The organism is Ralstonia sp. UNC404CL21Col, from assembly GCF_000620465.1.
Taxonomy (GTDB): Bacteria; Pseudomonadota; Gammaproteobacteria; order Burkholderiales; family Burkholderiaceae; genus Ralstonia; species Ralstonia flatus.
This window is the reverse complement of record NZ_JIBE01000008.1, coordinates 1-57,671: the sequence shown is the minus strand read 5'-3', so window position 1 is coordinate 57,671 and position 57,671 is coordinate 1. Positions and strand designations below refer to the sequence as shown.

The window sequence follows — 57,671 nt, the reverse complement described above, 5'->3', positions numbered from 1 at the left end:
CTGGCTGCCGTGGTCGAGTTCATCCACACCGCCACGCTCCTGCACGACGACGTGGTCGACGAATCCGACCTGCGCCGCGGCCGCAAGACCGCCAACGCGGTATTTGGCAACGCCGCGAGCGTGCTGGTGGGCGACTTTCTGTATTCGCGCGCCTTCCAGATGATGGTGCAGGCCAACAGCATGCGCATCATGCAAATTCTGGCCGACGCGACCAACATCATCTCCGAAGGCGAAGTTCTGCAGCTGCTGAACATGCACGATCCGGACGTGACGGAAGAGCGCTACCTGCAGGTCATCCGCTATAAGACCGCCAAGCTATTCGAAGCCGCCGCGCAGATCGGCGCGGTGCTCTCGGGCGCAGACGCCGCGACCGAAGAAGCCGCGGCTGAATACGGCCGCCGCATCGGCACCGCGTTCCAGATCGTCGACGACCTGCTCGACTACACGTCCACCGCCGACCAGATGGGCAAGAACGCTGGCGACGACCTGCGCGAAGGCAAACCAACGCTGCCGCTCATCCATCTGCTATCGAACGGCACGGAAGAACAGCGTGCGCTGGTGCGCCAGGCCATCGAGCAAGGCGGCACGGAACATTTCGACGCCATCTTCGCGGCCATCCAGGCTTCCGGCGCGCTGGAGTACACGCGCCAGGCCGCCGAGCGCGAAGCCGCTGCCGCCGAAGCAGCAGCAAACGCATTACCCCCTTCCCTTTTCCGTCAGACGCTGATAGACTTGTGTGCTTTCTCGCTGCAACGTCAGTCTTGACACGCACGAGATCTGCGAAGAAGCATCGGGGTGTAGCTTAGCCTGGTAGAGCGCTACGTTCGGGACGTAGAGGCCGGAGGTTCGAATCCTCTCACCCCGACCAGAAATTCCCTTGTCGATCAAGGACATCAAGCCCAGCAAATTGCTGGGCTTTTTTGTTTCTGAACGACCACCCGAGGGGAATCTGCATTAGCAGCATGAGCAACGGCCGCCCACATCGGCGCGACAAACCCCTCTGTTATAGTGGGCACTTCGCCGCCCCTCCTCTCCTGCCTTGGACTCTTGGCCGCTCTGGGCACAAATCGGCGCCGTCGTGCTGCTGTTGTGCTGCTCCGCCTTCTTCTCGATTTCCGAAACCGCGATGATGGCGCTCAACCGCCATCGCCTGCGGCATCTTGCCAAGTCCAATGTATCGGGCGCGCGCAATACACAGCAGTTGCTCGGTCAGACTGACAAGCTGCTCTCGCTCATCCTGATCGGCAACAACCTGATCAACACCGCCGTGCCGGTGCTGATCACCACCCTGGCAATCCACTACTTCGGCAACAACGGAACGACGCTGTCGATCGCCACGGCCATCGTCGCGTTTCTAATCATCGTGTTCGCCGAGATCGCTCCGAAGATCGTGGGCGCGACCTACCCCGAACGCGTTGCGTTTCCCGCCAGCTTCATCATCAAGCCGCTGATGCAGGTTTCGACGCCGCTGGTCGCGGTGGTCAACGCGTTCGCCATGGGGGTGCTGCGGCTGGTGCGCATCAATACGCGCAAGGCGCCGGAACAACGCATGTCGACCGAGGAACTGCGCACGCTGGTCTTGGAATCAGGCAATTTCATCCCGCACAAGCACCGCAGCATCCTGCTCAACCTGTTCGATCTGGACGCCATCACCGTTGACGACGTGATGACGCCGCGCGCGCGGGTGGAGTCGCTCGACCTGTCGCGCCCGATCGAGGAGGTCATCCAGCAGCTCGAAACCTGCTATCACAACAAGCTGCCCGTGTTCGAGCAGGACAGCGATCAGGTGATCGGCATCCTGCACGTGCGCAAGGCGCTGTCGCTGCTCGGGCACACCGAACTTACGCACGACGATTTTCGCCACCTGCTGGCCGAGCCGTACTTCGTCCCAAGCGGCACGCCCGTTTTCCGCCAACTACAGTACTTTCAGGAGAACCGCCGCCGCCTCGGGCTGATCGTCAATGAATACGGCGACATGCTTGGGTTGGTCACGCTGGAAGACATCATCGAAGAGATGATTGGCGAGTTCACCACCACGCTGCCCAACGCCGGCAAGCTGGCCTGGGACAAGGAAGGCACCTATCTTGCGGATGCGGGGATGTCGCTGCGAGACCTGAACCGCCGTCTGGGCCTCAGCCTGCCGACGGACGGTCCAAAGACGCTCAACGGGCTGGTGCTGGAAGTGCTGGAAGAGATTCCGGAGGCGACGGTCAGCGTGAAGATTGCGAACTGCGTGATGGATATCGTGCAGATGGACAGCCAGTCGATCCGCACGGTACGGCTGCATCAGCCGCCGCAACCCAAGCGTAGTTGACGCCACACTCAGGTCCGAGCGCTTCAGTTGGAGCGGTTTTCTGCCGATATGGCACAAATGCAAGCTGCGCTTTGATGTGCGCTTTACAAATGCAGGGGCGGTCGGCAAACTGCCCCGGTTCCGGGCACCACCCCCCACGAATGGGTGGGGTACCGGCTGCAGAACATAGAACAATCGCCTTGGGGGGCGAGCGAGCGCTGGAGGCAGTGGGGCCCGGCGCGCGCTGAAATGGTCAGCTTCAGCCTGACGGACTGGACTCATGACACTCGGACTCGCTCTAGCGCAGAGCCGGCGGATCGCGCCGACGTTACTCACTCAGCTCGAACAGAGCGCGCGTGAAAAACGCACGCAGTTGATCGACGAACTGGTGGGCAGCGGGATCATGAGTGCGCACGACCTTGCCGTGTTTGTTGCCGGCAAGTACCAGATGCCGCTGCTCGACCTTGCGCAGTACAAGCTCGACACCGTGCCGGCCGTGCTGTCTGCCAACAAGCACTTCGCCCAGCTGCGCCTGTTGCCGCTGGGCCGGCGCGAAAATCGCCTCATCCTCGCCACGTCGGACCCGAGCGACCCGAAGCCGATCGAAGAGCTGCGTCAGAAAATGAACGTGGCCATCGAAACAGTCGTCGTCGAACATGACAAGCTGGTGCGCCAGCTGAGCCTCGCCAACGAGGCGCCGGCCGAGATCAAGTCACTCTTCCCCAAGCAGGAAGCCACGCAGATCGAGTACGACCCAGGCGCCGCAGCCGCCACGCGTCGCACCACGCCCGACGGCATCGACGATGCGCCCGTGGTGCGCTTCCTGCAGAAGCTCTTTACCGAAGCCCTGCTGCGCGGCGCGTCGGACTTGCATTTCGAGCCGTTTGAAACGTTTTACCGCGTGCGTTTCCGCATCGACGGCATCCTCGCGCAGGTCGCGCAGCCGCCGCTCGATATCCGCGACAAGATCGCGACCCGCATCAAGGTGCTTTCGCGCCTGGACATCTCGGAAAAGCGCGTGCCGCAAGACGGCCGCATGAAGCTGCTCATCACGGTCCCGAAAGACCGCAAGGACAAGGACAACAAAGAGACGATCGAACGCGCCATCGACTTCCGGGTGTCGACGCTGCCGACGCTGTTCGGCGAGAAGATCGTGATCCGGATCTTGGAGTCGTCCACCGAGCGGCTCGATATCGACCAGCTCGGCTACGAGCCCGAGCAAAAGCAGCTGCTGCTGGACGTGATCAAGCGCCCGTACGGGATGGTGCTGGTGACAGGCCCGACGGGCTCAGGCAAAACGGTGTCGCTGTACACCTTCCTGAACCGCCTGAACCAGGGCGACATCAACATTTCCACGGCCGAAGACCCGGCGGAAATCCAGTTACCCGGCATCAACCAGGTCAACGTGAACGACAAGGCGGGGCTGACGTTCGCGGCGGCGCTGAAGTCGTTCCTGCGGCAGGATCCGGACATCATCATGGTGGGCGAAATCCGGGATCTGGAAACGGCCGATATCTCGATCAAGGCTGCGCAGACCGGTCACTTGGTGTTTTCGACGCTGCACACCAACGATGCGCCGACCACCCTGACCCGCCTGATGAACATGGGCGTGGCGCCGTTCAACATCGCGTCGTCGGTGCTGCTGATCACGGCGCAGCGCTTGGCGCGACGGCTGTGCAAGGAATGCAAGAAGCCTGGTCCGCTGCCCAAGGAAACGCTGCTCGACGCAGGTTTCACCGAAGCCGATCTCGACGGCTCATGGCAGCCGTATCACCCGGTCGGTTGCGAGGTCTGCAACGGCAGCGGTTACAAAGGCCGGGTCGGCATCTACCAGGTCATGCCGATTACCGAGGCGATCCAGGAAATCATTCTCACGCACGGCACGGCGCTGCAGATCGCCGAGCAGGCGCGCAAGGAAGGCGTGCTGTCGCTGCGCGAATCGGGCTTGCGAAAAGTGAAGCAGGGGCTGACTTCCCTTGAGGAAGTGCTGGCCACCACGAACCAATAACCTTCTCGATCAATCGTTCCCATACCGGGGGGTAGGAACCAACCATGGCCACACGAGCACCTGCCGCAAACCGCGCGGCCGCCGCGCCGGCACGAAAGACCGCCAAGACCAAGGCGCCCACGCAGTACATCTTCGAGTGGGAAGGCAAAGATCGGAAGGGCAAGATCTTCAAGGGCGAGATGCGCGCCGAGAGCATCACCGAGGTGAATGCCATCCTGCGCAAGCAAGGCCTGTCGATCACCAAATCGAAACGCCGCCGCGCGGCCCGCGGCAAGAAGATCACGCCGAAGGACGTGGCGTACTTCACGCGCCAGCTCTCGACGATGCTGAAGGCCGGCGTGCCGCTGCTGCAGTCGGTCGACATCATCGCGAAGGGCCATGCCAACCCGAACTTCACGCAGTTGCTAACGGAAATCCGTGTCGATATCGAGTCGGGCAGCAGCATGGCGCAAGCCTTCCGCCGTCATCCGAAGTACTTCGACACGCTGTACTGCAACCTGATCGACGCCGGTGAACAGGGCGGTATTCTGGATGCCCTGCTCGAGCGGCTTTCGCTGTACATGGAGAAGTCGATCGCGCTGAAGGCGCAGATCAAGTCCGCGATGATCTACCCGATCTCGGTGCTGACGGTGGCTTTCCTGGTGACGGTGGTGCTGATGATTTTTGTGGTGCCAGCGTTTAAGGGCGTGTTTTCCAGCTTCGGCGCCACGCTGCCGGCCCCAACACTGGTGGTGATGGGCATCTCCGACTTCTTTGTGCAATGGTGGTACATCATCATTTTTGCACCCCTCATCGGCATCGTGCTGTTCATGCGCGCGTTCAAGCGCTCGGAGAACGTGCAGCGCTCCACGCACCGCTGGATTCTGCGCATGCCGATCTTCGGCAGCATCATCCGCAAGGCCACCATCGCCCGCTGGACGCGTACGCTGGCCACGATGTTCGCGGCAGGCACACCCCTCGTGGAATCAATGGAGTCGGTGGCTGGCGCGGCCGGTAACTGGGTCTACCATGACGCGACGATCGAAATTCAACAAGCCGTACGCATCGGTACGAGCCTGACCAACGCCATGCAGGCGACACACGTGTTCGACAACATGGTGCTGCAGATGACGCAGATCGGTGAGGAATCCGGTGCGCTCGACAGCATGCTGCTCAAGGTTGCAGAGTTTTACGAGCGCGAGGTGGACGATGCGGTGGCTAACATCTCGGCGCTGATCGAGCCGATCATCATCGTGATTCTGGGCGTGCTGATCGGCGGCATGGTGGTGGCAATGTACCTGCCGATCTTCAAGCTGGGGCAGGTGGTCTGATGCCGGAGCTGTTTGTCATTCCCACGCTGGCGCAACTGCCGGCGTGGTTTGTGATCGCGATCGGCGCGCTCGTCGGCTTGCTGGTCGGCAGCTTTCTCAACGTGGTGATTCACCGCCTGCCGCGCATGATCGAGCGGGAAGAAGCCAACTACATCGCCGAGTTGCGCGAAGAACCGCTGCCTCACCCCGACGCATACAACCTGGTCGTCCCGCGCTCGGCGTGCCCGTCGTGCGGTCACCAGATCAAGGCGATCGAGAATATTCCCGTATTGAGCTGGCTGGCGCTGCGCGGCCGCTGCAGTGCCTGCAAAACACCCATCTCGTGGCGCTATCCCGCAGTGGAGTTGGTCACGGGGCTGCTGACCGCGGCCTGCCTATGGCACTTCGGCCCCACGTGGGTCGCGGTGGCGTCGGCGGTGCTGCTGTGGTTCCTGATCGCGGGCACGATGATCGACGCAGACACGCAGCTGTTGCCCGACGCCGTCACCCAGCCGCTGCTCTGGCTCGGCCTGGGCGTGAATCTGTTCGGCATGTTCGCGCACCTGCACGACGCGGTGATTGGCGCGATGGCCGGCTACCTGTTCCTGTGGTCGATCTACTGGGCCTACAAGCTGCTGCGCGGTCGCGAAGGCATGGGCTACGGCGACTTCAAGCTGATGGCCGCACTGGGCGCGTGGTTCGGTTGGCAGGCGCTGCCGCTGCTCGTGCTGCTGTCGTCGGTCGTGGGACTGGTGTTTGGGCTGGTGCGCATTGCGCGCGGCGCGACGAGCGAATCGCCGTTCTCGTTCGGACCGTTCATTGCCGGCGCCGGCGTGATCGCACTGCTGGCCGGCCCGCAGTTGCTCATGCTGGCAGGCCTCGGCCCCCTGCTTGCGCCATAAGGGCACGATCAGCATGCGCGTGATCGGCCTGACCGGCGGCATCGGCAGCGGCAAGAGCTACGTGGCGGATCGCCTTGCGGAGCGCGGTGCCGCCATCGTTGACACCGACGCCATCGCCCATGAAATCACCGCGCCGGGCGGCGCCGCCATCCCGAAGCTGGTCGAAACATTCGGCGCTGGCATCCTGCGCGCAGACGGCGCCATGGACCGCGATGCCATGCGCGCCCTCGCCTTCTCGGACGCCACGGCCAAATCGCGACTGGAGCAGATCACGCATCCGCTCATCCGCGAGATTGCGCTGTCGCGTGGGGCCGCCGCGCAGGCATCGGGCGCGCATCCGTACCTCGTCTACGTCGTCCCGCTGTTGGTGGAATCCCTGGCCGGGCATCACAGCTGGCGCTCGCTGGTCGATCGCATTCTGGTGGTCGATTGCCCCGTTGAGACACAGATTGCCCGCGTGATGGCTCGGAACGGCCTGCCGCGCGCCCAAGTGGAAGCCATCATCGCCCGTCAGGCTTCACGCGAAGCGCGCCTCGCCGCCGCCGACGACGTGATCGACAACAGCGGTACGCTGGCCGACCTTGTGCCGCAGATCGACCGTCTGGACCCAGCCTACCGGTCGAACTGAAACGCGCTGAAAGTTGCGGTCACATCCCTTTGCATTGTGATGAGCGAGGGTCTCGCATAGAATGCGGGCAGATCGAGGCCAAATGGGCTTCGGGGCCTCATACGCCAGCAGGCCAGCAAACCGGGCACCAAGTTTTGATCCTGTACGAATATCCCTTCAACGAACGCATTCGGACGCTGCTGCGCCTCGAAGACCTGTTCGAGCGGCTGGATTTCTTTCTCGCGCAGGAGCACCCGCTGCAACACCACGTGGCACTGACCACGCTGTTCGAAGTGGTGGACGTTGCCGGGCGTGCAGACCTCAAATCCGATCTGCTGAAAGAACTCGATCGCCAGCGCCAGACGCTCACCGCGCTGCGCGCCAATCCGCAGATCGACCAGGACGCGCTCGACGCCGTCATCAGCGAACTGGAAACCGCCTCGGGCAATCTCACCGCCACACATGGCAAGGCCGGCCAGCTCATCGCCGACAACGAGTGGCTGACGAGCATCCGCAGCCGCGCCATCATCCCTGGCGGTACGTGTGAATTCGATCTGCCGGCGTATTTTGCATGGCAGCATCATCCGGCCGAGCGCCGCCGCGCCGACATCATCAAATGGGCCCAACCGCTGGTGCCGCTGCGCGACGCCACGATGATCGTGCTGCGCCTGCTGCGCGAATCGGGTCAGAGTGGCAAGGTGATTGCTAACGCTGGGAGCTATCAGCAGATGCTGTCGGGCCGCGTGTACCAGCTGATGCAGGTACGCCTGGATGAGTCGGCGCTAGGGTTCATTCCCGAGATCAGCGCCAACAAATACATGCTCTGGGTGCGCTTTACCCAGCAGGATGGCGACCTGCGACCCAAGCCGGTCGACGCGGATATCCCGTTCCAGCTGAAGCTCTGTAATTTCTGAGCCGCACCATGAATGTGAAGACCGTCAAATGCCCCAGCTGCGGCAAGCCCGTGCCTTGGGTGCCTGAGAGCCGCTACCGCCCGTTCTGCTCCGAGCGCTGCAAGCAGATCGACCTGGGCGCCTGGGCCGCCGAGCAGTACACCATCCCCGTGGTCGAAGAAGACGACCTGCCCGAAGCCCCCGGCAACGATACAAGCGGCAGGCTCAACTAGCCGCCGCTTCCTCGCGCATCCATTCGAAGACGGGCAACGTTGCCGGCAGCACCGGATCGACGCTGATCGGCAGCGTCTGCCAGGCGAAATCCTGGCCTTCCAGCGCGCGCAATGTCCCGTCCCATGCCGTCACCTTGCAAAAATGCAGGCGCACGTAGGCGTGCGGGTAGTCGTGCTCGATAGTGTGCCAGGGCACGCAGGTGCGCAGCGTGACGTCCAGCTCCTCCTTCAGCTCCCGGGTCAGCGCGGCTTCCACGGATTCACCGGCTTCCAGCTTCCCACCGGGAAATTCCCAGTAGCCCGCATAAGGCTTGCCTTCCGGACGCTGGGCCAGCAAGAACCGGCCGTCCGGCTGCACGAGCACGCCAACGGCCACTTCGGTGATCTTGCGGCCGTCCGGCGTGTGCGTCGGGGGCACTTGCGTCAGGTTTTCAGTCGACATGCTGCCGCCCATGCTTGCCGCCCCAGTCGCGGGCGAATTGCCATGCCACGCGCCCCGAACGCGAACCGCGTTCCAGCGCCCAAACCAGCGCGTCGCCACGTGCAGCGGCGATATCCTCGTCGCTGCAACCGAAATGCTTGAGCCAGTGCCCGACGATGGTCAGGTATTCGTCCTGCTTGGGCGGGTAGAACGACAACCACAGCCCGAAGCGCTCCGACAGCGAGATCTTCTCTTCCACCACCTCGCCCGGATGGATTTCGCCGTCCGAGGTGTGCTGATAGGTCTCGTTGTCCTTCATGTATTCCGGCAGCAGATGGCGCCGGTTGGACGTTGCGTAGATCAGCACGTTGTCTGATTGCGCGGCGACCGAGCCGTCCAGCGCAGACTTCAGCGCCTTGTAACCCGATTCACCTTCTTCGAACGAAAGGTCGTCGCAGAAGATCGCGAAGCGCTCCGGGCGCGTCGAAAGCTGCTCGACGATATCGCCCAGGTCGGCCAGATCGTCCTTGTCGACTTCGACCAGACGCAGGCCTTCCTTCACGAACTCGTTCAGGCACGCCTTGATGAGCGACGACTTGCCGGTGCCACGCGCACCCGTCAGCAGCACGTTGTTGGCCGGCAACTTGCGCACGAACTGGCGCGTGTTGGCGACGATCGCGTCTTTCTGGCGCTCGATGTTGTGCAGATCGCTCAGATGGATCGGCGGCAGCTGCCGGATCGGTGCGAGATAGCCGATGTTGCCGAACAGGCTCTGGCGCTTGCGCCAGCGGAACGCGACGGCCTCGTTCCAGTCAGCTTCGGTCAGTTCGGGCGGCAGCCATTGCTCGAGCCGCCCGAGAAAGCGGTCGAGCCGTGCGGAAAGGTCGGACGACATGGCGGTGGACTCCGAATTACGAACGGTAATCCGCGTTGATCGACACGTAGTCGTGCGAGAAGTCGCACGTCCACACGGTGGCGGTGGCATTGCCGCGGCCGAGCGCGATGCGCACGGTGATCTCCGCCTGCTTCATCACGCGCTGGCCGTCTTCCTCGCGGTATTCGGGGTTGCGGCCACCGTCACGCGCGACCCAGACGTCGTCAAGCCACAGGTTGACGCCGCTCACATCGAGATCCGTCACGCCGGCGTAGCCGACGGCCGCCAGGATGCGCCCCAGGTTGGGATCCGATGCGTAGAACGCGGTCTTGACCAGCGGCGAATGCGCGACCGCATAGGCGATCAGGCGGCACTCCTCAACGTTGCGGCCGCCCTCCACCTGGATGGCCATGAACTTCGTCGCGCCCTCGCCGTCGCGCACGATCTTCTGCGCCAGCTCTTGTGCGAGGCCCGTCAGCGCATCGCGCAGCGCAGCGTAGTCGGGGTGCGATTCGGAATCGATGCACGGCGTACCGGCCCGGCCCGTCGCGATGACGACGAACGAGTCGTTGGTGGAGGTATCGCCATCCACCGTCACGCTGTTGAACGAATGATCGGCCGCGTGGCGGACCAGCCGCTGAAGCACGGCTTCGTCCACATTGGCATCGGTCGCGATGAAGCCGAGCATCGTCGCCATGTTCGGACGGATCATGCCTGCGCCCTTGCTGATGCCCGACATGCGCACCGTCTTGCCCGACAGCGTGCACGTGGCCGACGCTGCCTTGGGTACGGTGTCGGTGGTCATGATGGCCTCGGCGGCGGCCAGCCAGTTGTCCGGCTTGGCGTTCGCCTCAGCAGCAGGCAGTCCGGCAATGATGCGGTCGACCGGCAGCGGCTCCAGGATCACGCCCGTGGAGAACGGCAGCACCTGCTCCGGCGACACGCCCAGCAGCTTGGCCACGGCATCGCAGGTCTGGCGTGCATGCGCAAGGCCAGGCGCGCCGGTGCCGGCATTCGCATTGCCCGTGTTGACGACGATCGCGCGCGCGCCCTTCCCGCTCGCCAGATGCTCGCGACACACCTGCACGGGCGCCGCGCAGAAACGGTTCTGCGTGAACACACCGGCCACCGTCGAGCCCTCGGCGATACGAACCAGCAGCACGTCCTTGCGATTGGCCTTGCGCACACCGGCCTCGGCCCAACCGAGGTCAACGCCGTCGATCGGCAACAGGGAGTCAGCGGCGGGCGCGACGAGATTCACAGCCATGGAGCACACCTTTCAAATGAGGATGCCCGCAGTGCGGGCATCGTGAATCAACAGAAAACGGAGCGAAGCAGCGTCAGACGAGTTTGCCGTGGCACTGCTTGTACTTCTTGCCCGAACCGCATGGGCAGGGGTCGTTGCGGCCAACCTTCGGCACTTCGCCCGCCAGCGCGGCAGCAGCGGCCGATGCCGCCGATCGCGGTGCGGCCATGGCCGGCGTTGCGCCGTGAATTTCGGCATCGCCGGCAGCCACCTCGGCGAGTTCACTGAACTCGTCGTGCTTGTACTGCACGTTGCTCAGCGCGGAAAGGTCTTCTTCGATCTGCTCGGAAGCCTGCTCCAGCTCTTCCTGCGACTGGATGCGCACCGTGAAGACAATACGCGTGACTTCGTTGCGGATGGTGTCGAGCAGGCGGCCGAACAGCTCGAACGACTCGCGCTTGTATTCCTGCTTCGGATCCTTCTGCGCATAGCCGCGCAGGTGGATGCCCTGGCGCAGCATATCGAGCGCAGCGAGGTGCTCGCGCCAGTGCGTGTCGAGGCTTTGCAGCATCACCGAACGCTCGAAGCCGGCGAAGGACTCGCGGCCAACCTGCGCCACCTTGCCTTCGTACACCGCTTCGGCGGCATCCAGCACCATCTTGAGCAGGTCCTCGTCTTCGATCGACTGCGCAGCTTCCAGCGTCTTCACCAGCGGCTGATCGACGCCCCAGTCCTCACGCAGCGTCTTTTCCAGCCCGGCGACATCCCACTGCTCTTCCATGGTCTCGGCCGGCACGTACGTGCGGAACAGCTCGGTGAACACGGATTCACGCAGGTTCTTGACCAAGTCGCCCACATCCTGCGCTTCGAGAATCTCGTTACGCAGCTTGTAGAGTTCCTTGCGCTGGTCGTTGGAGACGTCGTCGTATTGCAGCAGTTGCTTGCGGATGTCGAAGTTGCGGCCTTCGACCTTGCGCTGCGCCGATTCGATCGACCGCGTGACGATGCCGGCTTCGATCGGTTCGCCTTCGGGCATCTTCAGGCGATCCATGATCGCGCGCACACGATCGCCCGCGAAAATGCGCAGCAGTTGATCGTCCAGCGACAGATAGAAGCGCGACGAACCCGGGTCGCCCTGACGGCCTGCACGGCCACGCAGCTGGTTGTCGATCCGGCGCGACTCGTGGCGCTCGGTGCCGATGATGTGCAGACCGCCCGCCGCCTTCACCTGCTCGTGCAGCGATTGCCATTCGTCCTGCAACTGCTTCACGCGCGCGGCTTTTTCTTCGTCGGAGAGCGACGCGTCGGCCATCACGAAGCCCGCTTGCTTCTCCACGTTGCCGCCCAGCACGATGTCGGTACCGCGGCCGGCCATGTTCGTCGCAATGGTGATCGCCTTGGGGCGGCCCGCTTCCGCAATGATCGCGGCTTCGCGCTCGTGCTGCTTGGCGTTGAGCACTTGGTGCGGCAACTTGACCTGGTTCAGCAGGTTCGACAGCAGCTCGGAGTTTTCGATGGACGTCGTGCCCACCAGCACCGGCTGGCCACGCTCGTAGCAATCGCGAATGTCGCGAATGACGGCGTCGTAGCGCTCCTTCGAGGTCTTGTAGATCTGATCCTGCAAGTCCTTGCGCTGCGGCGTGCGGTTCGTCGGGATCACGACGGTTTCCAGGCCGTAGATCTCCTGGAATTCATACGCTTCCGTGTCCGCCGTACCGGTCATGCCCGACAGCTTGTTGTACATGCGGAAGTAGTTCTGGAACGTGATGGTCGCCAGCGTCTGGTTTTCCTGCTGGATCTGCACACCTTCCTTGGCTTCCACGGCCTGGTGCAGACCGTCGGACCAACGGCGGCCCGACATCAGGCGACCGGTGAATTCATCGACTATCACCACTTCACCGTTCTGCACCACGTAGTGCTGATCGCGGAAGAACAGGCTGTGCGCGCGCAGGGCGGCGTACAGGTGATGCATCAGCGTGATGTTCTGCGGCGCGTAGAGCGACTCGCCCTCGCCGATCAAGCCGGCTTGCAGCAGGATCTGCTCCGCCTTCTCGTGACCGGCTTCGGTCAGGTAGACCTGATGCGATTTTTCGTCGACGTAGTAGTCGCCCGGCTTCTCGACGCCGGTGCCATCCGACTTCTCTTCGCCGATCTGGCGCGTGAGCTGCGCCGGGATGCCGTTCATGCGGCGGTACAGGTCGGTGTGGTCTTCGGCCTGGCCGGAGATGATCAGCGGGGTACGCGCCTCGTCAATCAGGATCGAGTCAACCTCGTCGACGATCGCATAGTTCAGCGGACGCTGCACGCGCTGGCCGGCGTCGTACACCATGTTGTCGCGCAGGTAGTCGAAGCCGAACTCGTTGTTGGTGCCGTAGGTGATGTCCGACGCGTAGGCGGCCTGCTTCTGGTCGTGATCCATGGTGGTCAGGTTGACCCCAACCGACAGACCCAGCCAGTTGTACAGGCGGCCCATCCACTCGGCGTCGCGCTGTGCCAGGTAATCGTTGACCGTCACGACGTGCACGCCCTGGCCAGAGATGGCGTTCAGGTACACAGCCAGCGTCGCAGTCAGCGTCTTGCCTTCACCCGTGCGCATTTCGGCGATCTTGCCGTCGTGCAGCACCATGCCGCCGATCAGCTGCACGTCGAAGTGCCGCATCTTCATCACGCGCTTGCTGGCCTCGCGGCACACGGCAAACGCTTCGGGCAGCAGCGCGTCGAGCGTCTCGCCTTTGGCGAAGCGTTGGCGGAATTCTTCGGTTTTGGCCTGCAGCTCGGCATCGGAGAGCGCTTCGAACTTGGGCTCGAGCGCATTGATCTGCGCCACCTTGCGGCGGTACTGTTTGATCAGCCGTTCATTACGGCTGCCGAAAATCTTCTTGAGAAGGCCCGTGATCATCGATGGCTAGGGCCGGCGAGCCACCCGGGGAGCGCGTCGAGAGAGACCGCGAAACACAGGCAGCACAACGGCCCGGAAAGGGTTGGCGCAAAGGCGGGAGTTTAGCATGTGCAAAACACCCGCTTGATGGCAGCAGGCCCGCCGGATGTGGCAGGAACGCCGCACTTCGGGGCCGCGCGGAACGTCGTCCAAGCAGGCGCACACTCACGCTGAATTGGGGACGGGCGCCCCTGATTGCAACCCGGGCGGGTTCAATGGCCCGCAGCAGTCATGCTCTTGCCGATATCGGCCGCCGCGACTTTCGCTGGCGCCTTGTTGGCAGCCATCTTGGGCTGGCCGGCGTTCTCCAGGAAGGCCACCGGATTCTGCGGGACGTCGTTGACGTGCACCTCGAAGTGCAGGTGCGGGCCGGTGGCGCGGCCAGTGCGGCCGATCAGTGCGATGCGCTCGCCCGCCTTGACGATGTCACCGACCTTCACGAAAACCTTGGACGCGTGGGCATAGCGCGTCTTCAGGCCATTGCCGTGATCGATATCGATCATGTTGCCGTATTCGTGGTGAAACTCGCTGGCGACGACCACGCCGCCGGCAGCCGCTACGATCGGCGTGCCAATCGGGCCGACAAAGTCGACGCCGTCATGCTGCGTGCGGCGGCCCGTGAACGGATCGATCCGCGTGCCGAAACCGGAGGAGTCGTAACCCGTCGCCACCGGGCGCACGGTCGGCATCATCTTCGCGTGGATCTGGCGGTCCATCAGGGTGCTCTCGAGCACGCTGAGGTAATCGTTGCGCTGATCAGCCGAGCGCGTCAGGCGACTCAGCTCGGATTGGATTTCCGGCATCGACATCGGCCGTGAGAACGCGCCCGCGGGGCCGCCCCGGCTTGGTTGCGACTTGAAATCGAACTCGCGCGGCGGCACACCGGCCAAGCCCGACACCCGGGCGCCCAACGCGTCCAGGCGCGCGATCTGCGCCTGCATTTCGCCGATGCGCGCGGCCATCAGGTTGAGGTTTTCGCGGGTCACACGCTGGTCCGCGCCGGCAACTTCGGGCGCGGCTGCTCCCGGCAGCAGGCCCTGCTTGGCCGCCAGCCACGTACCGCCGACGGACAACGCCGCCACGGCCAGCAGCGCCGCGCCGATCGCCACGAAGACGCCGCGTCGCGACAGATGCGTCGCGCCGGCTTTGCGCGGGTGAATCAGGATAATCTGCATCGCTCGTTTTCCGGACAAAAAAGCTGCCCACCAGCACGAAAGCGCGATGAAGCGCCCTACAATGCCGGCATGCGAATCTTTGTTCATCCCGCTCTCAAGACGCCTGTGGCTAAACCCGTCCAGGACTGGCTCTCGGGTGCCGGTTCGGTCGGCCCACTGATGCAGGCGGCCAGGCAATTGGCGACGTTGGAAGCGGAGGTGTTGTCGCTGCTGCCGCCCGGTTTGGGCGGCGGGGTGGCGGTCGGTGGCATCAAGAACGATGCGCGCGACAGCCGCGAAGCGACTCTGGTGTTGCTCGCCGCACATAGTGCGGCTGCGGCGCGCTTACGGCAGGTGGTACCCACCTTGCTGGAGCGTCTGCAGCGCCGGGGATCGCAGATTACCGCAATTCGTGTACGGGTACAACCGCAGGGCGGCAACGACAGTTTATGGCCACAAGAGACCGAAAAGCCGCCTAAACGCGCCAAGATGACCGCAGTTGGAGTCAACAGCTTGGCGGCCCTGGCCAATGAACTGCCCGATTCGCCGCTTCGGCAGGCCTTGGCCGAAATGATTGCGCGGCACGTTGCACCGGCCGCCAAGCCCAAATAAAAAGCGCCCCACAGGGCGCTTTTTTCATACGAACGAACCGCTCAGCCGATCACGAGAATGCCGGTTGCAACTGCGGCAGGAACGCGCGCGGCGCTTCTTCCACCTTGTCGAACGTCACGATCTCGTAAGCCGTTTCGTCGGCCAGCAGCGCGCGCAGCAGCGCATTGTTCAGGCCATGACCGGACTTGTGCGCGGTGTATGCGGCAATCAACGGATGGCCCACCACATACAGGTCGCCAATCGCGTCGAGGATTTTGTGGCGTACGAACTCATCGCCGTAGCGCAGTTCGTCGTTGTTCAGCATGCGGTGCTCATCGAGCACGATGGCGTTGTCGAGGCTGCCGCCGCGCGCCAGGCCGACCTCGCGCAGCATCTCGACTTCGTGTGCGAAACCGAACGTACGGGCGCGGGCGATTTCGCGCGTGTAGCTCGTGTCGGCAAAGTCGATCTCGAACGTCTGGCCGGTCTTGTCGACGGCCGGGTGGCGGAATTCGATCGTGAACGACAGCTTGAAGCCGAAGTAAGGGTCGAGTCGGGCAAGCTTGTCGCCCTCGCGGATTTCCACCGGCTTCGTCACGCGGATGAACCGCTTGGCCGCGCCCTGCTCTTCGATACCCGCCGATTGCAGCAGAAACACGAACGAGGCCGCGCTGCCGTCCATGATGGGGATTTCTTCGGCGTCGACGTCGACATACAGATTGTCGATGCCCAGGCCGGCGCAAGCGGACATCAAATGTTCAACGGTGGACACGCGGGCGCCGTCCTTTTGCAGCACGGACGCCAGGCGGGTATCGCCGATGGCGCTGGCGGTGGCGGGAATCTCGACGGCCGGGTCGAGGTCAACGCGCGTGAAGACGATGCCGGTGCCTGCGGCTGCCGGGCGCAACGTCAACGTCACCTTGCGGCCCGAGTGCAACCCGATGCCGACGGTCTTGACGAGGGACTTGATGGTGCGTTGTTTCAACATGGCCGCCCTCAACTCACGAAATTTGTGCGATTGTTTTTATCTATGCGGTCCGCATAGGTGATAACCCTAAGCATACCATTTTCACATCCCTGCCTTCAAAACGACTTTTGTATCGGGATGTTAGGGGTGCACAGAATTGACTCAACATTAGTGCACGCAGATTCGGCGCCACGGTCGCCTCAGCCTTGAAGCCGGGCGGGATGACGGCGCTACTCCGCCATTCAGGGGGGGGCGCGACGTGGCGTCAGAGTATCGCGAGAATCGATTCAGCACTGCTGACGGCGAACTGTCCGGGCGCTTCCACCTGTAGCGCTGTTACCACACCGTCCTTCACGACCATCGCATAGCGCTGTGAACGCACGCCCATGCCGCGCTTCGACAGATCCTGGTCGAGTCCGAGTTTGCTGGTGAACTCTGCACTGCCGTCGCCGAGCATGCGGATCTTGTCGTCGGTGCCCTGCGTGCGGGCCCAGGCGCCCATCACAAAGGCGTCGTTGACGGACACACACCAGATCTCGTCGACACCCTTGGCGCGCAGTGCATCGAAGTTGGCCAGGTAGCCCGGCACATGCCGAGCGGAGCACGTCGGCGTAAACGCACCGGGCAGCCCGAAGATGACGATCGTCTTGCCCTCGGCCAGATGCCGCACGGAGAAAGCGTTGGGGCCGAGCGCGCAGCCGTCCTTTTCCACTTCAAAGAACTCGTAGAGCGTCGCGTCGGGAAGCGGTTGACCAGGCTGGATCATGATCGTCAGGAAGCGGTTGCGTGGATATCGCGATCATAGAACCTGCCGAGCGACCGCGCAGCCGGTTCGTAAAACGAGACCGCCCGCGTGAACGAATCACGCGGGCGGTCTTGGGAGACAACATCATCAGGCCGCTTGGCTCGGAACGCAGCGCGCGCGGCACAACGAACGGACACACCCGCCGGGCGGGGTGAACCCTTCCGGGGAGGCGGCCAGAGGCCAACCTGCCCGGCGGCAACGACTGTGTCCGGTTCGTCGAACGCTGTCGACTGACGAGCGGCCGGCCATCACACAACGGCGATCACGGGAGGGGAGCCGTGAATCGCGCGCGGCGTGCGGCGCCGCAGGCAGTCGGACGTGCGCGAGCGCTATCGAACCAACGCGGGCCCGATCAGTCCGCCTGCTTGCGCAGGAATGCCGGAATGTCGTACGTGTCGACGCCCTTCTCTTGCAGTGCTGCCACGTGAGCCGATGCCGACTCGCGCGAGCTGCGCCACACGGCCGGGGTGTCGAAATTGCTGTAGTCCGGTGCGACTGCCACCGAGTGACCGGCGCCACCGCCGAACGCCACCGGCTGGTTGTCGGTGCCGGTCTTCAGCAGCGTCATCGTCTGCGGCTGTTGTTGCTTGTTGCGAGCAGCGCGGCCCAGACCCGTGGCAACCACGGTCACGCGCAGTGCGTCGCCCATGGCGTCGTCGTAGACCGTACCGAAGATGACGGTGGCATCTTCCGCGGCATAGCTGCGGATGGTGTTCATCACTTCCTTGGTCTCGGACAGCTTGAGCGAGCGGCTGGCCGTGATGTTGACCAGCACGCCACGCGCGCCCGACAGGTCCACACCTTCCAGCAGCGGGCTCGCAACGGCTTGCTCAGCCGCCAGACGCGCACGGTCGACGCCGGACACGGTGGCCGTGCCCATCATCGCCTTGCCCTGTTCGCCCATCACGGTCTTCACGTCTTCAAAGTCGACGTTCACCAGACCGTCGACGTTGATGATTTCCGCAATGCCGGCGACCGCGTTGTGCAGCACGTCGTCGGCGCACTGGAAGCACTTGTCCATCTCGGCGTCGTCGCCCATGACTTCGAAGAGCTTTTCGTTGAGCACGACGATCAGCGAATCGACGTTGCCTTCGAGGTCGTTGGCGCCGTGCTCCCCCACCTTCGAGCGGCGTGCGCCTTCGAAGTCGAACGGCTTGGAGACCACGCCCACGGTCAGGATGCCCATTTCCTTGGCGACCTGTGCGACCACCGGCGCTGCGCCCGTGCCCGTCCCGCCGCCCATGCCGGCGGTGATGAAGACCATGTGCGCGCCGCGCAGTGCGTCGGCGATCTGCTCACGGGCTTCCTCTGCGCAGTGCTTGCCCACTTCCGGCTTGGCCCCAGCGCCCAGGCCGGTGCTGCCGAGCTGCAGCACGCGCGATGCGGTCGAGCGCTTGAGCGCCTGCGCATCGGTGTTCATGCAGATGAATTCCACGCCTTGCACGCCGCGGTTGATCATGTGCTGCACGGCATTCCCGCCCGCGCCGCCGACGCCGACCACCTTGATGATGGTGCCGTCCTGCATTTCCGTTTCAATCATGTCGAAGTCCATCATTGCCTCCAGAAGTGATCAGTCCCAGACGATGCAGCCTCCCCGCCGCAACTCCTGGTTCCTGAACAAAAAACATCAAAACAAGAAACTCAACTTGCTCCCCCCAGGGAGCACATCGCCAACACCCGGCACTGACGTGCTCAGAAGTTGCCGATGAACCATTCCTTCATGCGCGTCCAGATCTGCTTGGCCGAACCGGACTGCACCACGACCTTGCGCCCGCGCACACGCTGCACGCGACCCTCTTGCAGCAAGCCCATCACCGTGGCGTAGCGCGGGCTCTTCACCACCTCGTGCAGATTGCCGCGGTACTCCGGCACGCCCACGCGCACGGGCTTCAAGAACATGTCTTCGCCCAGCTCGACCATGCCGGGCATCATTGCCGTACCGCCAGTCAGGACCACGCCGCTGGAGAGCAGTTCCTCGTAACCGGATTCGCGCACCACCTGATGCACGAGCGAGAACAGCTCTTCCACGCGCGGCTCGATCACGGCAGCCAGCGCCTGGCGGCTCAACGTGCGCGGGCCGCGGTCGCCGACGCCCGGCACATCGATCATCTCGTCCGGATCGGCCAATACCTGCTTGGCGATGCCGTACTGGATCTTGATGTCCTCGGCGTCCGGCGTTGGCGTGCGCAGGGCCATGGCGATGTCGTTGGTGATCTGGTCGCCGGCGATGGGGATCACGGCCGTGTGGCGGATCGCGCCTTCGCTGAAGATCGCGATGTCGGTCGTGCCGCTGCCGATGTCGACCAGCACGACGCCGAGTTCCTTTTCGTCTTCGGTCAGCACGGCGAGGCTCGAGGCGAGCGGCTGCAGAATCAGGTCGTGCACTTCGAGCCCGCAACGTCGCACGCACTTCACGATGTTCTGTGCCGCGCTCACCGCGCCAGTCACGATGTGCACCTTCACCTCGAGCCGGATGCCGCTCATGCCGATCGGCTCGCGCACGTCTTCCTGGCCGTCGATGATGAATTCCTGCGTGAGGATGTGCAGAATCTGCTGGTCGGTCGGGATGTTGACGGCCTTGGCGGTCTCGATCACGCGGGCCACATCGGTGGAGGTGACTTCCTTGTCCTTGATCGCCACCATGCCGCTCGAGTTGAAGCTGCGGATATGGCTGCCGGCGATGCCCGTGAAGACCTCGCCGATCTTGCAGTCGGCCATCAGCTCCGCTTCTTCGAGCGCCTTCTGGATCGACTGGACGGTCGCCTCGATGTTGACGACCACGCCCTTCTTGAGCCCCTTCGATTCGGTCTGGCCCATGCCGATGACCTCGTAGGCGCCGTCAGGACGCAGCTCGGCCACCACCGCCACCACCTTGGAGGTGCCGATATCCAGCCCGACCAGAAGATCCTTGTATTCCTTGCTCATCGCGTTTTCTCTGTGCTTCGCGTTGCTTTGTTGTTGGCCGCCGGCTTACCCCCCAGCGTGGCTTTCGGCTTTGCAGCACCGCTGGTGCCATTCGCGGTGCCGGGCAGCTTGCCCCCCTTGGCCAGCACCGCAGCCTGCGCATCGGTCAGGAAGCGCACACCCGCCGCACGAACTGCGAATCCGTTGGGATACCGCAGATCGGCGTATTCAATCTGACCGCCCCAACGCTTGGTCACGTCCGGCCACGCACGCACAAAGCGGCGGGCACGCGCGGCCAGCGCGGCGCGGTCATCGTCATTCAGTTCGCGGCCCAGCTCGATGACCGTGCCGTTGGACAACCGCGCGCGCCATGCGTAGCGGTCGGTCAGCGTGACGCTCAGCGGCTCGACGTTCATCGGCTTGAACCACTCGGTCATGGTTTCCAGCTTGTCGACCACGTCCTGTTCGGTACCTTCGGGGCCGGCCAGCGCCACCAGATCCGTGTCGTCCTCGGCTTCGGCCAGGTTGGCGACGAACACTTCGCCATACGTGTTGACCAGCTTCCCGGACTCGTTGCCGCCCCAGGTGCCGAGCGCCTCGTGTTCCTGCACTTCCACCAGCAGCCCGTTCGGCCACACGCGGCGCACGCTTGCACGCCGCACCCACGGCACCGATTCGAACGCGGCCCGTGCCTCATCCAGATTCAGCGAGAAGAAATTGCCGCGCAGCTTGGGCAGCGCATTGGCGCGCAGACTGGGCACATTCACGTGGCGCAACTCGCTGCCGGCCATCGGCATCACCCGCACCTGCTGCAGCTGAAACATCGGTCGCTGCATCAACCAGACCGCCCCAACGCCCAACGCGCCGAGCGCGAGCAGCGCATACAGCGCACTCGCGACGGCGTTGAGGAGACGGGTGTTGTGCCACATAACGTTGTGTTGTCCGGTTTCGCTGACGTTGCGTCGATTATTCGGGTTTCCAGTCGGTGCTCGCGTGCAGCTCCAGCGACGCACTCGCCGCCAGTTGCAGCACGAAATCTTCATAACTGATGCCGGCGGCGCGCGCGCCCATTGGCACCAGCGAATGGCCGGTCATGCCCGGCGACGTGTTCATCTCCAGCAGGAACGGCGCGTTGTCGGACTTGCGCAGCATGATGTCGGCGCGGCCCCAGCCACGGCAGCCCAGCCCGCGATATGCCTGCACCACCAGCGCCTGGACGCGCGCGGCCACATCGGCGGGAATCGGTGCCGGGCATTCGTAGCGCGTGTCGTCGGTGAAGTACTTGTTCTGGTAGTCGTAGTTGGCCTGCGGCGCGACGATGCGGATGAGCGGCAGCGCGGTTGCGCTTTCGCCTTCGCCGATGATCGGGCAGGTCAGCTCGTCGCCTTCGATGAACTGCTCGGCCATCACATCGCGGTCCAGGCGCGCGGCCTTTTCGTAGGCGGCGGGCAGCTCGGCGACGCTCGTGACCTTAGTGAGACCGATCGACGAACCTTCGCGCGCGGGCTTGACGATCAGCGGCAGGCCCAGGCGGTCGGCCACGGCTTGCCAGTCGGCGCCGGCGTGCAACATCACGAAATCGGGCGTGGGCAGGCCATGGGTCTGCCATTGGCGCTTGGTGGCTTCCTTGTCCATCGCCAGCGCAGACGCGAGTACGCCGCTGCCCGTGTACGGAATACCGAATTGCTCGAGCAGGCCCTGGATCGTGCCGTCTTCGCCAAAGCGGCCGTGCAGCGAGATCACCACGCGGTCGAAGCCTTGCTTGGCGAGATCCGCCACGGCCTGCAGGCCCGGGTCAAACGGATGCGCATCGACGCCGCGCGCGCGCAGCGCAGCCAGCACGCCGTTGCCGGACATCAGCGAGATCTCGCGCTCGGCGGACCGGCCACCCATGAGCACGCCGACCTTGCCGAGGGACTTGGGATCGATCGTCGGATTTGGAACAAACGGACCGGTCGTCATGCTGCTGCGCCTCCGTTCAGATCCACAACGTTGGCGGTGTGCGCCTGCGCCTGCAACGCAACCACTTGACCGGGCACCTGCCCGATCGATCCTGCGCCCATGGTGATGACCACGTCGCCGTCCTGCGCTGCATCGAGAATCGCTTGCGGCATGTCTTCAATCTGTTCCACGAATACCGGCTCGATCTTGTTGGCCACGCGCAGCGCACGCGTCAGTGCGCGGCCGTCGGCGGCGACGATGGGCGGCTCGCCGGCGGCGTACACCTCGGCCAGCAGCAGCGCATCCACGGTGCCCAGCACCTTGATGAAATCTTCAAAGCAGTCGCGCGTGCGCGTGAAGCGGTGCGGCTGGAACGACAGCACGAGGCGTCGATCAGGGAATGCACCGCGCGCCGCTGCCAGCGTGGCGGCCATCTCCACGGGGTGATGGCCGTAATCGTCGATGAGCGTGAAGCGGCCCTTGCCATCTGCGGTCGGCACTTCGCCGTAGCGCTGGAAGCGGCGGCCTACGCCGTTGAACTCGGCCAGCGCCTTGACGATCGCCTCGTCCGGCACTTCCAGTTCGGTGGCGATGGCGATGGCGGCCAGCGCGTTCTGCACGTTGTGCAGGCCCGGCAGGTTGAGCGTGATCGACAGCGGCGGCTCGGCATGGCCGTTGAGCTGGCGGATCACGGTGAATTCCATGCGGCCATCGACGGCACGCGCATTGACGGCACGCACCTGCGCGTCTTCGGCAAAACCGTAGCGCACGACGGGCTTGGAGACGAACGGCAGGATTTCTCGGACGTTCGGATCATCCACGCACAGCACGGCAATGCCGTAGAACGGCAGACGCTGCGTGAACTCGATGAACGCCTGCTTCAGGCGCGAGAAATCGTGCCCGTAGGTCTCCATGTGATCGGCATCGATATTGGTGATGACTTCGATCACGGGGAACAGGTTGAGGAACGACGCATCGGATTCGTCGGCCTCGGCGACGATGAAGTCGCCCGTACCGAGGCGCGCGTTCGCGCCCGCGGAGTTGAGACGGCCACCGATGACGAACGTCGGGTCCAGCCCGCCTTCGGCCAGCACGGACGCGACGAGGCTGGTGGTCGTCGTCTTGCCGTGCGTGCCGGCGATGGCGATGCCCTGCTTCAGGCGCATCAGCTCAGCCAGCATCACCGCACGCGGCACGATGGGGATGCGCTTGGCGCGCGCGGCCAGCACTTCCGGGTTGTCACCGCGCACGGCGGTGGAGACGACCACGGCATTGGCGCCGATCACATGTTCCGGCGCGTGGCCCTGCATGATCGTCGCGCCCAGCGTTGCCAGACGCTGCGTGGTCGCGCTGCTGCCCAGATCCGAGCCCGTCACGCGGTAGCCCAGATTCAGCAGCACCTCCGCGATGCCGCTCATGCCGGCGCCGCCGATGCCTACAAAATGGATGTTCTTGACGATGTGCTTCATATCGATTCGTTCCCTATGCCCGTGCCACCGCTACACACACGTCGGCGACACGCTCGGCCGCTTCCGGCCGTGCCTGCTCACGTGCTTTAGCCGCCATATCGGCCAAGTGCGCACGCGTCAGGGACGCGAGTGTATCTGCCAGCGATGCCGGCCCCAGTTCCTGCTGCGGCACCAACAGCGCCGCACCGCGTTCGGAGAGGAAGCGCGCATTGGTGGTCTGGTGATCGTCCACGGCATGCGGGAACGGCACGAACAACGCCGCGACACCGGCCGCGGCCACTTCTGAGACGGTCATGGCGCCCGCGCGACAGATCACGAGATCGGCGTGCGCATACGCAGCCGCCATGTCGTCGATAAAGGGCACGGGCTGCGCGTGGGCATCGTCGATGCCGGCAGCGGCATAGTTGGCGCGCAGCGTGTCGATCTGCTTGGCGCCCGCCTGGTGGATGACGATGGGCCGCGTATCGGCCGGCAGCAACGCCAGCGCCTTGGGCACCACGTCGTTGAGCGCCGCCGCGCCGAGGCTGCCGCCCACGACGAGCACGCGCAGCGGGCCGGTTCGCTCGGCGTAGCGCGCTTGCGGCGAAGCGAGCAGGGCCAAATCGGCGCGGATCGGATTGCCGACCCACTCAGCACCGGCCAATGCGTTCGGAAATGCGCACAGCACGCGATCGGCCACGCGCGCGAGCACGCGGTTGGCGAGGCCCGCAATCGAATTCTGTTCGTGCAGCACCAGCGGGCGGCCAAGCAGCACGCTCATCATGCCGCCCGGGAAAGTGATATAGCCGCCCATGCCCAGCACCACGTTCGGACGCACGCGGCGCACCACGCCGAGGCTCTGCCAGAAGGCACGCAGCAGATTGAGCGGCAGCAGGAACTTGGTGACGAGGCCCTTGCCACGCAGACCGCCGAACTGCACCGACTCCAGCGGAAAACCGTGCTTGGGCACGAGCTGGCCTTCCATGCCGTTCCCATTGCCGAGCCACACCACCTTCCAGCCACGCGAGGCCAACAGCTTGGCCACCGACAGCGCGGGGAAGATGTGACCACCCGTACCGCCGGCCATCACGAGGAGCGTGCGCGGCGCCAGGCCGGCCGAATTGCCCGCCGTCATACCTTGCCCCCACGCATCAGCACGCGGTTTTCATAGTCGATACGCAGCAGCACCGCGATCGCGACGCAGTTCATCAGGATGCCGGAGCCGCCGTAGCTGACCAGCGGCAGCGTCAGGCCCTTGGTCGGCAGCAGGCCCAGGTTCACACCCATGTTGATGAACGCCTGCCAGCCGATCCAGATCCCCAGCCCCTTGGCAACGAGGCCGGCGAACGTACGGTCGAGTTGCAGCGCGGTGCGGCCGATCTCGAAGGCGCGGCGCACCATCCAGTAGAACAGCAGGATCACGATCAGCACGCCGACAAAGCCCAGCTCCTCGCCAATGACGGCGAGGATGAAGTCGGTATGCGCTTCAGGCAGGTAGTGCAGCTTTTCGATGCTGCCGCCCAGGCCAACGCCGGTCCACTCGCCACGGCCGAAAGCGATCAGCGAGTGCGTGAGCTGGTATGCCTTGCCCTGTGCGTATTCCTCTTGCCACGGGTTCAGGTAGGCGAAGATCCGCTCACGCCGCCAGGGCGACGCCACGATCAGCAGCGAGAAAGTGGAAACCGCGGTCAGCACGAGGCCGCCGAACAGCTTGCCGTTCACGCCACCCAGGAACAGGATGCCCATGGCCACAGCCGCGATCACCAGGAACGCGCCCATGTCCGGCTCCAACAGCAGGAGCGAGCCGACAAACGCCACGGCCACGCCCATCGGCAGGAAGCCCTTGCGCACGCTCTGCATCCAGTCCTGCTTGCGCACGGTGTAGTTGGCGGCGTACAGCACCACCGCCAGCTTCATCAACTCGGAAGGCTGGAAGTTCATGACGCCCAACGGCAGCCAGCGGCGCGCGCCATTCACGCCCTTGCCCACGTGCGGCACGAGCACGATCACCAGCAAGACGAGCGCGATGATGAAGAGCTTCGGTGCGTATTTGTCCCAGAACTTGACCGGAATCTGGAAAGCGACGATCGCACCGACCAGCCCGATCACCAGCGAGAAGATGTGACGGATCAGGAAGTGCCCGTTGCTGTAGTTGGCGTACTTGGGCGAATCCGGCAACGCGATCGACGCCGAATACACCATCACCAGCCCGAGGCCGAGCAGCACGATCGCCACCCACATCAGCGGCTGGTCGTACTCCATCATCTTGGAGCGCGTGGGCTTGACCCCTGAAACGGCGTCGCGCAGGCCATCCCACGCATTGCCGATGGTCGCGCCGATGAAGCCGCTGCGCTTGATCTGAGTGTCGCTCATAGGAGGACTCCTCGGTCTGCCGCCAATGCGACCACGGCCTCGTGGAATACCTGGGCGCGGTGTTCGTAGTTGCGGAACATGTCGAAGCTTGCGCACGCCGGGGACAACAGCACGGCGTCGCCCGGCTGCGCATGCGCGGCGGCTTCCTGCACGGCGGCTTCCAGCGTCGGCGCATCGATCAGCGCGACACCGGTGTTGGCCAGCGCCTCACGAATCAGCGGTGCATCGCGGCCGATAAGGATCACGGCGCGCGCGTACTGGGCGACCGGCTCGGCCAGCGGCGAGAAGTCCTGACCCTTGCCATCGCCGCCCGCGATCAGCACGACGTGCTTGGACAAGCCCGACAGCGCTGCCACCGTCGCGCCGACGTTGGTGCCCTTGCTGTCATCGAAGAATTCGATGTCGTCAAACGCGGCGATCAGTTCGACGCGGTGCGGCTCGCCGGCGTAGTCGCGCAGGCCGTGCAGCAGCGCGCTCACGGGTAGGCCAATCGCGCGGCACAGCGCCAGCGCCGCCATCGCGTTGGTGGCGTTGTGCAAGCCGCGGATGCGCAGCGCGTCGGCGGGCATCAAGCGCTTGAGGCGCACCGGCACCGGGGCGGCGGGCGCGTTGTCGCCCTTCTTGCGGCGCGTGGGCTTGGGCAGATCTTCCTCGTCGGCTTCGGCCAGGACGATCCACGGCATGCCGCCATCGCGCAGCAGGCCGAGCGCATCGGGCGTGCCCGGCTCATCGATGCCGAAGGTGATATCGCCGCCGTTCTTGCTTGCGAATGCCATCACGCCAGCGTCCTGACGGTTCAGCACGCGCACGGTGTTGGCGCCGAAGATGCGGCCCTTCGCAGCGGCATAGGCCTCCAGCGTGCCGTGCCAGTCAAGGTGATCCTGCGTGATGTTGAGGACGGTGGCCGCGTCGGCGTCGAGCGTGTGCGTGGTTTCGAGCTGGAAGCTGGAAAGCTCGAGCACCCACACGTCGGGCAGCGTTTCGGCATCAACGCATTCGCTCAGCTTGTCCAGTGCAGATGGGCTGATGTTGCCTGCCACGCCGACGGTCTTGCCGGCACGCTCCACGAGGGCGCCTGTGAGCGCCGTGGTGGTCGTCTTGCCGTTCGTCCCGGTGATGGCCAGCACGCGCGGCGCGTAGCCTTGCGCCGCCTTGAGACCCGCCAACGCCCGGGCAAACAGTTCGATTTCGCCCCACACCGGCACGCTCTGCGCCTTGGCGGCGCTCAGCAGCGCAGCAACGTTGGCATCCAGCGGCGACAGGCCCGGGCTGATCGCCACCAACGTCACACCGTCCAGCAGCGACACGGCAAACGGGCCGCTCACGAATTCGGCGTCCGGCACATGGGCGCGCAGCGCCGGCAGGTTGGCCGGTGCCTCACGAGTGTCGGCCACGCGCACGCGCGCGCCATGACGGGCACACCAGCGCGCCATGGCGAGGCCGGATTCGCCGAGGCCGAGCACCAGCACCACCGGCGCGTCGAACTCGCCGAACATGCGCGGCGCTTGTGCGGTTTCAGCGGCGGCCATCGGCTCGGCCGAATCGAGCGTCGCGACAACGGCGTCCACGGCGGCGTCCGGCGGCGTGGCGGCCATGTCGTCGTCCGGCGTGATGGGGGCGTCGGTCATGTCTGTCATGTCCGTGCTCACCGCAGCTTCAGGGTCGACAGGCCGATCAGCACCAGCATCATGGTGATGACCCAGAAGCGCACGACCACTTGCGTTTCCTTCCACCCGGACAGCTCGAAATGATGATGCAGCGGCGCCATGCGGAACAGGCGCCGGCCCTCGCCATAACGCTTCTTGGTGAACTTGAACCACGTCACCTGCAGCATCACGGAGACGGTCTCCGCCACGAAGATGCCGCCCATGATGAAGAGCACGATTTCCTGACGCACGATCACGGCGATGGTGCCGAGCGCCCCGCCCAGCGCCAGCGCGCCGACGTCGCCCATGAACACCTGTGCCGGATGCGCGTTGAACCACAGGAACGCAAGCCCCGCACCTGCCATCGCCGAGCAGAAGATCAGCAGTTCGCCCGCGCCCGGAATGTGCGGGAACAGCAGGTACTTGCTGTAGACCGCGCTGCCCATCACGTAGGCGAACACGCCCAGCGCGCTGCCCACCAGCACGACCGGCATGATGACGAGGCCATCGAGGCCGTCGGTCAGGTTCACCGCATTGCTGGAGCCGACGATCACGAGGTACGTCAGGATGATGAAACCGAACACGCCAAGCGGATAGCTGATCTCTTTGAAGAACGGCACGATCAGGTGCGACTTGGCCGGCAGGTTCAGCGACAGGCCGCTGCGCACCCACTCCATGAACAGCTCGAGCACGCGCATGTTGCTCGTCTCGGACACCGAGAACGCCAGATACGCCGCCGCAAACAGACCGATCACGGTCTGCCAGAAGAACTTCTCGCGCGAAGACATGCCCTTCGGATCACGGTGCACGACCTTGCGGTAGTCATCCACCCAGCCAACAGCGCCGTAGCCGAGCGTGACGAGCAGCACGATCCAGATGAAGCGGTTGCCCCAGTCGGCCCACAGCAGCGTCGACACGGCAATGCCGATGAGCACCAGCACGCCGCCCATGGTGGGCGTGCCGGCCTTGACCAGGTGCGTCTGCGGACCGTAGCTGCGCACGGCCTGGCCGACTTTCAGTTCCGTCAGGCGACGGATCACCCACGGCCCGAACCCGAGGCCGATCACGAGCGCCGTGAGCGATGCCATCACGGCGCGGAACGTCAGATAGTTGAAGACGCGCAGGAAGCCGTAGTCGTTCTGCAACCATTGCGCCAATGCCAATAACATGGGTTCTTGCTTCCCTTAATGCTGCTGTTGTGTGTTGGAACCGGTCGGCAAATCCGCTACCGGGTCTTTCAAGACCAGCGCTTCCACAATGCGTTCCATCCGCATGAAGCGCGAGCCCTTCACCAATACCGTCGCGGCCGGCGCAATGGCGCCCAGGCCGTGTTCGATCAAGTCTTCCGCCGACGCAAAATGCTGCGCGCCCGGGCCGAATGCATCGACTGTGTGACGCGCAAGCTCGCCGGTTGCGAGCACCGCGTCGATGCCGTGCGCGCGCGCATACGCGCCGATCTCTTCGTGGAATGCTGGCCCCTGCGAGCCCACTTCACCCATGTCGCCGAGCACCAGGCAGCGCGGCGCCGGCAGCGTGACGAGCGCGTCGATCGCCGCGCGCATCGAATCCGGGTTCGCGTTGTACGTGTCGTCGATGACGAGGCCGCCGTGTGCGCCCTGCTTGCGCTGCAACCGCCCCTTGACGGGCGCGAAGTTGCCGAGCGCGTGTGCAATCACCGCCGGGGCGACACCGGCGGCCAGCGCGCATGCCGTGGCGGCCAGCGCATTGCGCGCGTTGTGCAAGCCGAGCAGCGGCAAGGTGATGACGAAGCGCTGGCCCGGCGCCTGCACATCGATGCGTTGGCCGGCGGCGGTGTCCACCACCGTGCCCGTCACAGCCCCGGCCTCGATACCGAAGTCGAGCACGCGGCGCGAACCGGCCGCGGCTTGCCACACCGGCGCGTATTCGCCCCCGTTGGCCGCATCGCGCGGATACACCGCTACGCCATCGGCCGGCAACGCGGCCAGCACAGCGGCGTGTTCTTCGGCCACCGCTTCCACGCTGACCATGAATTCCTGGTGCTCGCGCTGGGCGTTGTTGATCATCGCGACGGTGGGCTGCGCAATGGCGGCCAATACGGCCGTCTCGCCCGGATGGTTCATGCCGAGTTCGAGCACGGCCAGCTTGTGTTGCGCGTTCAGGCGGAACAGCGTGAGCGGCAGGCCGATGTCGTTGTTGAAATTGCCGGCAGTCGCCAGGCGGGCGTCTTCACCGACGGCCTGCGCAAAGATCGCGGAGATCATCTCCTTGACCGTGGTCTTGCCGTTGCTGCCCGTCACGGCGACGACGGGAATCGGGAACTGGCGGCGCCAGCCGGCGGCAAGCTGGCCGAGCCCGATGCGCGTGTCGGCGACGGTCAGCACGGCCACATTGGTGACATCGAGCGTGGCGGCCGGTGCGCGCGACACCAGCACGGCAGCAGCGCCACGCGCCACCACTTCGGGCAAGAAGTCGTGCGCATCGAAACGCTCGCCGATCAGCGCGACGAACAGGTCGCCGGGTTGCACAGCGCGGCTGTCGGTCGTCACGCGCAGGATCGCTGCGTCGGGGCCGGCGAGATAGGCGCCGGCCATCCAGGCAGCGGCGTCGGTGGCGTGCATCATGACGGTCGCGGCGCTCATGCATTCACCCCGCGGGCGGCGAGCGCCAGGCGCACATGTTCCTGATCGGAGAACGGCCGCTTGCGACCGGCAATCTCCTGCGTCGATTCATGTCCCTTGCCCGCCACGACGATCACGTCATGCGCATCGGCGTGGCGCACGGCGTGCAGGATGGCGGCCGCGCGGTCTTCGATCTGGGTGGCGGCGCGCGGGTTGTCCATGCCGTCGGCGATCTCGTCGAGGATGTGCTGCGGATCTTCGCTGCGCGGGTTGTCGGAGGTCAGCACCACGTGCGGCGCCAGGCGCTCGGCGATGGCGCCCATCTGTGGACGCTTGCCGGGGTCGCGGTCACCGCCGCAGCCGAACACGGCCCAGAGCTTGCCGCCCCGCGCTTCGGTAATCGGCGCAAGCGCGCGCAGCGTTTGCTCCAGCGCGTCGGGCGTATGGGCGTAATCGACCACCACGAGGGGGCCGTCTTCACCGCCGAAACGCTCCATCCGGCCGCTCACGGGCTGCAGCTTTTCCAGGCGCGCAATGGCGTCCTGCCACGGCACGCCAGCCGCCAGCAGTGCGCCCAGCACACCCAGCAGGTTCGATACGTTGAACAGGCCGACGGTCGGGGCATGCACGGTCGCGCGACCGAAGCTGCCGTCCACGTCGAACGTCGTACCGGTGCGATGCGCGCGCACGTTGCTGGCGCGCAGCCATTGTCTGGCGCCGTGCTGCGCAGCCGCTTCGCCGTCGATGCCGTATTCGATGGTTTCGACTTCGGCACGGGCGTTCTGCAGCAAGCGCACACCAGCCGCATCGTCGCGATTGATCACCGCCGCGCGCAGGCCCGGCCAGCTAAACAGACGCGCCTTGGCGAGTTCGTACTCGGCCATCGTGCCGTGGTAGTCCAGGTGATCCTGCGTCAGGTTGGTGAACACCGCGATGTCGAAGCAGGTGCCATCCACGCGGCCTTGCTCCAGACCATGTGACGACACTTCCATGGCGATGGCGCGGGCGCCCGCGCGGTGCAGATCGGCGAGGCTGCGCTGGAGCTGGATGGCGTCCGGCGTGGTGAAGCCGGTCGCGGCCAGCGCATCGACAAACCCGGTGCCGAGCGTACCCACCACTGCGCAACGCTCGCCGTGTTTGGTCAGCGCCTGCGCAATCCATTGCGAACACGAAGTCTTGCCGTTGGTGCCGGTCACGCCGATCACGCGCAAGGCTTCGGAGCCAGGCACGCCGTACCACTGCGCGGCCAGCGGCCCGGCCAGTTCCGCCAGACCGTCCACCGGCAGAATGCGCACGGGGGCGTCGGCAGGCATTGCGTAGCCATGGGCTTCGGCCAGCACGGCGGAAGCCCCGGCCTCGATAGCCTGCGGAATATGCGGACGGCCGTCGCCATGCTGGCGCACATTGCCGAGCACGTAGGCGACGAACACGTCGCCGGTCTTGAGCTTGCGTGTGTCGCTCGTGAGGTTGGCACCCGCCGGCGCTTGAACGCGCAGCCAGTCCACCACGGGCGCCAGGCGCGCTGCGATGGTCGGGCGATCGGAGGTCGGCTTGGCTGTCATTGCAGCCCCCCTACCGGCTCTTCCGGCACGTCCGGCGTCATCACGAGCTGACGGACCGGCGAATCCGGCGGCACGTTCAACGCGCGCAAGGTGCCGCCCACGATCTGGGAGAACACCGGACCGGCCGCACCGCCACCGTATCGGTTACCCACCGTGGGCTCGTCCACGCTCACCGCGACGATGATGCGCGGGTTCGACATCGGCGCCAGACCAATAAACGAGGCGCGATACTTGGAGCGGTCATAGCCGCGCCCGGTGTGCTTCCACGCAGTGCCGGTCTTGCCGCCCACGCGATAGCCCATCACCTGCGCCTGAGGCGCGGTGCCGCCGGGCGCCGTCACCGTCTCAAGCATCTGGCGAACCTGCCGCGCCACTTCCGGAGAGATCACGCGCTCGCCCTGCGGCGGCTGCCCATTGGTGCGGTACATCGTGATCGGGATCAGTTCCCCATCGTGCGCGAAGATCGTGTAGGCATGAGCGATCTGGAACAGCGAGACCGACAGGCCATATCCATACGACATCGTCGCCTGCTCAATGCGGCGCCATTTGTTGGCCGGCCGCAGCCGCCCCGCCACCGCACCCGGGAAGCCGATCTTTGGCGCCTGCCCCAGGCCGACGCTCGTAAACATGTCCCACATTTCCTGCGGCTTGAGCGTCATCGCAATCTTGGTCGTGCCGATGTTGCTCGAGTGCTGGATGACCTGGGCGACCGTCAGCGTGCCGTAGTTGCCGGTATCGGAGATGGTCGCGCCTTCAAAACTGTATTTGCCGTTGGTCTGCACCAGCGTGTTGGGCGTCACGCGCTTGAGCTGCAGCGCCAGGCTGATGGTGATCGGCTTCATCATCGAGCCCGGCTCGAAGGTGTCGGTCAGCACGCGGTTGCGCAGCTGCTCGCCTGACAGGCGACTGCGGTCGTTCGGGTTGTAGGTCGGGTAGTTGGCGAGCGCCAGCACCTCGCCGGTCTGGGCATCCAGCACGATCGCGCTGGCGGCCTTGGCGTGGGTACGCTCGATGGCAGCCTTCAGTTCGTTGAAGGTCAGGTACTGGATCTTGGCGTCGATCGACAGCGTTTGGTCATGCCCGTCACGCGGGGCCTTGAGGACGCCCACGTCTTCCACCACGCGGCCCAGCCGGTCCTTGATCACCTGGCGCTGGCCAGCGGCACCCGCGAGGTCGGACTCGCGTGCCAGCTCCATGCCTTCCTGGCCCTTGTCCTCAACGTTGGTGAAACCGACGATGTGCGCCATCGCCTCGCCTTCCGGATAGAAGCGCTTGTATTCACGCGTCTGATAGATGCCTTCGATCTTCAGCGAGGCAATCTGATCGGCTACCTCGGGCAGCACCTGACGCTTGAGGTAGACGAAGCCCTTGTCTTCGCCGAGCTTGCCCGACAACTCCTTGTTGTTCATGCCGAGCAGCTTGGCGAGCTTCTTCATGTCCTCGCCAGGCACGTTGTTGGGCACGTCTTCGGGCACTGCCCAGATGGCCTTCACCGGCAGGCTCGTCGCCAGCACCAGACCATTGCGATCGAGAATCTTGCCGCGCGTGGCGGGCAATTCCAGCGTGCGCTGGAAGCGCTTCTTGCCCTCGGCCTCATAGAAACGGTTGCCGGGGCCTTGAATCCACAGCGCGCGACCGATCAACGCCAGGAAAGCCGCGAACATCAGGAACACGACCAGCTTGGAGCGCCACATCGGCAGGCGCAGGCCCAGCACGGGGCTGGCGGAAAACTGGCCCAGGCGCGCGCGCGCCGTGGTGCCGTTGGACTTGCGTGCGCCGCTCATGGCTGGACTCCGGAAGCCGTGGGCGCGCTGCCCTCCACTGAGGACGCCATCGAGGACGTCCCAGCGGCCGGCAAATCGGCAAACCCCTGCAGATACTGCGTGCGACCCGCCTGTGCGGGCGACATCTTCAACTGCCTGCTCGCGATGTCGGCAATGCGAGCGCTCTTGCCCAGCGCGCTCTGCTCATATTGCAGACGCGACCAATCGGTGTTGAGTTGCTTCTCTTCCGCCTGCGCACGATCCAGCGCGACAAACAGTTGCCGCGCCTGATGCTGTGCGTTGACCAGCGACAGCGCACACAGCACCAGCGCGGTCAGCAGGAACATGTTCAGGCGGTTCATGGCGTGGGTCTCCGCGAGTCAGCAGCTGTCAGCAACGCTCGGCCACGCGCATGATGGCCGAGCGCGCACGCGGGTTGGCCGACACCTCGGCCTCCGACGGCTTCACACGGCCAAGCAGGCGCAACTGCGGCGCCGGCAACTCATGCGCACGCAGCGGCGCCCGACGCAGCTCCGGCGCGGCGGATTGCTCCGGACGCGCCAGAGCCTGCATGAAGCGCTTGACGATGCGGTCTTCCAGCGAATGGAAGCTGATCACGACGAGACGTCCCCCCTGTTCCAGGCGTTCAAAGGCAGCCTTCAGACCGGTTTCGAGGTCCGCAAGCTCTTGATTGACGTGAATCCGTAAAGCTTGAAAGGTGCGGGTCGCAGGGTCTTGGCCCTTCTCGCGTGTTTTGACGGCTTGCGCCACGAGCGCGGCAAGCTCGGATGTGCGATCGAGAGGACCTCGATCCCCGGATTGGCCCCGGCGAGCAACAATCGCCTTTGCAATCTGTACAGCAAACCGTTCTTCCCCATAGTCCCGTATCACCCTCGCAATGTCGCGCTCATCAGCCTCGGCCAGCCATTGGGCTGCGGTGATGCCGCGCGTGGTGTCCATCCGCATGTCGAGCGGGCCATCCATCCGGAACGAGAAGCCGCGTGCGCCTTCGTCGATCTGCGGCGAACTGATGCCGAGATCGAGCAGCACGCCAGCCACCCGCTCCACGCCGCGCGCGTCCAGGCACTGGGCCATCTGCGCGAAGCTGTCATGCTCAATAGCGAAGCGGGCATCCTCTACGGTGCCCGCTTCGGTGATTGCTGCCGGGTCCTTGTCGAAGGCGACAAGTCTGCCGCCGGGCCCCAGCCGTTCCAGGATGCGCCGGCTGTGCCCGCCCCTCCCGAAGGTTCCATCGATATAGATGCCGTCGTCGCGCCAGATGAGCGCGTCGACCGCTTCGTCTAAGAGCACCGTTTGATGGCGCAGTCCCGTACTGGCTTGGGTTGTCATCGCGCGTCATCAAAAGGAGAAATTCTTGAGGGCGTCGGGCATGCCTTGCGCCATGGCGGCCTGCTCCTTCGCGGTGTACGTGGCGGCATCCCAGACTTCGAAGTGGCTGCCCATGCCGAGCAGCATCACGTCACGTTCAAGGGAGGCGGCCGCGCGCAGTTCCGGGGTGATGAGGACGCGGCCGGCGGTATCGAGTTCGACATCGGCGGCGCTGCCCAGGAAGATCCGTTTCCACCAGTGGGCTTCCATCGGCAGGGCGGCGATGCGCTCGCGGAAGCGTTCCCACTCCGGGCGCGGAAACAGCATGAGGCAACCGTCCGGGTGCTTGGTCACAGTCACCCGGCCCTCGGCCTGCAGCTGAAGCGCTTCGCGGTGCCGCGACGGAATGGACATCCGCCCTTTGGCATCCAGCGTCAGCGCTGACGCACCCTGGAACACGTTGGTTTCTCTCTCCGCGCGGCGACTTGATCGCCACTCACCTTGTCGTCAACTGGCTCGCAAACGGCCTCTTTAAACCACAAAACTACACTTTCTGACACTGTTTCCCACTTTAGAGGAACGACTTTAGGCGGTCAAGGCTTGCACAGGCCTGCGAGACGGAAAATTTGCAATCAGAACAATGACTTAGCGCACCCGCCCAAGAAGGGTGCGTGACTTTTCTCAATCAAATGAAGGAGATAGCGTGGTTTATGTAGAAACCACGTGAGAGAACAGCAGGCGACAGCGCCCCTTGTGCGGGGGCGCTGATCGCTCGCGGTAACGCTCGGGCGAATGGAGGAGCGTGCGATTTGTCGTCGGGGCGTCAGCCGCGACGTGCGTCAAATGCGGTAGGCGGTGGCCGTCATGACGCGCGACGCAGCGCGCATGGCTTGGCGGATGGGCGCAGGCAACTCGATGCCGCCCGCTTGGCGCGCGTTATCGCCGTGGCGGATTTCGTCGTCACGCATCTGGGCGACGATGGCACGCGAGCGGGAGTCCTGTTCGGGCAACTTGTCGAGATGGCCGTCGAGGTGATGCTCCACTTGGCGCTCGGTCTCCGCAACGAAACCGAGGCTGATCTTGTCGCCGAGGCGCCCGGCCACCGCGCCGATCGCAAAGGCGCCGGCATACCAGAGCGGGTTCAGGAGGCTCGGGCGGTCGTTCAACTCCTGCAAACGCTGGGCGCACCAGGCGAGGTGGTCTTCTTCTTCGCGAGCGGCTTCGTCGAGCTGAGCCCGGATGGCCGGATCCCGTGCAAACAGGGCTTGCCCCTGATACAGGGCCTGGGCGCAGACCTCGCCGACATGGTTCACGCGCATCAGGCCGGCGGCATGGCGGCGGTCAGCCTCGGCAAGCTTGGCGGCAGCATCAGCCGTATCCGCGGAGGCGGCGGAGGCGATGACGGCATCGGCGGGGTTCGGTCGGCTGGCGCGGGTGACGCCCGCCACAGCGCGCAAGGCGCGGTCGAATTCGGAGAGGAAGCGGTCGAGCATAAGTACAGGCGCCGTCGGCAATGGCGTGCGGCGCAATCGCCATTGTAAGGCCGACATGGCGAAGGACTTTGCGCGCAGTCAGAAACCGGCTGACCAAACACTACTGTACGGGATAACCCTGCGGGCGCGCGGATCGCATCTAAAACCGCAAGGAATCGGCGGCGGACATCCTCGATCTATTTCGAATTCGGAAACAGCCTGTTGCCGGGATCAGACAGCAAACGCGCGTTTACGAACATTCGTTCGCAAATTTCGACCGACGCCTGCAACCCGTTGCTACATTAGTCAGCGACTTCGTTTGAAAGTCATGGGGCGGGAAGACGAGAACGGAGGGTCTGCCTGCCACCGAACCCAATAAATAAAGATCTGGAGACCGACCGATGAAGAAATCGCTGCTGGCATTGGCAGTGCTGGGCACATTTGCAGGTGTTGCGCAGGCTCAGTCGAGTGTGACGCTGTATGGCGTGGTCGACGCCAACGTTGAGTACGTCAACCACGCGCAAGCCGTGACGGCTGCAGGGGTGGTCATACCGGGCAGCAGCGGTTCGCGCCTGGCGATGCAGGCCGGCGGGCTGTCTTCCAATCGCTGGGGCTTGCGCGGCGTTGAAGACATCGGTGGCGGTCTCAAGGGCCTGTTCGTGCTGGAGTCGGGCTACGGCATGGACACCGGCACGCTGCAGCAGGGCGGGCGCCTGTTCGGCCGCCAGGCGTTTGTCGGCTTGCAGGGCAACTGGGGCAAGATCACGCTGGGCCGGCAATACACCACGATCTTCGACATGATGGCGAACTTCTCGCCGACCGGTTACGCCACGCAGTATGAGCCGGTGGTCGGCCAGCTGGGCCCGAACTTCCGCGAAGACAACGTCATCAAGTACACCGGCGCATTCGGCCCGCTGACCGTGGAAGGCCACTGGTCGTTCGGCGAGCGCGCCGGCAGCCAGACCGCCAACTCGGCGTACGGCGTGGGCGCAAACTACTTTGGCGGCCCGTTCGGCCTGGGTATCGCCTATGACGAAGTGAAGGTCCTGACGGCAGCCGAAGCCCTGGGCGGCCCCGGCAACGAGTACGCCAAGGACAAGCGCGCCGCCATCGCCGCGAGCTACACGGTGGGGCCCGTCAAGGTCATGGGCGGCTATCGCTACGGCAAGACCGACACGGCTTCGTCTGGCGCCACGCTGGCGCTGCTGCCGCACCGCGACGATTACTACTGGGCTGGCGTGAACTACCAGGTGACGCCTGCCCTGGGCCTGACGCTGGCGTACTACTACGACAACATCAAGGAAGCGACCATCGGCGGCGCAACGGTCAACCCGCGCAACCCGCAGCAGTGGCAGTTCATCGCCGACTACAACTTCTCCAAGCGCACCGACGTGTACCTGAGCGCGGCGTATGCGCGCAATGCGTCGCTGAACTGGGATTCGATCGGCTATGTGACGAACCCGGCAACGGGCGCGCAGACCTCGGTGGGCTACCTGCCGGCTGCATCGCAGACGTACTTCATCACGCCGAACTCGGATAACCAGGTCGGTGTGGCGATCGGCGTGCGCCACAAGTTCTGACGCACGCTTTGGTTTTGCCCGCCGCCCCTCTCCTTGGCGGGCGCAGGAAGGCACCTTCGGGTGCCTTTTTGCATGGCCGCGCGCTATGCTGTGCCGACCCAAAAACATCATCGGAGGAGACATGACCGTGCCTTGCACGCTGCGCCGCACCTTGCTGCGCGCAGCCCTTGCCGGTGCTGCTGCCGGCGTCATCACGTTGCCTGCGGCGGCGCAAACCCCGTCGTATCCAGCCAAGCCGATCACCATCGTCGTGCCGTTCACGCCGGGCGGCACGACCGACATCCTGGCGCGCGCCGTCGCGGCAGAACTCACGCGCGGCGCCGGCTGGAACGTCATCGTCGACAACCGGCCCGGTGCGGGCGGCAACATCGGCTCGACGCTCGTGGCCAAGGCCGCGCCCGACGGCTACACGCTGCTGATGGGCACGGTCGGCACGCACGCCATCAATCAGACCCTGTACTCGCAGAACGGCGTGCGGCTGGGTTTCGATCCGATCAATGACTTTGCGCCGATCACGCTGGTGGCCTCCGTGCCGAACGTGCTGGTGGTCAACCCGGCCTTTGCGCAGAAGAACAAGATCAACTCGGTGAAGGACCTCATCGACTACGCGAAGGCCAATCCGGGCAAGCTGAACATGGCGTCGTCGGGTAACGGAACGTCGATCCATCTGGCCGGCGAGCTGTTCAAGACGCAGACGGGCACGAGCATGGTCCACGTGCCGTACAAGGGCAGCGGTCCAGCGCTGACCGATCTGATCGGCGGCACGATGGACCTGATGTTCGACAACCTGCCCTCGGCCATGCCGCAGATCAAGGGCGGCAAGCTGAAGGCGCTGGCCGTCACGAGCGCCAAACCCTCGCCGGCGCTGCCCGGTGTGCCAACCGTCGCGCAAGCCGCCGGCCTGCCTCAATACGAGGCGAGTTCGTGGTTCGGGCTGCTGGCGCCAGCCGGCACGCCGCCGGCCATCGTGTCGCGCATCCAGCAGGCGGTGGCGAAATCGCTGGCAAGCCCCGCCGTCAAGGAGAAGCTCGAAGCGCAAGGCGCCGAGCCCGTGGGCGACACGCCCGAGCAGTTCGCCGCGCACATCCGTGCCGAGACGGCGAAGTGGGCCGCGGTCGTGAAGGCCTCGGGCGCAAAGGTGGATTGACCGCGCAGCCATTGAGCACGCCGCCCGCCGCGCGCACAATGGGCGGCCTTCATAACGACAACAACGCAACGTCCCAGGGAGACCTGCATGCCCTCTTCGACTTCCTCCGCCATGGCCACGCCCGCCGCCGATCCAGCTACCGACGCCAGCCGCTCGCGCATCGTCTTTGCGAGCTTCATCGGCACGGCCATCGAGTTCTACGATTTCTATGTCTATGCGACCGCCGCGGCGCTGGTGATCGGCCCCGTCTTCTTTCCTCACGGGTCCGCCACGGCGCAGGCGCTGTCGGCATTCGTCACGTTCGGGATCGCGTTTATCGCGCGGCCGATCGGCTCGTTCCTCTTTGGTCACTTTGGCGATCGCATCGGGCGCAAATCAACGCTGGTGGCGTCTCTATTGGTGATGGGCATTTCGACCACGCTGATCGGGTTCGTGCCCGGATACGACAGCATCGGCACACTCGCACCGATCCTGCTGTGCATCCTGCGCTTCGGCCAGGGCATCGGCCTGGGCGGTGAATGGGGCGGCGCGGCCCTGCTGGCAACCGAGAACGCGCCGGCGGGCAAGCGCGGCTGGTTTGGCATGTTTCCGCAGTTGGGACCGTCGGTCGGCTTCCTGGCATCGAACGGGCTGTTCTTTGGCCTGGCGATCGCCCTATCGGACGAGCAGTTCCGCAGCTGGGGCTGGCGCGTGCCTTTCCTGGTGAGCGCCGTGCTCGTGGCGCTGGGGCTGTATGTGCGATTGAAGATCGCCGAGACACCGGCCTTCCAGGCGGCCATCGATCGGCACGAACGCGTGAAGGTGCCCGTCGCCGAACTGCTGGCACGCCACTGGTGGCCGACGCTCCTGGGCGCGCTGGCCATGGTCGTCTGCTACACGCTGTTCTATATCTCGACGGTGTTTTCGCTGTCGTACGGCGTCGGCACGCTGCACTTCTCGCGCCCGAGCTTCCTGGGGCTGCTGTGCCTGGCCGTGGTGTTCATGGGGCTGGCGACGCCGCTGTCAGCGTGGGCGTCGGATCGCTTTGGCCGCAAGCCGGTGCTGATCGTCGGCATCGTCGCAGCCATTTTGTCGGGCTTCACGATGGCGCCGCTGCTGGGGAGTGGGCAGACGCCGCTGGTGGCGCTGTTCCTCATCATCGAGCTGTTCCTGATGGGCGTGACCTTCGCACCGATGGGCGCGCTGCTGCCGGAGCTGTTCCCGACCAACGTGCGCTACACGGGCGCCGGCGTGTCGTACAACCTGGGCGGCATTCTGGGTGCCTCGATTGCGCCGTACATCGCGCAAAAGCTGGCTGAGCAAGGCGGCCTGAGCTGGGTCGGCATGTATGTGTCGGCGGCGGCGGTGGTCAGCCTCATCGGCGTGCTCTGCATGCGCGAGACGCGTGATACCCGGCTGATGTAAGCAGCCCGCATAGCGACGCGCTTAATCCCACGAGTGGCGACCCGAGCGACCACGCTTGACGTCGCCACGCGCGCGCTTGCCTTCCAGACGGCGCGTCTTGGAAGCGCGCGTAGGCTTGGTGGCGATCCGCGACTTCGGCACCAAAAGCCCCGTCGCGATGAACGCGACCAGACGTTCACGCGCATCCTGGCGGTTGCGGTCCTGCGTGCGAAACCGTTGTGCATCAATCACAATCACGCCCTGGTCGGTCAAGCGTCGGTCGCGCTTTCCCAACAGGCGAGCCCGCAATGCCTCCGGCAACGACGGCGATTGGGCGATGTCAAAGCGCAACTCCACCGCCGTCGATACCTTGTTGATGTTTTGCCCACCCGCTCCGCTTGCGCGCACAAAGCGCTCGACCAGTTCGGACTCCGGAATAGACAATTGGGGGGTGATTTTGAGATCGGTGCCAGGCATTGGGGCATTGTAGGGAGAACCCGTTTTTTCTGGAGATCCGCGTATGTATCGGGGAGAACGTTTCAACGGCTTCAGCCACCTGGCCGGGGCCATCCTTGCCGCCGCTGGCATGGCCGTTCTGGTAACGTCGTCCGCCCTGCACCACGACGCTTGGAAGGTCGTCAGCTCCGTGGTCTACGGCACGACGCTCGTCCTGCTCTACACCATCTCCACGCTGTATCACAGCCTGCGCGGGCCGGCCAAAAGCATCTTCCAGCGGCTCGACTACTGCGCCATCTATCTGTTGATCGCCGGTAGCTACACGCCGTTTGCGCTGGTGACATTGCGCGGCCCCTGGGGCTGGGCGCTGTTCGGCATCAACTGGGCGCTGGCGGCCATCGGCATTGCGCAGGAACTCTGGATCGGCCGCCGCACGCGCTTGTTCTCGCTGCTGATCTACGTGGTGATGGGCTGGCTGGTGCTGATTGCCATGGGGCCGCTGGCGGCGGCGCTGCCCGCCCCGGGCCTGTGGTGGCTGGTGGCGGGTGGCGCGCTTTACACGGCCGGCATCGGCTTCTTCCTCTTTGACGAGAAGGTGCGGCACTTCCACGGCATTTGGCACCTGTTCGTGCTGGCCGGCAGTGCGTGCCAGTTCGTCAGCATCCTGCTGTACGTCGGCTGACCGCCATGAAAAAAGCCGCGATTCCTCGCGGCTTTTTTATTGCAGCTACGCAGACTCAGGCACGCTTCTTCATCGCCTCATCGCGCAGTTCGCGGCGCAGGATCTTGCCGACGTTGGTCTTCGGCAGCTCGTTGCGGAACTCGATGAACTTCGGGCGTTTGTAGCCGGTGAGCTGGTCCTTGCAGAATTCCTGCAGCTTCTGTTCCGTGAGCGACGGATCGCGACGCACCACGAACAGCTTCACCACCTCGCCCGAATGCACGTCGGGCACGCCCACGGCGGCCACTTCCAGCACGCCCGGGCACATCGCCACCACGCCTTCGATCTCGTTCGGGTACACGTTGAAGCCCGACACCAGAATCATGTCCTTCTTGCGATCGACGATCTTGGTGTAGCCGCGCTCGTCCATCACGCCCACGTCGCCGGTCTTGAAGAATCCGTCGGCGTACATGACCTTGGCGGTCTCGTCGGGGCGCTTCCAGTAGCCCGCCATGACCTGCGGGCCGCGGATGCAGATTTCACCCGCCTGGCCGATCGGCAAGTCGCGGCCTTCGTCGTCGCGAATGGCGATTTCCGTGCCAGGAATCGGCAAACCCACGGTGCCCGAAAACTTATCGGTATCTGTCGGGTTGCAGATGGCCGACGGCGAGGTTTCCGACAGACCATAGCCTTCGATGATCGGGCACCCCGTCACCTCGAGCCACTTCTTGGCCACGGCTTCCTGCACCGCCATGCCGCCGCCGTTGGCCACGCGCAGGTTCGAGCAGTCGACATCCTTGAATTCAGGATGGTTCAGCAGCGCGTTGTACAGCGTGTTCACGGCCGGGAACATGTGGAAGCGGTACTGCTTGAGCACCTTGATGAAGCCCGGGATGTCACGCGGATTCGGGATCAGCACGGCCAGCCCGCCCTTGCGCATCGACAGCAGGCAGCACACCGTCAGCGCGAAGATGTGATACAGCGGCAGCGCGGTGATGGTGACGATCTCTTCGTCGGCGGCCAGCATGCGGCCATCGCGACCGGGCTTGGTGAGCGCCGGGTTCATCCAGGCTTCCGATTGCAGCACGTTGGCAACGATGTTCCGATGCAGCAGCGTCGCACCCTTCGACACGCCGGTCGTGCCGCCCGTGTATTGCAGGAAGGCCACGTCGTCGGGGCCGACGGAAGTCGGTTTGAGCGTCTGCTTGGCGCCCTCTTCCAGCGCGGTGTTGAAGCGGATGCAGTTGGGCAGTTCCCACGCCGGCACCATCTTCTTGACGCTGCGCACGACGAAATTGACCAGCATGCCCTTCAGCCCGCCGAGCATGTCGCCCATGCTGGCCACCACGATGTGCTTGACCGGCGTATTGGGCAGCACCTGCTGCAGCGTCGTCGCGAAGTTCTCCAGGATGATGATGGCTTCGGCACCGCTGTCCTTGAGCTGGTGCTCCAGTTCGCGCGGGGTGTAAAGCGGATTGACGTTGACGACCACATAGCCGGCACGCAGCACGGCGGCCAACGCCACGGGGTACTGCAGCACGTTCGGCATCATCAACGCGACGCGGGCGCCGGGCGCCAGACCGCGCGATTGCAGCCACGCCGCCAGTTGGCGCGAGAGCGTATCCAGCTCGCCGTAGGTCAGCACCTTGCCCATGCATTCAAATGCACGGCGATTGCGGTTCTTCTGGAAAGAATCCTCAAGCAGATGGGCCAGCGATCGATACTGCGACGCATCGATCTCGGCCGGCACCCCGGCGGGATACTGCTTCAGCCACGGCTTATCCATGGGCGTGTCTCCTGGCGATTGTCGATTTTTTTCGAATGGTCGTTCGTTTTTTTCGGCATCCTACGCGGATGTCTGTGTCAAAACAATAACTTAGACGGTTCCCTCAGCCGGTCGGCCCCGCTTGAAACTGGTGCAGAAACCGCTGTTGGCATCACTTTTGCGTGATGCCGGCAGACGTCGCCATCGCGGGCGGCGCTAGCAATCGCAAGGCGGCCTCGCGCTGCGGTTTGGACTCACGCGCCATGGCTTTGACGTCGGCATAGAAGCGCGCCCAGTCGCCGCCATCACGGTGGTACAGCGCCGTGAACGCCGGCACCCATTCCAGGTAGCTCGCGACAGCGCCCAGATGCGCATTCGACAGCGGCTGCGCGAACCAGCGGTCGTAACCGGTATAACCGCCCCAGCTTGCCTTGAGCTTGGCGTAATCGGCCTGCAGGCTCGCGAAGATGGCGCGTTTTCCGGCGCGCTTCTCGTCGTCCGACACGGGGCTGGCATACAGCGTTTCAAGCCGGTTGCGGTACTCCAGCAGCAGGGCGCGGAATTGTACGCGGCGGGCGTCGTACGTGGCGTATTCCGCGCGAATTTCCGGCGTGGCGGCATCCGCCAGCCAGCGTTCGACGCCGATGGTTTCCACGGCGGTGGCAAACGATTCGTTGAACGCGGTATCGCCCTTGGCGTAGACGACCTGATGCGCCAACTCATGAAAAATCAGCCGCGCCAGCTCGCCTTCCGGCAGGCCGACGAAGGTGTTGAGCAGCGGGTCGTCGAAATAACCCAGTGTGGAATACGCAGGAATGCCGGCCACATCCACGTCCAGGCCTTGGGCGCGTAAGGTGTCGGCGTAGGCTATGGCGGCGTTGCGATCGTAGTACCCGCGATACGTCACGCAGCCCACGACGAGGAAACACCATTCCTTGAGCTTGACCGACAGCTCCGGCGCCGCAAACACGTTCCACACCGCGAACGGACGCTTGAGATTGGCGTAGACGCGATAGCTGCCGTTGTCGGGCAGGCCCAGCTCGCGCGACGCATAGATGCGGATGCTGCGCGCATCCTCCAGGCGTTTGGCGAGCTTGTCGTTGTGAGCCTGCCGGGCGTTGTCGATCGCCTGGTCGATCGACTCGCGCTGCGCCATCAGCGAGAGATGTCCGCTGACCGACTGGTAGTAATAACCGACGGTGTCGCAGCCGGCCAGCAACGCCGAACCGGCAAACGACAGCGCAAGGCACAGCGCGCGTGCGGCACGCATGATGGTTCCGTCAGGCGGCGTGTGCCAACGGCGCGACCTCGACCAGGCAATCGTAGAAGGTGGGCGCGCGCCCCATGTCGGTCAGGCGCTGGCTGGTCAGCTCGTTGGCGTTGGTGCCGTCGGGCGCGAGCTTCTTCCACCAGATCGACAGGCCGACGACCACGCCGCGCCGCGCACGGTCGGTCACGCGGGCGCGCGCCTGCATGGTGCCGCGATCGTTGAAGATGCGGACCAGTTCGCCATCGATGACGCCGCGCGCATTGGCATCGTCGGGATGGATGTCGAGATGCGGCTCGCCTTCGGTGCTGCGCAGGCTGTCGACGTTGACGAAGGTCGAGTTCAGGAAGTTGCGCGCCGGCGGCGAGATCATCGACAGCGGATAACGCTTCGCCAGCTCAGGCGTGCTGATCGCCGACTCATGCGGCGGCACATAGCCGGGCAGCGGGTCAAGGCCGTCCTTGGCCATCTGCTCGGAATAGAACTCGCAGCGGCCCGACGGCGTGCGATAGCCGCCATGAGCCAGCGGCGCAGCCGGGTGCGCCAGCTTCTGCCAGCCGTCGCGCTTGAGCGTGGCCCAGTCGATGTGCGCGGCGGCCGGGTCGTCACGGCGCACGGCCTGGCTGGCGATGTCGTCGTCCGAGTCGGCAAAGCAGGCGTCGTTAAAGCCCATGCGCTTGGCGATGCGGCGGAAGATCTCCGTGTTCGGCAGCGACTGCCCCATGGGCGCGATGGCAGCGTTGTTGGCCAGCACGTAGGTGTGGCCATACGCCTTGTGCACATCGACATGTTCGAGCTGCGTGGTGGCGGGCAGGAGGATGTCGGCGTAGTCGGCGGTGTCGGTCTGGAAATGCTCCAGCACCACGGTGAAGAGGTCTTCGCGCGCAAAGCCGGCGGCGACCTTGCGCGAATCCGGCGCCACCGCGACGGGGTTGCTGTTGTAGACGACCACCGCCTCGACCTTCGGGCCAAACGACGCATCGCCGGCATGCAGCAGCGCATCGCCGATGGTGCTCATGTTGATCGTGCGCGGCAGCGCGGGCCAGCTCGGGAGCAGGTCAGGACGCTGCAGCTTCGCATTGTCGATGGGGAAGAAACCCGACGTCGACAGCTGCAGCCCGCCCGCTGCATCGCGCCACGCGCCCACCAGCGACGGCAGGCATGCGACCGCGCGCACGCCCTGCCCGCCGCCATGCGCGCGCTGCATGCCGTAGTTCAGGCGAATGGCCGCGGGCTGTTTGTCGCGCACGACGGTCGTGCCGTACAGCTTGGCGAGCCACTCGATATCCGCCGCGTCCACCCCACACAGCGTCGCCGCGTATTCCGGCGTGTATTGCTGCGCGCGCTCACGCAGCGCCTCGAAACCGAGCGTGTGATTGGCGATGTAGTCGTGGTCGAGCAGATCATCGCGGATCAACACGTGGATCATCGCCAGCGCCAGCGCCGCATCGGTACCGGGGCGCACCGCCAGATGGCGATGGCACTTCTCGGCCGTCAGCGAGCGATACGGATCGATGGCGACGAGCGTGGCGCCGCGCCGTTTGGCTTCCTGCGCGCGCGTCCAGAAATGCAGGTTCGACGCGATCGGATTGGCGCCCCAGATGAGGATCAGCTTGGCGTCCTGCACGTGCTCGATATCCATGCCCAGGCTCGCGCCGTACGTGTAGCGCAGCGCCGTCGCGCCGGCCGATGCGCAGATTGTGCGATCCAGCAGCGACGCTCCCAGCTTGTGGAAAAAACGCGCGGCCATGCTTTCGCCCTGCACCAGGCCCATCGTGCCGGCGTAGCTGTACGGAAGGATGGCCTCCGGGTTGCGCGCAGCAATGTCGCCCAGGCGCGTGGCGATGGTGTCGATGGCCTCGTCCCACGAAATCGGTTCGAACTTGCCCTCACCCTTGGCGCCCACACGCTTCATCGGCGCCAACAGGCGGTTTGGGTGGTACGTGCGCTCGGCATACCGATTGACCTTGGTGCACAGCACACCGGCGGTGGTCGGGTGGTCCGGGTCGCCCTGCACGCGGGTGGCGCGGCCGTCCTCGACAGTGACGAGCAAGGCGCAGGTGTCGGGGCAGTCGTGCGGACAGGCAGCACGGATGACTTGGGTGGACATCAGGGGGCTCCGGAGTGGGTGGCGGCGGGTGCATGTTGGCGTTGTCGCACCGGCGCGAGTATCCGGAAATTGTAATCGCCTGCTAACTGCTTCGCAGCGGCGTGGAGCCGCGCGTGACGAGCCGCCCCGTCAACAGCACGCGGCGCGTCGGCAAGGTGGGTTGCGCGAGGCGCTCCTGCAGCATCGCCATTGCCATGCGACCGATGTCGTAGACCGGTTGCTCGATCACGGTGATGCCCGGGCCGGCGAGTTCGGTCCAGGGCTCGTTGTCAAAGCCCGCCACGGCGATGTCACGCGGCACGTCGAGCGACAGCCGCCGCAACGCACGCAGCACGCCGAGCAGCGATTGCGCGTTACTCGCGACCAGCGCGTCGGGGCGATCACGTTCCGCGCCGGACAGCCACGCCAGCGTCTCGGCCTCCGCGGCCTCGGCGGTCGGCAGGATAAAGCGTGCCTCGGCGGCGATGCCGTGGCGTGCCAGCGCCGTCGCGAATCCGGCCTGGCGCTCCGCGCCCGTGCTGCTGGTCCGCCCGAACAATCCACCGATACGCCGGTAACCCCGCGCGGCAAGGTGCTCGGCCAGTGCTTGCGCGGCCTGCTGGTTGTCGAGCACGACGGCATCGGTGCCGCATGTGGGGCCGGCGCGGTCGATCAGCACGACCGGGTAGCCAAGGTCCACGGGTTGCTGCGCCTCGGCAATGCCCCGCGTCGGCGAGAGGATCACGCCGGTCACGCGCTCCTCTTCCATCAGACGCAGGTACATCGCTTCCTTCTCGGGGTCTTCGTCGGAATTGCACAGGATGACGCGCAGGCCAGCCGCGTAGGCCGCGTCTTCCACGGCGCGGCTGACGCTGGTGAAGAACGGATTGCGGATGTCGGAGACGATCAGGCCGACGGTCTGCGCCTGCTGTGAGCGCAGCCGGCGTGCCGACAAGTTCGGCCGATACCCCGACGCCGCCACCGCCGCATCGACGCGCCGGCGCAGCTCCGCGCTCACAGGGCCGCCAGCAAGCGCACGCGACACGGTTGCCACCGACACCCCCGCTGCCGCCGCCACGTCCTTGATTCGAACCGTCATGCTGAAATCGTTTCCAATGAAAGCGTCATCATAGCGAATGACCGCATCGTCTCCAATCTCCCTGGCTCCTAGGGAAAACCCCGTAAATACGGGGATAGGCGTCACTTTGTGTGGCGACGCACATTGACACTCCATCTGTAATCGATTTCAATTCGCGATCATCGACGACACGCATGCCGGGCCTTGGAGCACGGCAGCCGCAGGAGACCCCCGCCGCATGGCCACCGCCCTGATCTGCGCCGAACGCATCCGTTTGCAACAACGCGCCACCGGCAAGGAAAGCGCCATCCGCGCCGCCGGCCAATTGCTGGCCGACGCCGGCTGCATCGACCCCGCCTATATCGACAGCCTTTTGCGCCGCGAAACGGTGGCCAACACGTTTCTCGGCCACGGCGTCGCCATTCCGCACGGCATGGGCGAGGACCGTCACCTGATCCGCCAGACCGGCATTGCGGTGCTGCAGTTTCCTGACGGGCTGGAGTGGCACCCGGGCCAGACGACGCACTTGGTATTTGCCATCGCCGCGCAGTCGGACGAGCACATCACGCTGCTGCGCCGGCTAACACGGCTGCTGAATGACGATGCCCGCCTGCGGCAGCTCTTCACCACGCAGAATGCTGAAGAGCTTGTCGCCGCACTCTCCACCGACGCACCCGCGCCCGCCGCCGGTACGCCAGGCACCGACCTCGCCGAGCAGCGCACCTTGACGCTGGAATACCCGAGCGGCCTGCACGCCCGTCCGGCCGCGCAGTGGGTTGAAACCGCGCGTCGCTTTGCCGCGCGGGTGCAAGTCCGCCATGGCGACGAAACCGCCGATGCAAAGAATCTCGTGGCGTTGCTTCAATTGGGGCTGGCGGCCGGCGCCAAGCTCAGCCTCTCTGCGGAAGGGCCCGACGCCGGTGCCGCGCTCGACGCGCTGCTGCAGACCATCCGAGGCCTGACGGCGCAGGAGCGCGCCCAGGCGGCGCGCGACACGCAAGCTGCCCGCACGCGCCAGACCGCGCACGGCTGGCAAGCCGACGCGGCGTTGCCCGCCATCGGCGGCATTGCGGCGAGCCCTGGTTTGGCGATCGGCCCCATCCACGTGTTGCAGCACGGCGCGTCGACTGTGCCCGATCACCCCGTCGCACTGACCACCGGCGGCGATCTGCTGGACCAGGCGCTGGCCAGCACGCGCGCCGAGCTGGAAGCCCTGGCACGTGACACCGCCGCCCGTCTGGGCGAAGCCGAAGCGGGCATCTTCAAGGCGCAGGCTGAACTGCTGGGCGACACCGATCTCATGACGCTGACGTGCCAGGCGATGGTCGAAGGCCACGGCGTGGCGTGGTCCTGGCATCAGGCCGTCGAGCGCCTCGCCGAGCGGCTGGGCGCGCTGGGTAATCCGCTGCTGGCCGCGCGCGCGGCCGACCTGCGCGACGTGGGACGGCGCGTGCTCGGCCATATCGATCCGTCGCTGCGCACTGCAGCGCAGACATTGCCTGACACGCCCTGCATCCTGGTGGCGGCGGACCTGTCGCCTTCGGATACGGCGGCGCTCGACACGCGACGCATCATCGGCATCGTCACGGCGCAAGGCGGTCCGACCTCGCACACGGCCATCCTGACGCGCACGCTGGGCATACCAGCCGTCGTGGCCGCCGGTCCGGCCGTGCTCGATGTGGCGACGGGCACGCAGGCCATCATCGACGGCACGGGCGGCCGTCTGGTGCTCGATCCCGATGACGCCAGCATCGCGAGCGCCCGCGCATGGCTGCAGGAAGACGCCGCGCGCACGCAGCGTGAGGAGGCGGAGCGAGGCCTGCCTGCGCGCACGCGTGACGGCCACACGGTGGAGATCGCCGCCAACGTCAACCTGCCGGCACAAGCGGTCGAAGCGCTCACGCTCGGTGCGGAAGGCGTCGGCCTGATGCGCACCGAATTCCTGTTCCTCGAACGCGACCACGCGCCGGACGAAGACACGCAATACGCGGTCTACGCCGACATGCTCAAAGCCCTTGGCGGCCGTCCGCTGATCGTGCGCACGCTGGATATCGGCGGCGACAAGCAGGTCCCGCATCTGAACCTGCCGACGGAAGAGAACCCGTTCCTCGGCGTGCGCGGTGCGCGCCTGCTGCTGCGCCGGCCCGACCTCATGGAGCCGCAACTGCGCGCGCTCTATCGGGCCGCCCGCGATGCCGGCAGTACCGGCGATACCGCGGCGCTGTCGATCATGTTCCCGATGATCACCTCGTTGGAGGAGGTGACCGCCCTGCGCGCCGCCTGCGAACGCATCCGCGCAGAACTCGACGCGCCGACGGTGCCGCTGGGCATCATGGTGGAAGTGCCAGCCGCCGCACTGCTGGCCGATCGACTGGCAGAACACGTCGACTTCTTCTCCATCGGAACCAACGACCTCACGCAATACACGCTGGCGATCGACCGCCAGCATCCCGACCTCGCGGCTGAGGCCGACAGCCTGCACCCGAGCGTGCTGCGTCTGATTCAGCAGACGGTGCAAGGCGCCGCGCGCCACGGGCGCTGGGTCGGCGTATGCGGCGGGCTGGCCGGAGACCCGTTCGGCGCGCTGCTGCTGACAGGGCTTGGCGTGCACGAGTTATCGATGAGCCCGCGCGATATTGCGCCGGTCAAGGCGCGGCTGCGCGAGGCGCACCTTCGCGCGTTGTCTCAGCTCGCAGAACGCGCGCTGGCCTGCGCTTCCGCCCAGGAGGTGCGCGCCCTGGAAACCGCCTTCCCGATGCAGGCCGGTGGCGAGGAGAAGGCCGCATGAGCCGCCAATCGCGCATCGTCACCGTCACGCTCAACCCGGCCATCGACATGACCGTCGGGCTGGAGCGCCTCGAACGCGGCCGCGTCAACATCGGCCGCAGCGTCACGCAACAAGCCGGCGGCAAGGGCGTCAACGTCGCTGCCTGCCTCGCCGACTGGCAGGTGCCGGTGATTGCCACGGGCCTTCTCGGCGACGCCAATGCCGAACTGTTCGAGGCGCTGTTTGCGCGCAAGGGTGTGGTCGACGGCTTCTGCCGCGTGCCCGGCACCAATCGCACCAACATCAAGATCAGCGACCAGGCAGACGGGCAGACCACCGACATCAATCTGCCCGGCATTGACGCCACGCCCGCAGACTTCGACGCGCTGTGCGAACGCATTGACGCGCTCTCCGACATTGCGGGCGCGGCGCTGTGCGGCAGTCTGGCCGGTGGCTTGCCGCCGGATGCCTACGTGACATTGCTGGCCCGACTTAACCGCCGCCGCGTGCCGACCTTGGTCGACACGAGCGGCACCCCGCTCGCACGGGTGCTGGCCGCGCCACGCGACGCGCTGCCGACGGCCATCAAGCCCAATCGACACGAACTGGAACTGTGGGCGGGTACATCGCTGCCGACGCTGGCTGAAACGGCGGACGTGGCACGCGCCATCCACGCGCGTGGCGTGGCGCAGGTCATCGTGTCGCTCGGCGAGGACGGCGCGCTGTTCGTCACGGCAGACGGCACGTGGCAAGCGAGCCTGCCACCGGTGCGCGCCGCCAGTACCGTCGGCGCGGGTGACGCCATGGTGGCCGGCGTGCTGGCCGGTTGGCATGCCGGTGCCGGCATGGAAGAGACCGTGCGCCTTTCGGTGGCCTTTGCCGCATGCAAGCTGCAGCGTCTGGGGCCGCACCTCCCCCCCCCTGGCGAAGTGCGCGAATGCGCCGCCGCCGTCCAGATGCAGCGCGTGGCCTGACGCCCAGACCAACCATCGCATCGCCACACGCTCAACGCATTCAAGGAGCCGATCATGGCAAACCTGCTGGCAATTCTCGGTGCGGACGGCCGCACCGCCCGCGCGATGCTCGCCGGCGCGGCCCTGCGCCACGCGGCGCGCGAATCCGGCTACAAGCTCGACGTCGACGTGCGCGGCCCGGACATCACCTCCGTCGTTGACACCGCGGCGCTGGCCACCGCAGAAGCCGTCGTCTGGGCCGGCCTGTCGCCCGATGCCGCCGCTCGTCACGCCAATCCGCGCACGCTTGAAGTCACGCTCGACGAGGTGTTGGCCGACGCGCGGGCGGTGCTGGCCCGCGTGATGCAGAACGCCTCACCCGCGCCGGAATCGGGTGTGCAAGCTCGGCGCATTGTCGCCATCACGTCGTGCCCGACCGGCATCGCGCACACCTTCATGGCCGCGGAGGCGCTGACGCAGGCCGCCGGCGCGCTCGGTCACACGATCCACGTGGAGACGCAGGGCTCCGTAGGCGCACAGAACACGCTGTCGGCCGATGCCATCGCGAGTGCGGATCTCGTGCTGATCGCCGCAGACACGCAGGTCGACCTGTCGCGCTTTGCCGGCAAGCGCGTCTTCCGCGCCGGCACCAAAGCCGCCATCCATGACGGGCAGGCGCTGATCCGCCGCGCGTTCGACGAGGCCGCCGTGGAGGCCTCCGGGGCGGCCCAATCGACGCGGACCGCGGGCGCGGCTGCAGAACAGCAGCGCACCGGCCCGTACAAGCACCTGATGACCGGCGTGTCGTTCATGCTGCCCTTTGTGGTGGCGGGGGGCATCCTGATTGCGCTGGCGTTTGCCCTCGGCGGCATCTATGTGACGGACGCCTCGGCCAGCCACACGCTTGGCGGCGCGCTGTTCCAGATCGGTGCCAAGTCCGCGTTTGCGTTGATGGTGCCCGTGCTCGCCGGATACATCGCGTATTCGATCGCCAGCCGGCCGGGCATCGCACCGGGGATGGTCGGAGGCATGCTGGCCGCCAGCCTGGGCGCCGGGTTTCTGGGGGGCATCGTCGCCGGGTTCGTCGCTGGCTATGGCACCGAGGCGCTCAACCGTTGGCTGAAGCTGCCGCGCAACCTGGAAGGGCTGAAACCGGTGCTGATCCTGCCCGTGCTCGGCTGCCTGCTGACGGGCCTGGTGATGCTCTATGTGGTGGGCGCGCCGGTTGCCGCGCTGCTCGCGTCGCTCACGACCTGGCTGCGTGGCATGCAAGGCGCCAACGCGGTCCCGCTGGGCGCTCTGCTGGGGGGCATGATGGCCTTCGACATGGGCGGCCCCATCAACAAGGCGGCGTATGCATTCAGCACCGGACTGATCGGCGCGCAGGTCTACACGCCCATGGCAGCCACGATGGCCGCGGGCATGACGCCGCCGCTGGGCATCGCGCTGGCGGCATGGCTGTTCCCGTCGCGGTTCACGCCAGACGAACGCCAGGCGGCGCGCGCCACCGCCGTGCTCGGCCTCGCCTTCATCAGCGAGGGGGCGATCCCGTATGCCGCGCGCGACCCATTCCGCGTCATTCCTGCGCTCGTGGCGGGTTCAGCCTGCACAGGCGCGCTGTCGATGCTGTTTGGGGTGGAACTGCGCGTGCCGCACGGCGGGGCGTTCGTGCTGCCGATCCCGAACGCGGTCACGCACCTGGGCGGCTACGTGGCGGCGCTGGTTGCCGGCACCGTCGTCACGGCCGTGCTGCTGGCGGTGATGAAGCGACGGGTGGCCGAAGGCGCCTGAAACGCCCCCCCGCATGAAGGAAAGCGAGCACATCGCGCGCCTTCTCTGTCTCAAAAAGGCTCAAAAGCGACGCAACCCGCCCGATTCTGTTTGCCTCCCCTGCCCGTTTAGCTATGATGCCGGGCAAATCAACTCTCGGGGGAGAGCAATGCAATCTCGCAGAATCACCGGGCTGCTGGCCATGTTCGCAGCGGGCATCGTCGGCATGGCGTCGGGCGGCGCCCACGCTGAGACGGGCGTAACCAACGACGCAATCATCGTCGGCCAATCGGCGCCGATGAGTGGCCCGGCGGCACAGCTTGGCCAGCAGATGAACCGCGGCGCCCAGCTTTACTTCAACGCCGTCAATGCAGCAGGCGGCGTCAACGGACGCAAGATCGAGCTGAAGGTGCTCGACGATTTCTACGAGCCTGATGCGACGGCCCGCAATACCAAGACGCTGATCGACGACACCAAAGTCTTTGCGCTGTTCGGCTATGTCGGCACACCGACGAGCCTGGCGGCGCTGAAGATCGCCAATCCTGCAGGCGTGCCGTTCTTTGCGCCGTACTCCGGCGCAACAGCACTGCGCGAGCCGTTCGCGCGCAACGTGTTCCACGTGCGCGCCGGCTACAACGACGAAACCGCCGCCATCGTGCAGCAGATCCGCACGACCGGCCTCAGGCGCATTGCCGTGATCTACAACGACGATGCGTACGGCAAGGCCGGGCTGGACGGCGTGGAGCACGCGCTGAAGCTTCCCGCCAACCAGGGCGTGTCGCTGGCCGCAAAGGCGAGCGTGGTGCGCAACACCACCGACGTGAAGGGTGCCATTGGGACCGTGCTTGCGCAGAAGCCGGATGCGATCGTCGTCATCAGCGCTTACCAGACCGTGGCGGCGCTCGTGAAAGGCGCTCAGGAACAGGGGTACGCGGGCCAGTTCTACAACGTATCGTTCGTCGGCACCAAGGCGCTGGCCAATACACTGGGCAAGGCCGGCGGCGGCGTGATCATCTCGCAGGTGATGCCGTATCCGTATAGCGGTGCGTCGCCGCTGGTGCGCGACTACCAGAAGCTGCTCAAGTCCGACGGCATTACCGATTTCGACTACGGAAGCATCGAAGGCTACGTCGCCGCGCGCGTCTTCGTCGAAGGTCTCAAGCGTGCCGGCCGGGACCTGACGCGCGAGAAGTTCATCGGGGCGCTCGAGTCGATGGGCAATTACGACGTGGGGGGCTTCAACGTGAACTTCTCGCCATCCAACCATGTCGGCTCGAAATTCGTTGAGATGACGATCATCAACTCGAACGGCCAAGTCATCCGCTGAACGGGCATCGCACAGAAAGAAACCGGGCCATGCGCCCGGTTTTTTGTTCAGGCCGGCTGCATTTGCGGCTGCTGTTGGGCGAGGCGCCGCATGAACGCTTCGCACTGCGCGATCTGCGTGAGTTCGATGTACTCGTTCGGTTTGTGCGCCTGCTCGATATTGCCCGGGCCGCACACGACCGTCGGGATGCCCGCGCGCGAGAACAAGCCCGCCTCCGTCCCATAGTCGACCTTGCCGACCACGCCCCGGCTATCGGCCAGCGCTTGTGCCAGCGCAACCAACTCGTGTGAGGGGGCAATCGACAAGCCGGGCGTATTGGCCTTCATGGCGAAGCTGATGTCAGCGTCGGCAGAAATTTCGCGCATCTGCGGCAGCAGCGTCTGCTGGGCATAGCGCTCAACCTCGCCGAAAAGCCAATCCGGATCGGTGCCCGGCAGATAGCGGAAATCGAAGGTGAATTCGCAATCGCGGGGCACCACGTTGGTGGCAATACCGCCTTTGATCGTGCCCGTATTCAGCGTCGTGTGCGGCACGACAAAGGCGGCGTCGCGCGCTTCTTCCGCCGCCAGACGCGCAGCCAGCGAGCGGATATGTGCGATCAGCAGCGCCGCAAATTCGATCGCGTTCACCCCTTGCGGCGTCAGCGCGGAATGCGCTTCCTTGCCTCGCACGCAGCATCGGTATTCGCGCTTGCCCTTGTGCGCAATGATGGCACGCATCGACGTGGGCTCGCCGACGATGCAACCGGCCGGGTGAATGCCGCTGGCCTCAAGGTCACGCAGAAGGCCGCGCACGCCCACGCAGCCGATCTCTTCGTCATACGACAGCGATAGATGAAAACTGGCGTCGCCTTCCGCTGCCATGAAAGCCGGCATATTTGCGAGTGCCACGGCAATGAAGCTCTTCATGTCGGCCGTGCCACGCCCGTACAGGCGACCATCGCGGATTTGCGCATCGAACGGGTTCGTATCCCACGGTTGGCCATCGACGGGCACCACATCGGTATGGCCCGACAGCACGAGCCCCGGCTTGCGGCCCGGCGACAACGTCGCAAACAGGTTCGCCTTACCGCCCGTGGCGTCATACGTCAGCCGGCATTCCGCGCCCTGCGCGCGCAAGCGATCGCGCACCCACTCGATCAATCCGAGGTTCGAATTGCGGCTCACGGTATCGAACGCCACCAGCGTGCGGATCAATTGCAGAACTTCGTCGGAGGGCTGCGATGCAGCAGCGATAACGTCGGCGGACATGATGGGCTCGGAGTCGTTCACAAGGCGGCAAGACCGCGGCGGGACACCGGCATCGGCCGCGCGGTCAATTGGCGAACCTCCAGTGTAGGCCTTTCGGCCGCTCCGCTTTGCCTGTACGTGCGGGAGCACAAACCGTCGTGCGGGCAATCCATACGCAACTGCATGGACGGATCAAGCAATCGGCTGATAGCGGGTCGAGAATCGCCCTTCGGCGTATCATCGAACGTGACTCCGAATTTTCAGCCAGAACACGAGCATCCTCATGAAGCTGATCCCAGAAATCCAAGCCGCGCAGCCCGAGATCCAGGCGCTGCGACGCGACATTCACGCGCATCCCGAACTCTGCTTCGAAGAGCAGCGCACCTCAGATCTGGTCGCTGCCAAACTCGCCGAATGGGGCATCGAAGTGCATCGGGGCCTGGGCAAGACCGGCCTGGTCGGTGTCATCCGCAACGGTGAAGGCAAGAGCATCGGCCTGCGCGCCGATATGGACGCCCTGCCGCTTGCGGAGGCCAACCAGTTCGAGCACCGCTCCAAGCACGACGGCAAGATGCACGCGTGCGGTCACGATGGCCACACTGCGATGCTGCTTGGTGCGGCGCATTACTTGGCTAAACATCGCAATTTCAGCGGTACCGTGAACCTCATCTTCCAGCCTGCCGAAGAAGGCGGCGGGGGCGCGCGCGAGATGATCAAGGACGGCCTGTTCGATCGTTTTCCGTGCGACGCCGTCTTTGGCCTGCACAACTGGCCAGGGGTGCCGGTCGGTGCATTCGGGACGCGTGCCGGCGCGCTGATGGCGTCGAGCAACGAATTCCGCATCACGATCAAAGGCAAAGGGGCGCACGCAGCGCTACCGCACAACGGCAACGATCCGGTGTTTGTCGGCGCTCAGGTAGTCTCGGCGTTGCAAGGCATCATTACGCGCAACAAGCGGCCAATCGACACGGCCGTCCTTTCGGTCACGCAGTTCCATGCCGGCGACGCCACCAACATCATCCCGAATGAAGCCTGGATCGGCGGCACGGTGCGCACGTTCTCCACTGAAGTGCTCGACCTCATCGAGCGCCGCATGGAAGAAGTCTCCAAAGGCATCGCCTCCGCATACGATTGCACGGTCGACTTCGTCTTCCACCGGAACTACCCGCCGACCGTCAACACGGAAGCCGAAACGCAATTCGCCGCGGCCGTCATGCGCGAACTCGTCGGCGTGGATAACGTTGATGCCAATATCGATCCGACCATGGGCGCGGAGGATTTCTCGTTCATGCTGATCGAGAAGCCTGGCTGCTTCGCCTTCATCGGCAACGGCGATGGTGACCACCGCGAGCAAGGGCACGGGCTCGGCCCGTGCATGCTGCACAATCCCAGCTATGACTTCAACGACGAGTTGCTGCCGCTGGGCGCCACGTATTGGGTTCGTCTCGTTGAGAAATTCCTGGCTACGTAGGTAGTCACTCAGCCACCCGCATAAGCGCAAAAAGCCTCCATTCGGAGGCTTTTTTGTTTGATGTGCATTCGCACTGCAATGAGCCGATCCGATTCACCCGAAGAGCTGGATATCGAAGTTGAGCGCGCAAAGGCAAACACCCCAGCTCTGTGTTGGAGCTGGGGTGTTTAGATGGAGAGCCTGGCGATGACCTACTTTCACACGGGAATCCGCACTATCATCGGCGCGGAGTCGTTTCACGGTCCTGTTCGGGATGGGAAGGGGTGGTACCGACTCGCTATGGTCACCAGGCTATGACTTGTCGCGTCGCTGACTTTGTGTCAACGCCGCCAATATGGGAATGTAGTAGGGGTTGTGCTTGTGTATCAGGCACAAGGCAGACCCAGCCGGAAACATACCGGTTATAGGATCAAGCCGCACGGGCAATTAGTACTGGTTAGCTGAACGCATTACTGCGCTTCCACACCCA

The 57,671-nt window shown here is 65.1% G+C and carries 47 protein-coding genes, 1 tRNA gene and 1 rRNA gene (1 of these 49 running past the window's edge); 19 read left to right on the top strand and 30 right to left on the bottom strand.

Going from position 1 to position 57,671, the window contains the following annotated elements:
• From ispB to N511_RS0116660, 9 genes are all read left to right on the top strand, one after another.
• Positions 1-765, top strand: the 3' portion of a protein-coding gene (gene ispB / locus N511_RS0116700; RefSeq protein ID WP_050775659.1) for an octaprenyl diphosphate synthase. The gene continues 165 nt to the left of window position 1, outside the view; 765 of the gene's 930 nt are visible here — the last part of the coding sequence; its start codon lies off the left edge, out of view; it ends in the stop codon at positions 763-765.
• Positions 766-791: 26 nt separating this feature from the next.
• Positions 792-868 (top strand) — tRNA-Pro (locus N511_RS0116695).
• A gap of 171 nt (positions 869-1,039) precedes the next feature.
• Positions 1,040-2,314, top strand: a complete 1,275-nt coding sequence (locus N511_RS0116690) for an HlyC/CorC family transporter (protein WP_027680330.1) — start codon at positions 1,040-1,042, stop codon at positions 2,312-2,314.
• 259 nt (positions 2,315-2,573) lie between these two features.
• Positions 2,574-4,301 carry a type IV-A pilus assembly ATPase PilB gene (gene pilB / locus N511_RS0116685; RefSeq protein WP_027680329.1) on the top strand — a complete coding sequence of 576 codons (1,728 nt, stop codon included), beginning with the start codon at positions 2,574-2,576 and terminating at the stop codon, positions 4,299-4,301.
• Positions 4,302-4,345: 44 nt separating this feature from the next.
• Positions 4,346-5,611: a type II secretion system F family protein gene (locus N511_RS0116680; RefSeq protein ID WP_027680328.1), complete on the top strand. Its 1,266-nt coding sequence runs from the start codon at positions 4,346-4,348 to the stop codon at positions 5,609-5,611.
• Positions 5,611-6,492: a prepilin peptidase gene (locus N511_RS0116675; protein WP_037027089.1), complete on the top strand. Its 882-nt coding sequence runs from the start codon at positions 5,611-5,613 to the stop codon at positions 6,490-6,492. The genes N511_RS0116680 and N511_RS0116675 overlap by 1 nt, the downstream gene beginning before the upstream one ends.
• A 13-nt stretch (positions 6,493-6,505) precedes the next feature.
• Positions 6,506-7,120, top strand: coding sequence for a dephospho-CoA kinase (gene coaE, locus N511_RS0116670; protein ID WP_027680326.1), 615 nt, complete (start codon positions 6,506-6,508; stop codon positions 7,118-7,120).
• A 134-nt stretch (positions 7,121-7,254) separates the two neighbouring features.
• Complete coding sequence (gene zapD / locus N511_RS0116665; protein ID WP_027680325.1) at positions 7,255-8,013, top strand: cell division protein ZapD; 759 nt, start codon at positions 7,255-7,257, stop codon at positions 8,011-8,013.
• Positions 8,014-8,021: 8 nt separating this feature from the next.
• Positions 8,022-8,225 carry a DNA gyrase inhibitor YacG gene (locus tag N511_RS0116660; protein ID WP_027680324.1) on the top strand — a complete coding sequence of 68 codons (204 nt, stop codon included), beginning with the start codon at positions 8,022-8,024 and terminating at the stop codon, positions 8,223-8,225.
• On the opposite strand, the gene N511_RS0116655 is transcribed toward N511_RS0116660, so the two are convergent.
• The 5 genes from N511_RS0116655 to N511_RS0116635 all read right to left on the bottom strand — a co-directional run bounded on the left by N511_RS0116655 (position 8,218) and on the right by N511_RS0116635 (position 14,879).
• The gene (locus N511_RS0116655; protein ID WP_037027087.1) at positions 8,218-8,679 is read right to left on the bottom strand and encodes an NUDIX domain-containing protein; all 462 of its coding nucleotides are present in this window, start codon (positions 8,677-8,679) and stop codon (positions 8,218-8,220) included. The two genes, N511_RS0116660 and N511_RS0116655, sit on opposite strands and share 8 nt — an antisense overlap.
• On the bottom strand, positions 8,657-9,541 hold the full coding sequence (locus tag N511_RS0116650; protein WP_027680322.1) for an ATP-binding protein: 885 nt from the start codon (positions 9,539-9,541) through the stop codon (positions 8,657-8,659). Before N511_RS0116650 ends, N511_RS0116655 begins: the two co-directional genes overlap by 23 nt.
• Before the next feature lie 16 nt (positions 9,542-9,557).
• On the bottom strand, positions 9,558-10,787 hold the full coding sequence (argJ, locus tag N511_RS0116645; RefSeq protein WP_027680321.1) for a bifunctional glutamate N-acetyltransferase/amino-acid acetyltransferase ArgJ: 1,230 nt from the start codon (positions 10,785-10,787) through the stop codon (positions 9,558-9,560).
• Between the two features lie 73 nt (positions 10,788-10,860).
• Positions 10,861-13,665: a preprotein translocase subunit SecA gene (gene secA / locus N511_RS0116640; RefSeq protein ID WP_027680320.1), complete on the bottom strand. Its 2,805-nt coding sequence runs from the start codon at positions 13,663-13,665 to the stop codon at positions 10,861-10,863.
• 251 nt (positions 13,666-13,916) lie between these two features.
• On the bottom strand, positions 13,917-14,879 hold the full coding sequence (locus tag N511_RS0116635) for a M23 family metallopeptidase (RefSeq protein ID WP_027680319.1): 963 nt from the start codon (positions 14,877-14,879) through the stop codon (positions 13,917-13,919).
• A gap of 69 nt (positions 14,880-14,948) precedes the next feature.
• Here N511_RS0116635 and N511_RS0116630 point away from each other — a divergent pair, with 69 nt between their 5' ends.
• The gene (locus tag N511_RS0116630) at positions 14,949-15,470 is read left to right on the top strand and encodes a DciA family protein (RefSeq protein WP_027680318.1); all 522 of its coding nucleotides are present in this window, start codon (positions 14,949-14,951) and stop codon (positions 15,468-15,470) included.
• A gap of 49 nt (positions 15,471-15,519) precedes the next feature.
• Here the strand turns inward: N511_RS0116630 and lpxC are convergent, their stop codons facing one another.
• The 18 genes from lpxC to coq7 all read right to left on the bottom strand — a co-directional run bounded on the left by lpxC (position 15,520) and on the right by coq7 (position 36,280).
• A complete protein-coding gene (lpxC, locus tag N511_RS0116625; RefSeq protein WP_027680317.1) occupies positions 15,520-16,437 on the bottom strand; it encodes a UDP-3-O-acyl-N-acetylglucosamine deacetylase in 918 nt (305 codons plus the stop codon).
• A gap of 244 nt (positions 16,438-16,681) precedes the next feature.
• Positions 16,682-17,182, bottom strand: coding sequence for a peroxiredoxin (locus tag N511_RS0116620; protein WP_027680316.1), 501 nt, complete (start codon positions 17,180-17,182; stop codon positions 16,682-16,684).
• A gap of 391 nt (positions 17,183-17,573) precedes the next feature.
• Complete coding sequence (gene ftsZ / locus N511_RS0116615; RefSeq protein WP_027680315.1) at positions 17,574-18,773, bottom strand: cell division protein FtsZ; 1,200 nt, start codon at positions 18,771-18,773, stop codon at positions 17,574-17,576.
• A gap of 140 nt (positions 18,774-18,913) precedes the next feature.
• Entirely contained in the window at positions 18,914-20,146 is a 1,233-nt protein-coding gene (gene ftsA / locus N511_RS0116610; RefSeq protein WP_004633059.1) for a cell division protein FtsA, read from the bottom strand.
• On the bottom strand, positions 20,143-21,054 hold the full coding sequence (locus N511_RS0116605) for a cell division protein FtsQ/DivIB (RefSeq protein ID WP_027680314.1): 912 nt from the start codon (positions 21,052-21,054) through the stop codon (positions 20,143-20,145). The genes ftsA and N511_RS0116605 overlap by 4 nt, the downstream gene beginning before the upstream one ends.
• Positions 21,055-21,091: 37 nt before the next feature.
• A complete protein-coding gene (locus tag N511_RS0116600) occupies positions 21,092-22,087 on the bottom strand; it encodes a D-alanine--D-alanine ligase (protein WP_027680313.1) in 996 nt (331 codons plus the stop codon).
• Positions 22,084-23,535: a UDP-N-acetylmuramate--L-alanine ligase gene (murC, locus tag N511_RS0116595; RefSeq protein ID WP_027680312.1), complete on the bottom strand. Its 1,452-nt coding sequence runs from the start codon at positions 23,533-23,535 to the stop codon at positions 22,084-22,086. The genes N511_RS0116600 and murC overlap by 4 nt, the downstream gene beginning before the upstream one ends.
• Positions 23,536-23,548: 13 nt before the next feature.
• Positions 23,549-24,649: an undecaprenyldiphospho-muramoylpentapeptide beta-N-acetylglucosaminyltransferase gene (gene murG, locus N511_RS0116590; protein WP_027680311.1), complete on the bottom strand. Its 1,101-nt coding sequence runs from the start codon at positions 24,647-24,649 to the stop codon at positions 23,549-23,551.
• On the bottom strand, positions 24,646-25,887 hold the full coding sequence (gene ftsW / locus N511_RS0116585) for a putative lipid II flippase FtsW (protein ID WP_027680310.1): 1,242 nt from the start codon (positions 25,885-25,887) through the stop codon (positions 24,646-24,648). The genes murG and ftsW overlap by 4 nt, the downstream gene beginning before the upstream one ends.
• Positions 25,884-27,383, bottom strand: coding sequence for a UDP-N-acetylmuramoyl-L-alanine--D-glutamate ligase (gene murD / locus N511_RS0116580; protein ID WP_197032065.1), 1,500 nt, complete (start codon positions 27,381-27,383; stop codon positions 25,884-25,886). Before murD ends, ftsW begins: the two co-directional genes overlap by 4 nt.
• A gap of 149 nt (positions 27,384-27,532) precedes the next feature.
• Positions 27,533-28,702: a phospho-N-acetylmuramoyl-pentapeptide-transferase gene (mraY, locus tag N511_RS0116575; RefSeq protein ID WP_009241610.1), complete on the bottom strand. Its 1,170-nt coding sequence runs from the start codon at positions 28,700-28,702 to the stop codon at positions 27,533-27,535.
• A gap of 15 nt (positions 28,703-28,717) precedes the next feature.
• A complete protein-coding gene (locus N511_RS0116570) occupies positions 28,718-30,154 on the bottom strand; it encodes a UDP-N-acetylmuramoyl-tripeptide--D-alanyl-D-alanine ligase (RefSeq protein ID WP_027680308.1) in 1,437 nt (478 codons plus the stop codon).
• On the bottom strand, positions 30,151-31,695 hold the full coding sequence (locus tag N511_RS0116565; RefSeq protein ID WP_027680307.1) for a UDP-N-acetylmuramoyl-L-alanyl-D-glutamate--2,6-diaminopimelate ligase: 1,545 nt from the start codon (positions 31,693-31,695) through the stop codon (positions 30,151-30,153). The genes N511_RS0116570 and N511_RS0116565 overlap by 4 nt, the downstream gene beginning before the upstream one ends.
• Positions 31,692-33,479: a peptidoglycan D,D-transpeptidase FtsI family protein gene (locus tag N511_RS0116560; RefSeq protein WP_027680306.1), complete on the bottom strand. Its 1,788-nt coding sequence runs from the start codon at positions 33,477-33,479 to the stop codon at positions 31,692-31,694. The genes N511_RS0116565 and N511_RS0116560 overlap by 4 nt, the downstream gene beginning before the upstream one ends.
• Positions 33,476-33,820 carry a cell division protein FtsL gene (gene ftsL, locus N511_RS0116555; RefSeq protein WP_027680305.1) on the bottom strand — a complete coding sequence of 115 codons (345 nt, stop codon included), beginning with the start codon at positions 33,818-33,820 and terminating at the stop codon, positions 33,476-33,478. Before ftsL ends, N511_RS0116560 begins: the two co-directional genes overlap by 4 nt.
• A 28-nt stretch (positions 33,821-33,848) precedes the next feature.
• Complete coding sequence (gene rsmH / locus N511_RS0116550) at positions 33,849-34,808, bottom strand: 16S rRNA (cytosine(1402)-N(4))-methyltransferase RsmH (RefSeq protein ID WP_027680304.1); 960 nt, start codon at positions 34,806-34,808, stop codon at positions 33,849-33,851.
• A gap of 9 nt (positions 34,809-34,817) precedes the next feature.
• Positions 34,818-35,246 carry a division/cell wall cluster transcriptional repressor MraZ gene (gene mraZ, locus N511_RS0116545; RefSeq protein ID WP_004633088.1) on the bottom strand — a complete coding sequence of 143 codons (429 nt, stop codon included), beginning with the start codon at positions 35,244-35,246 and terminating at the stop codon, positions 34,818-34,820.
• Between the two features lie 380 nt (positions 35,247-35,626).
• Entirely contained in the window at positions 35,627-36,280 is a 654-nt protein-coding gene (coq7, locus tag N511_RS0116540; RefSeq protein WP_027680303.1) for a 2-polyprenyl-3-methyl-6-methoxy-1,4-benzoquinone monooxygenase, read from the bottom strand.
• A gap of 380 nt (positions 36,281-36,660) precedes the next feature.
• On the opposite strand from coq7, the gene N511_RS0116535 reads away from it, so the two are divergent.
• The 3 genes from N511_RS0116535 (at position 36,661) to N511_RS0116525 (ending at position 40,390) form a co-directional block, all read left to right on the top strand.
• Complete coding sequence (locus tag N511_RS0116535; protein WP_027680302.1) at positions 36,661-37,839, top strand: porin; 1,179 nt, start codon at positions 36,661-36,663, stop codon at positions 37,837-37,839.
• Positions 37,840-37,966: 127 nt separating this feature from the next.
• Positions 37,967-38,986, top strand: coding sequence for a Bug family tripartite tricarboxylate transporter substrate binding protein (locus N511_RS0116530; RefSeq protein WP_442965439.1), 1,020 nt, complete (start codon positions 37,967-37,969; stop codon positions 38,984-38,986).
• An 87-nt stretch (positions 38,987-39,073) separates the two neighbouring features.
• Positions 39,074-40,390 (top strand): MFS transporter, encoded by a 1,317-nt coding sequence (locus N511_RS0116525; protein ID WP_027680300.1) that lies wholly within the window; start codon positions 39,074-39,076, stop codon positions 40,388-40,390.
• A gap of 21 nt (positions 40,391-40,411) precedes the next feature.
• Here N511_RS0116525 and arfB read toward each other — a convergent pair whose 3' ends face one another.
• Positions 40,412-40,846, bottom strand: coding sequence for an alternative ribosome rescue aminoacyl-tRNA hydrolase ArfB (arfB, locus tag N511_RS0116520; RefSeq protein WP_027680299.1), 435 nt, complete (start codon positions 40,844-40,846; stop codon positions 40,412-40,414).
• Between the two features lie 43 nt (positions 40,847-40,889).
• Here arfB and trhA point away from each other — a divergent pair, with 43 nt between their 5' ends.
• On the top strand, positions 40,890-41,507 hold the full coding sequence (trhA, locus tag N511_RS0116515) for a PAQR family membrane homeostasis protein TrhA (RefSeq protein ID WP_027680298.1): 618 nt from the start codon (positions 40,890-40,892) through the stop codon (positions 41,505-41,507).
• A 55-nt stretch (positions 41,508-41,562) separates the two neighbouring features.
• Here trhA and N511_RS0116510 read toward each other — a convergent pair whose 3' ends face one another.
• The 4 genes from N511_RS0116510 to N511_RS0116495 all read right to left on the bottom strand — a co-directional run bounded on the left by N511_RS0116510 (position 41,563) and on the right by N511_RS0116495 (position 47,706).
• Entirely contained in the window at positions 41,563-43,272 is a 1,710-nt protein-coding gene (locus N511_RS0116510; RefSeq protein WP_027680297.1) for a long-chain fatty acid--CoA ligase, read from the bottom strand.
• A gap of 151 nt (positions 43,273-43,423) precedes the next feature.
• Positions 43,424-44,521 (bottom strand): aminopeptidase, encoded by a 1,098-nt coding sequence (locus tag N511_RS24320; protein ID WP_037027083.1) that lies wholly within the window; start codon positions 44,519-44,521, stop codon positions 43,424-43,426.
• Positions 44,522-44,531: 10 nt separating this feature from the next.
• Complete coding sequence (locus N511_RS0116500) at positions 44,532-46,628, bottom strand: molybdopterin-containing oxidoreductase family protein (protein ID WP_027680296.1); 2,097 nt, start codon at positions 46,626-46,628, stop codon at positions 44,532-44,534.
• An 82-nt stretch (positions 46,629-46,710) separates the two neighbouring features.
• On the bottom strand, positions 46,711-47,706 hold the full coding sequence (locus tag N511_RS0116495) for a LacI family DNA-binding transcriptional regulator (protein WP_027680295.1): 996 nt from the start codon (positions 47,704-47,706) through the stop codon (positions 46,711-46,713).
• A gap of 217 nt (positions 47,707-47,923) precedes the next feature.
• On the opposite strand from N511_RS0116495, the gene ptsP reads away from it, so the two are divergent.
• The 4 genes from ptsP (at position 47,924) to N511_RS0116475 (ending at position 54,502) form a co-directional block, all read left to right on the top strand.
• Positions 47,924-50,473: a phosphoenolpyruvate--protein phosphotransferase gene (ptsP, locus tag N511_RS0116490; protein ID WP_027680294.1), complete on the top strand. Its 2,550-nt coding sequence runs from the start codon at positions 47,924-47,926 to the stop codon at positions 50,471-50,473.
• Entirely contained in the window at positions 50,470-51,426 is a 957-nt protein-coding gene (pfkB, locus tag N511_RS0116485) for a 1-phosphofructokinase (RefSeq protein ID WP_027680293.1), read from the top strand. Before ptsP ends, pfkB begins: the two co-directional genes overlap by 4 nt.
• 54 nt (positions 51,427-51,480) lie before the next feature.
• Positions 51,481-53,196, top strand: coding sequence for a PTS fructose transporter subunit IIC (locus N511_RS0116480; protein WP_027680292.1), 1,716 nt, complete (start codon positions 51,481-51,483; stop codon positions 53,194-53,196).
• A gap of 148 nt (positions 53,197-53,344) precedes the next feature.
• Positions 53,345-54,502 carry an ABC transporter substrate-binding protein gene (locus tag N511_RS0116475; protein ID WP_027680291.1) on the top strand — a complete coding sequence of 386 codons (1,158 nt, stop codon included), beginning with the start codon at positions 53,345-53,347 and terminating at the stop codon, positions 54,500-54,502.
• A gap of 47 nt (positions 54,503-54,549) precedes the next feature.
• On the opposite strand, the gene argE is transcribed toward N511_RS0116475, so the two are convergent.
• Complete coding sequence (gene argE / locus N511_RS0116470) at positions 54,550-55,752, bottom strand: acetylornithine deacetylase (RefSeq protein WP_027680290.1); 1,203 nt, start codon at positions 55,750-55,752, stop codon at positions 54,550-54,552.
• A gap of 262 nt (positions 55,753-56,014) precedes the next feature.
• Between argE and N511_RS0116465 the strand changes: the two genes are divergently transcribed.
• Complete coding sequence (locus N511_RS0116465) at positions 56,015-57,202, top strand: M20 aminoacylase family protein (RefSeq protein ID WP_027680289.1); 1,188 nt, start codon at positions 56,015-56,017, stop codon at positions 57,200-57,202.
• A gap of 178 nt (positions 57,203-57,380) precedes the next feature.
• On the opposite strand, the gene rrf is transcribed toward N511_RS0116465, so the two are convergent.
• A 5S ribosomal RNA gene (gene rrf, locus N511_RS0116460) occupies positions 57,381-57,493 on the bottom strand.
• Positions 57,494-57,671: the final 178 nt, after the last annotated feature.

What these genes read in the sequence shown, in the direction of transcription:
- pilB (WP_027680329.1), top strand. Translation starts at nt 2,574, where the DNA reads ATGACACTCGGACTCGCTCTAGCGCAGAGCCGGCGGATCGCGCCGACG.
- N511_RS0116680 (WP_027680328.1), top strand. Translation starts at nt 4,346, where the DNA reads ATGGCCACACGAGCACCTGCCGCAAACCGCGCGGCCGCCGCGCCGGCA.
- N511_RS0116675 (WP_037027089.1), top strand. Translation starts at nt 5,611, where the DNA reads ATGCCGGAGCTGTTTGTCATTCCCACGCTGGCGCAACTGCCGGCGTGG.
- coaE (WP_027680326.1), top strand. Translation starts at nt 6,506, where the DNA reads ATGCGCGTGATCGGCCTGACCGGCGGCATCGGCAGCGGCAAGAGCTAC.
- N511_RS0116660 (WP_027680324.1), top strand. Translation starts at nt 8,022, where the DNA reads ATGAATGTGAAGACCGTCAAATGCCCCAGCTGCGGCAAGCCCGTGCCT.
- N511_RS0116655 (WP_037027087.1), bottom strand. Translation starts at nt 8,679, where the DNA reads ATGGGCGGCAGCATGTCGACTGAAAACCTGACGCAAGTGCCCCCGACG.
- N511_RS0116650 (WP_027680322.1), bottom strand. Translation starts at nt 9,541, where the DNA reads ATGTCGTCCGACCTTTCCGCACGGCTCGACCGCTTTCTCGGGCGGCTC.
- argJ (WP_027680321.1), bottom strand. Translation starts at nt 10,787, where the DNA reads ATGGCTGTGAATCTCGTCGCGCCCGCCGCTGACTCCCTGTTGCCGATC.
- secA (WP_027680320.1), bottom strand. Translation starts at nt 13,665, where the DNA reads ATGATCACGGGCCTTCTCAAGAAGATTTTCGGCAGCCGTAATGAACGG.
- N511_RS0116635 (WP_027680319.1), bottom strand. Translation starts at nt 14,879, where the DNA reads ATGCAGATTATCCTGATTCACCCGCGCAAAGCCGGCGCGACGCATCTG.
- N511_RS0116630 (WP_027680318.1), top strand. Translation starts at nt 14,949, where the DNA reads ATGCGAATCTTTGTTCATCCCGCTCTCAAGACGCCTGTGGCTAAACCC.
- lpxC (WP_027680317.1), bottom strand. Translation starts at nt 16,437, where the DNA reads ATGTTGAAACAACGCACCATCAAGTCCCTCGTCAAGACCGTCGGCATC.
- N511_RS0116620 (WP_027680316.1), bottom strand. Translation starts at nt 17,182, where the DNA reads ATGATCCAGCCTGGTCAACCGCTTCCCGACGCGACGCTCTACGAGTTC.
- ftsZ (WP_027680315.1), bottom strand. Translation starts at nt 18,773, where the DNA reads ATGGACTTCGACATGATTGAAACGGAAATGCAGGACGGCACCATCATC.
- ftsA (WP_004633059.1), bottom strand. Translation starts at nt 20,146, where the DNA reads ATGAGCAAGGAATACAAGGATCTTCTGGTCGGGCTGGATATCGGCACC.
- N511_RS0116605 (WP_027680314.1), bottom strand. Translation starts at nt 21,054, where the DNA reads ATGTGGCACAACACCCGTCTCCTCAACGCCGTCGCGAGTGCGCTGTAT.
- N511_RS0116600 (WP_027680313.1), bottom strand. Translation starts at nt 22,087, where the DNA reads ATGACGACCGGTCCGTTTGTTCCAAATCCGACGATCGATCCCAAGTCC.
- murC (WP_027680312.1), bottom strand. Translation starts at nt 23,535, where the DNA reads ATGAAGCACATCGTCAAGAACATCCATTTTGTAGGCATCGGCGGCGCC.
- murG (WP_027680311.1), bottom strand. Translation starts at nt 24,649, where the DNA reads ATGACGGCGGGCAATTCGGCCGGCCTGGCGCCGCGCACGCTCCTCGTG.
- ftsW (WP_027680310.1), bottom strand. Translation starts at nt 25,887, where the DNA reads ATGAGCGACACTCAGATCAAGCGCAGCGGCTTCATCGGCGCGACCATC.
- murD (WP_197032065.1), bottom strand. Translation starts at nt 27,383, where the DNA reads ATGTTCGGCGAGTTCGACGCGCCGGTGGTGCTGGTGCTCGGCCTCGGC.
- mraY (WP_009241610.1), bottom strand. Translation starts at nt 28,702, where the DNA reads ATGTTATTGGCATTGGCGCAATGGTTGCAGAACGACTACGGCTTCCTG.
- N511_RS0116570 (WP_027680308.1), bottom strand. Translation starts at nt 30,154, where the DNA reads ATGAGCGCCGCGACCGTCATGATGCACGCCACCGACGCCGCTGCCTGG.
- N511_RS0116565 (WP_027680307.1), bottom strand. Translation starts at nt 31,695, where the DNA reads ATGACAGCCAAGCCGACCTCCGATCGCCCGACCATCGCAGCGCGCCTG.
- N511_RS0116560 (WP_027680306.1), bottom strand. Translation starts at nt 33,479, where the DNA reads ATGAGCGGCGCACGCAAGTCCAACGGCACCACGGCGCGCGCGCGCCTG.
- ftsL (WP_027680305.1), bottom strand. Translation starts at nt 33,820, where the DNA reads ATGAACCGCCTGAACATGTTCCTGCTGACCGCGCTGGTGCTGTGTGCG.
- rsmH (WP_027680304.1), bottom strand. Translation starts at nt 34,808, where the DNA reads ATGACAACCCAAGCCAGTACGGGACTGCGCCATCAAACGGTGCTCTTA.
- coq7 (WP_027680303.1), bottom strand. Translation starts at nt 36,280, where the DNA reads ATGCTCGACCGCTTCCTCTCCGAATTCGACCGCGCCTTGCGCGCTGTG.
- N511_RS0116535 (WP_027680302.1), top strand. Translation starts at nt 36,661, where the DNA reads ATGAAGAAATCGCTGCTGGCATTGGCAGTGCTGGGCACATTTGCAGGT.
- N511_RS0116525 (WP_027680300.1), top strand. Translation starts at nt 39,074, where the DNA reads ATGCCCTCTTCGACTTCCTCCGCCATGGCCACGCCCGCCGCCGATCCA.
- arfB (WP_027680299.1), bottom strand. Translation starts at nt 40,846, where the DNA reads ATGCCTGGCACCGATCTCAAAATCACCCCCCAATTGTCTATTCCGGAG.
- trhA (WP_027680298.1), top strand. Translation starts at nt 40,890, where the DNA reads ATGTATCGGGGAGAACGTTTCAACGGCTTCAGCCACCTGGCCGGGGCC.
- N511_RS0116510 (WP_027680297.1), bottom strand. Translation starts at nt 43,272, where the DNA reads ATGGATAAGCCGTGGCTGAAGCAGTATCCCGCCGGGGTGCCGGCCGAG.
- N511_RS24320 (WP_037027083.1), bottom strand. Translation starts at nt 44,521, where the DNA reads ATGCGTGCCGCACGCGCGCTGTGCCTTGCGCTGTCGTTTGCCGGTTCG.
- N511_RS0116500 (WP_027680296.1), bottom strand. Translation starts at nt 46,628, where the DNA reads ATGTCCACCCAAGTCATCCGTGCTGCCTGTCCGCACGACTGCCCCGAC.
- N511_RS0116495 (WP_027680295.1), bottom strand. Translation starts at nt 47,706, where the DNA reads ATGACGGTTCGAATCAAGGACGTGGCGGCGGCAGCGGGGGTGTCGGTG.
- ptsP (WP_027680294.1), top strand. Translation starts at nt 47,924, where the DNA reads ATGGCCACCGCCCTGATCTGCGCCGAACGCATCCGTTTGCAACAACGC.
- pfkB (WP_027680293.1), top strand. Translation starts at nt 50,470, where the DNA reads ATGAGCCGCCAATCGCGCATCGTCACCGTCACGCTCAACCCGGCCATC.
- N511_RS0116480 (WP_027680292.1), top strand. Translation starts at nt 51,481, where the DNA reads ATGGCAAACCTGCTGGCAATTCTCGGTGCGGACGGCCGCACCGCCCGC.
- N511_RS0116475 (WP_027680291.1), top strand. Translation starts at nt 53,345, where the DNA reads ATGCAATCTCGCAGAATCACCGGGCTGCTGGCCATGTTCGCAGCGGGC.
- argE (WP_027680290.1), bottom strand. Translation starts at nt 55,752, where the DNA reads ATGTCCGCCGACGTTATCGCTGCTGCATCGCAGCCCTCCGACGAAGTT.
- N511_RS0116465 (WP_027680289.1), top strand. Translation starts at nt 56,015, where the DNA reads ATGAAGCTGATCCCAGAAATCCAAGCCGCGCAGCCCGAGATCCAGGCG.